A 47469-nucleotide genomic window follows, 5' to 3' on the forward strand; every position below is an offset into this window, starting at 1 on the left:
GCTGCGCTAACGTGACGTTAACACACCCAGTAATATGGCAATACAACTCATAACTTGGCCAACAATTCCTGATAGTCAACGTTTAGCTTTTTCGCCATCAACACACCCGTTTTGTTTGCGTTATTAAGTGCAGCATAGGTCACTGGGTCATGCCCATTGCAAACTAACCCTTTGGCCAGTTCACGCGGCTTGATACCACTGCGCTTAATGGCCATATGCAATCGTACTCGGCTATCGCTTTTAATTGCCGCGCATACTTTTACTAATTTTTTCTCTACTGAAGGGTCCATATATTCCGCGCTAACTGATGTTGCACATAAAGCACTGAATCCAAAAACACTCGCTACCACTAAATTTCTCATAACATTCCCCTGTTCGCTTAAAAAGCCATATGTTGGCTGGTTCAGCTAATAAGTAGATGATGAATGTGACAAAGTTGTTTAAATATCGCTTAAACGCGGCAGAATGAGATGAAGCGGTTAAGTCATGATCCCCCGCGATAAACTGCCCTAGATAAACTGCATTTGAACTAATAAAAGATTTATTTTGTTACGTGTCAGTCATTAGATAGTATAAAAAACATACAAGGCAGTATTATTTAATCGAGGGATGATGATGACGATTTGCCAGCAACACCAACAAAGAAGTTACCCCCAAATTCGAGACAAAATGCAACCAGGAGATATCATCGCTTTTGGTGGCAATAGCCTGTTTTCGAAGTGGGCGAAGCTCACCACTCGCTCCGCTGTCACCCACGTCGCGGTAGTCATAAAAACCCAAGTAATAAATGAAGCCAACGGGCGCTATTTCAATCAAGCTATAGAGGCCACCAGTTACAACGGCAAGTGCGGTGTTATGCTCACTCGATTAAGCGAGCGCGCGGCCACGTATAATGGTGATATGTGGTGGCTGCCGCTGAACAGCCAAGCCAGAGCCAACTTAGAAAACAACAAAACAGCATTTTTCGATTTTCTGTTTCAGCAAAACCACAAGCCGTACGATATATGTCAGCTATTCGGCTCAGCCGTAGACGCTACCGACGACATACCTTTTTTAAAAGAGATGAGCTTAAATTCAGAAGATTTTTCGAGCTGGTTTTGCTCTGAACTTGTCGCTGAAGCCATGGAACGCGGCAAGATCATTGGCAGTGTTAATGCTTCAGAAATTACACCAATTGACATATGCCGCTTTGATGTTTTCCAAGAACAATATGTGCAGTTCAAAGGCGAGTCAAAAACCATTACTGGGTATAATACCATTCCACGTTAATAAGTGATCACTCAGCGAGAGTTTAAAAGGGCTTAAACAAGGCGCAAGACTGAATGAATAGTTGTTCTCTTTCGAAGTCATGCAACGCAGTGTAAGCCCTTTTAAAACTCGCCTGCAAGGAATGCCCCAGCGGCTTTTGCTCTGCGTTCTCACTATTTGAAAGGGAACAACCATTACTACATAGCGACGCCTTAATCAAAAACCGCTGGACGCATTCTGAGACGGTCACTTATTAATGCGGATTGGTATAACTCATTACCATTTGAAAGCTGGCAATCCTAAGGTGAGAGCAAGTAAATCGAATGTCTAAAGAAAGAAGTAGTAAAAGGGAAAGAGAAAGAAAAAGCCAAATCAAGCATAGATACATATGCTTGAGTCTGCTTGAGCGGCGAGAATGACTTAGAACGCGTTGTCTTGATGAATTTTAATGAACAAAGGCGTACCGTGTTTACTGTAATCAATTTTGTATTCTTTGCCATTAATGGTTTGTACAAACATTAATGTTTTTTCTTCACCGAACACATCACCCACTGTCACATCGACCAATTCCATATCCTGCTGTTTTGCTTCGCGTTTGTTTTCAGGGATGGTGCCGGTAAACTCTTTAATACTCTTATGGGTAACAATAATTGCCGGATTATCTTCACCATTTGTCACTAACAGATCCAGTTTTCTGATCTTATGAATTAGTGTATTGCGCCCACTGACTAGAAATGGTTTTTCGGTCATGCTTATCTCCAACTGCCCTTTTGATTTTTATGTTAAGGCTTACTTTATAAGCAGCAAGATAACAAAGTTTATTTATCCTTGCACATCTTTGTTATGTCCTTGTTAAGTTTAAAGTTAACTTCATAAAGACGAATTCGAACAAGTGTGTGAAAAACGTACACACTTCATCTTTGCTCTAGGCTAAAAAAGTAAAACAAAGGCAAAATAAACGTCTCCCACATGCTTAAAATCTGCAATTGGCAATTTTTAAGAACACTTGAGCCCCTTAAGTGCATACATTTACCAGAACAGTAAAAGATAAACACCGCAATTTGCGCATTTTTCCAGCAAACTGTCTTACAAAGCAGAGCAAACAGATGACAAGGCCAAAAAAACTGCTTATACTGCGCGTCGTTTTATACCTTTGCTAACTTCTTTAGCAAATAAAACAACATTTCAAAATGGCCCAATAGCTCAGTTGGTTAGAGCACCCGACTCATAATCGGTAGGTCCCCTGTTCAAGTCAGGGTTGGGCCACCATTTTTTCTCGACAATACACTCCATCACTGCCCTATTAAATTTAGCGATAGCAACATAAATATCCCCTAACGCTTTAGCGTAAAGCGGCGTTAAACACTGCTCACAGCAACTTTCGACGGATGCTTGAATGGCTTATGGGTGTTTTTCGTGTGCGCAAAACGAAAAATATATCCCCCTAAACCATCTCTATTACCTTTACAAAAGGCACTGGCGCGCGGTTAAATTAAAATTCGCTCTTGTTTAAAATATTTCAGCAAAAGGGCCAATGAATCATTAACCAAAAAAGGAGTTAAACATGAGGCAAATTAAAAAAACGGGCGCCGTTACGCGGATGATTTTCAACGCTGGGCTGGCTATAGGCTTACTTCTCGCTACCGCTTTACCGATTAATGCACAGACAAACCCTGACGCCATGGCAACACCAACGGTTATTCATTCGGTGTTTTTCTGGCTTAAAAACCCTGACTCAGTTGACGATCGCAAATCTCTTATAGAGGGGCTAAACAGCTTGCGTGACATTCCACAAATCCAAGCGCTGCATGTTGGGGTGCCTGCATCTACCGTCTCTCGGGATGTGATTGACAGCAGCTATCAAGTCTCAGAGCTGATGTTTTTTAACAGTGTTAAGGATCAAGACGAATACCAAAGTCACCCTATTCACAAGCAGTTCGTCAAAGATTATGCTCACCTGTGGCGCAAAGTGGTTGTTTATGACTCACTAAATACCCAGTAATCATTTGCTTGCTAGAATGATTTTTCACCCATAGCACAGCTGACGTATAACAGCGTAAGTCCGGCAAAGTGTTGATAAATAGTGGAAGCTTAGGTCTTCTCAAATCGGTATCTTTGGAGCCCTGCATTTTGTATTGCTGTGAAATTTACCAGAATAATCGCAAGAATAATGCAGGGTTATTGATTGCTTTTTGCACCACAGGCGAGGCTTTTGTTTCGCAACGAATATTGCCAATTCTTAGCTTTCATTAAACGCTCACAATTCAAAAAAGAAACTCCAGTTAAATCAGCCCCTCGAATATCTGCATCATCAAAGCGAGTCTGAAATAGGGATGCGCCGTGCAGGTTGGCGTCTGTTAATATCGCGCCCTCAAAACTAACGTTATAAAGTTTGCTCGCGCGAAAGTGAACCCCCTTCATGTAAGCGTGAGTAAATCTGCTACGAAATATTTCACTCACATCAAACCTAGCATTCGATAAATCACTGCGCGTAAAATCTGCTTCACTTATATGACGATTATTAAGTTCAACTCCACTCATAAAACTACCTGAAAAATTCGCCCCATTAACGTTTGCCCCAGTAAAATCCGCGCCCGATAGTTTAGAGCGAATAAACTCTGCTCCACTTAAATCGGTACCTTTAAGATTCGCGCCCCGCAAATCAACGCCACTTAATACGGCACCGCGGAGGTTCGCTGCTAGCAAATCCACCTCATATAAATAGGTATAGCTAGCATTTTCCGGTGGTGAGATATCCACACCAGCAAGAGAATGACCTTGCTTATTTAGGTACGCCATCGCTTCACGTTTTCCACTGTTTCCAGACGCTTTCGTCGTCACCAGCTGCCAAGCGCTTACAACGCGGGCATGCTCTCTCGCTGCCCGCTCTTCTTTTACTAGGTATATGTCTACCATAATGGCCAGCAATGTGGGCAATAATAGAAATGAACTTAACCCAGCAAAAATACGGGTGATGTGCCACTTCTCAATCCGGGTCGCAATGCGTTGCGCACGGCTCACCTTTACGCTATTAAGCGCTTTTTTGAATGTTGGCGGTTGCGCCTTTTTCGGCATAGGGCGTCTTTTCACATCAGTTCTCCTGGGATCTTGTGGGGATGTTGTGAAGGTTAAGTTGCGCAGCGTTTAGGTTGTTGGGAAGGTTAAGTTACGCAGCGTTTACTAACGATCAGCATACGCCGAGTACGAGCTGGCTATCAAGGCATGCGTCACCTTCGTTTTATCCGTCACCTTGGTAGCTTATACCATTCCACGTTAATAAGTGATGACTCAGCGAGAGTTTAAAAGGGCTTAAACAAGGCGCATGAGTGAATGAATAGTTGTTCTCTTTCGAAGTCATGCAACGCAGTGTAAGCCCTTTTAAAACTCGCCTGAAAGGAATGCCCCAGCAGCTTTTGCTCTGCGTTCTCACTATTTGAAAGGGAACAACCATTACTACATAGCGACGCCTTAATCAAAAACCGCTGGACGCATTCTGAGACGGTCACTTATTCATGCGGATTGGTATTACTTCAGTGGGTCATTTCAACGCCGGTTTATGTGTTTGGTATACATCTTGTACGTCTCTCCACACGGCACACTATGCGGCGATATGTGTGTATTTTGTTCACATAACCCACTTCGAAGACGTAAGGATTACCGATGACCTACTTAAGATTCATGGGGATGATTGGCGTATCTACACTCGTCATGTTCATTATGATGTACTTGAACACGTACGCCTTATCCCATCTGTTTTTCAGTGAAACAAGAACCTACATGGCGCTTTATATGGGGTCGGTGATGGCGGTGATTATGCTGTTGTTTATGCTTGGAATGTATCGCGATAAAAAGCGCAACACGGGGATCTTTATTGGCGCCGTCGCGGTATTTTTGTTGTGCCTATATCTGGTTCGATCGCAAATCACCGTGTCTGACTCTGCTTATATGAAGGCTATGATCCCTCACCACTCTATTGCTATTTTGACCAGTGAAAGAGCCAATATTCAGGACGCGCGCGTACGTGAATTAGCAGATAACATCATTCAGGCCCAGCGTGATGAAATTAAACAAATGCAATGGTTAATCAAGGATATAGAGCAAAACGGCAAAGCGCTCTCACAAGCCGACGCCCAGCAGCGACCGGTACCTAAATTTAACAACTCCTCACCCCAAGGAGGCCAAAATGAGTAAAACTGCCAGCCTTTATCGTATGGTAACCGATGAACACATTTGCCCTTATGGATTGCGCTCAAAAGATCTTTTGGAAAGAAAGGGTTTTAGCGTTGATGACCACAAGCTAACATCTCGTGAAGAAACCGACCGTTTTCAAGCCAAATACGATGTAAAAACAACACCACAAACCTTTATTGACGATGAACGTGTGGGCGGGTACGACGATCTACGCAGTTATTTTGATAAAGGGCCCGCCGGGCAAACAGGCACCACTTATGCCCCCGTAATCAGCATATTTGCATTAGCCGTATTGCTTACTGCAGCCATGCAATACTTCGTGGCTGGCGAATTCCTTTCGGTTCGCTCACTGATGTTGTTTATCGCATTTTCCATGGTGATGCTCGCGGTGCAAAAGCTACAAGATTTGTATAGCTTTACTAATTCATTTATCACTTATGATCTACTCGCGATGAAGTGGATGCGCTACGCGTATATCTATCCATTTATTGAAGCTTATGCCGGTGTCGCTATGGTCGCCGAGTTGCCAGCATTGGCGGTGGCTCCTTTCTCGATATTTATCGGCTGTGTCGGGGCTGTTTCGGTGATAAAGGCTGTCTATATTGATAAACGCGAATTAAAGTGCGCCTGCGTAGGTGGCGACAGCAATGTGCCACTGGGCTTCGTGTCCTTGTCTGAAAACCTGTTTATGATTGCCGGTGGCCTAATTATGTTTATGTATTGATGGCCAAGTTCATTTGAAATAGCAATACTAACAAACTCCGTGCTTTGTACCCGGGTGGGGTACAAAGCGGTTTGTGGCAGACTTCCAGAAACGATGAACCTTAAAGATGGTTGAACAAAACAGATATCCAGAGCACAGCAGCCATTATCATCGACAGTGAAACGCCTGCAGAGCCAAGATCTTTTGCTAAGCCCGATAGCGGGTGAATTTCCTGCCCTACCCTATCTATTGTTACTTCAATAGCGGTATTAACAATCTCGGCAAAAAGAACAAATAATATTGAGACTATCAGTATTCCACTTTGGAATAGTGGAATTTGCCAATAGCCTAAGACCAGCAATGCGACAAATAGCAGCACTAACTCTTGTTTAAAGGCAGCTTCATTTTTAGTCAACCAAAGCAGAGCCTTAAAGGAGTTTTTGCAAGCTAATGTAAGACGTAACCATCCTTTAGGCTTACTTAACGGATCAAAACGTAATGGTGTAACAGGCTTTTTTAAATCTTGCATGGGCTAAATATATCCAAGTTGGCTTGATAGGTAACGCTGTTCACGGATGTTAATCCTAACAATGTGTCGTACAAATTGTCTTGTGAATAAGGGTTATCGACACGTTGAGCAACACAGCGTTTATATGCTGTATTGCCAAGATTCGAATCCCAGTACACCATAGGTACATGGGTCTGTTCGTCTGGTGCTAACTTGTATGGGAACCCATGCAAATAAAGTCCTTTTTCGCCTAGGGATTCGCCGTGGTCTGAAATATATAACATCGCAGAATTAGGCACATTCGCTAATAAGCCTATCACCTTCCCCAGCACATAATCGGTGTATGCAATGGTATTGTCGTAAGTATTATTGAGCGTCTGAGCCGTGCAATTTTGAATATCGCTTCTTGGGCAATCTGGTTGGTAACGGCCGTAGTTTTCTGGATATCTACGATAATAAGTCGGACCGTGTGAGCCAATCATATGCAAAATAACGACTCTGTTACTGCTTGAGTATTCTTTTAGCGTACGATTAAGTTGATTGACTAAAATTTCATCCAAACAAAAGTCACCGTCGCATAAAATAGGATCCCTGTGAGGGTCAAACGCTATCGAGTCGATTCTACTGCAGACCCCTTTACAGCTACTGTTGTTATCGATCCAAGTTACCGCTGTACCGGCTCGATGAATAATGTCTAATACGTTGTCCTGGCTACTGGCTATTCTCGAGTCATATTGTTTTCGTGGCAGCCTAGAAAACATACAAGGTACGGATACAGCGGTTGCGGTGCCACATGAAGTGACATTATTGAAACTCACAGCACCTAAACGCTGTAAGTTAGGGGTGGTGTTTCGAAAATAACCATTACTGCCAAATTTATCTGCTCTGGCAGTTTCGCCTACCACAACAACAAGCGTCCGTGGCTGCATGGGTTTAAAGTCATTAATGACAGGATGCTTGTCCAATACTCGGTATGGCAAAGGAGGATAAAAGTACGTATCGCGCAAATATTTATACCCTGCATCGTAAAATGCATAGGGAATGATGTGTTTTATCAAGCCTTTATTATTTCTGCCGACCGCAGCATAACTTTTGTAAAAAAGCCCAGCGATTAATATTATTCCTAACAGCGCCACTAAATTGATCAGCAGCAACTTTTTAATTCTAGAGGTAAATCCGCCCTTTATTTCTTGATTGAGTACAGCAAATACTGGGAGCATGCCTAACAAAATAAAAAAGAGTAAAAAGCTTATATTTAAATATGAAAGTGCTTCTCCAGAGTTAGTCTCAACAATATTCTGCAGCATACTACTATCAAAAATAACACCGTAAACTACCGAAGCATAAAATAAGAACACACAGACAAGAAAAGTAAATGCAATCGTTATGCGGGGGAAAAACACGGCGCCAAATACACTAACAAAAAGAATATTAATCAAGGTCAATAATATTGGAATAGAAACAAAAAATACCCCATTCCCACAGCGTGTTTGGCCGTACGCTTTCATATACTTTTGAAATAAAGGGGTAATTAAAAACAAGTGTAATAATCAGAGATGAATATATTACAAACTGTGATGAGGACGGATTTATATTTACTGTTCGACCTAAGTTCAAAACAAGCTTTCCTATGTAGAATTTCACATAGAATAATTTTTTAAACTTAGGCAATGCTTAAGATTAACTTTAGTGGATTATCTTTTATGAGATAACCCACTTGACGTTGCTACCGCTTTTTCATAACGATAAATTTTTAAATCAGGTGTAAGTGCACTTAACCCACATTTAGATTTTCGGGCATCGGCGGATAATAAAATCCAATTCTTGCGATGCGCATAACCTACCGGCTTTGCCTTTTGCAAATCAAAACATTTTCCAGAAATATTGTCTTCATCAACCAACACGTAGCGAGCGTCATCTCCTTGGCCCAACCAATGATAGGCAGTATTAACTTGTCTTGGAAGCTCAGAGTGGTAGCCGAAATGAACAACCGAATAAGGGGAAAATAAAATAAACTGTTCTGAAAAATTCACCAAGCCAATAGTGACATTCTGCTCTTTTACGATAGCTTGAATATTTCTAAAGATATTTTTGGGCGTTTTTACATCATCTAAAAGAATGTAACCCCACGTACTGTATCCCACCATGAGTAGACTGATAAAAAGTGGCCAGGCCTGCCAAATCTTTTTACGTACGGTAAACAGTGATATTCCAACTCCTAGTGCACCGATAAAAAGAAAAAATAGCCATGGCGAAAGGCCATACTTATTTTCGAGCGCTAATAAAAATGTCAACTTTGCTAAACCAGCAAAGCCAACGCCTAACCATAAAATAGATAAAGCAGCGACCACAACCCAAAGCAAACGTGGCAAGCTCGTTTTGGATATCAGCTCTTTTACGTAGGGAGCACTAATTATAACCAGCATAGGCAAAGCCGGCAGAATATACACACCTCGCTTACCCGGACTCACACTGAAAAACAACACTAATAATAAAATCCAAGTTGCTGGCAAAATAATCCGTGCGTCGCAATTTTTAAATGCTTGATACCACTTAAGTAATAGCCAGGGCACAGCCACGCTGACAGGAAGCCAAAACAGAGGAATAACTTCAACCAAGTAATACCAAAATGGTTTTAAATGATGCCAAGAGTCAGCGTAACGAGTGACTGTTTGCCTAAATAAGATATTATCGCGATATTGAATCAAAGCAGGGTCTTGGCTTAACTCAACCTGGATCAACATAGGTACCAACCACAATCCAATCGCCAGAAACATAAATAATGGACCGGCCAACCAACGCCATACGTCATAGCGCTGCGCATGCATTGTTAAATTAACTGTGTTTGTCTTTCGTAAAAAATAATAAGGGAGCAACATCAAGACAGGAAGAAAACCAACCCCTTTCGTGATGACTCCTAAGCCCATAAAGAAAAATGCTAGATAGTACCAGAGCCAACGACGCTCAATTAATATAAAACGCAACAATCCATAACAGCCAATGGTAATCCAACAACTCACCATAGCGTCGATTTGAGCAGTTTTTGACTGCAATAAAAATTGCACACTAAATAGTAAAAGCGCCCCTGCCGTTAATCCTACACGTTCACTCCAAAGACGTTTGCCTAGATCATAAACCAAAAATACAGTTAATAGGCTCGCCAATGCTGATGGGAGTAAAAACGCAATATGTATCGAGCCTGTTAGCACATAGAAAAAGGCAATTGCCCACATGAAAACAGGTGGCTTATCAGGATAATATTCGCCGCCTCTAGTAGGGAAAAGCCACTGACCGCTTTCAACCATTTCTTTCGCTATTTGAGCAAATCGCGGCTCGTCAGCAGGCCAAGGTTCTCTTAACCCCAACCCGATCAGAATCAGTGCTGCGGCTGTCAGTAAAAGTACAATGCCAGCAAACTGCTGTTGCCGCTTTCTATCGTTCATATTCATTGGTATGTAGCGCGCTAACGTTTACTTTAGTCTCGTTGAGATGATCTGATTTACCGGTAAATTGATTGCGGTATTTTTTCAGAATATACGCACCAAGCAGACTGGCTAACAAAAATAGCAATACGCTCGCTATGAGGTTTGCACCAGAGCTCACTAATACCCCTTTTCCCATCAGTGAAAAAATAATCATTTGGGGCAAATAACCTATGGTTGAACCAGTCACAAATGGCAAGACTCGAACTTGTGTTACGCCCGCAATAAGGTTGGTTGCTAAATTATTACCAACCGGCATCAAGCGCACCACTAACGATTTAACTAAAACATCCTGCTTTAAAAAACGATTTATCTGAGTCATTTTTTCTTTTAAGCGGATTTGAATAAAAGAGCGGGCAAAATATCGGGCGAAAAACACCACGACAATACAGCTCGTCGCAGCAGCAAGAGTCGAGTATAAACACCCTTGTACAACTCCGAAGGCGTAGCCCCCCATAAAGGCCACAAGTTGTCTAGGCAACCCAAAAGACATCAAACACACAGAAATGCCAAAGTAATTCACTACCCCAGCAAAACCATTGTCACGTGTATGACTATCGATCCATTGCTGACTAAACGTATCACCGCATGGTAATTGTTCGCCAAATTGACCTAGTAAAAAGAGTAAACTAACCAGCAAAGTAAGCTTAACTAGATTGCTGTGCATCTATTGATCCCCCCTCAGGATCCAACACAATGTCTGTGAGCTTACTGCGCTTCTGTAGCCACAAAACACCGGCTATATCCAATACTCCTGCTCCTAGGCGACCCAACATATTGTACTTAGAGCTTCCGTACGCTCGGTTTCTGTGATGTACATCCACAACCTTTACCGTTCCACCTTGACGGCGCACGAGTGCAGGGATAAAGCGGTGCATATGATCAAAATAAGGCAATGTGAGGAATGTTTGTTTGGGAAACACTTTCAAGCCACATCCTGTATCTGGAGTGTTGTCTCTGAGAATTTGACCCCGTATGCGATTCGCAACGCGTGACTGAAGCCGCTTCCAGGGAGTGTCTTTTCGGTTCTTGCGATTTCCTGCAATGCAAAAGTGAATTCCCTCGGGGAATGGTGCAGCATGTGCGATAAGTTTAGGGATATCCGCAGGATCATTTTGGCCGTCAGCATCAAGCGTAACAATAAGCTCACCTTTTGCCTGCTTAACACCATTCCAAATGGCCGTGCTTTGTCCCACAGAATATAGATGCTTTATCGCCTTTACATGCTCAAAGCGACTCAGGCTAAGCTCACGAATTTTTTGATAGGTTCTATCTGTACTACCATCATCTACATAGATAATTTCATAATCTGGTGTATCCACTAGCGCTTCACAGATTTCTCGCACCAAAGGCTCTATGTTTTCTTCTTCGTTTTTTGCCGGTATCACTATTGAAATTTTCACACAACCCTCTATTGTCGAATTGACATACGTTTCCACCCATTCGGCGACTTCAAAACAGTATCAAGCGAAACTTAAGGTTAACTGACGATAAACTTTACGTTCATTTTAGGCTTCTACCCTCAGCGAATCTTAAGAAAGCTGAGGTATACTAGAGGTATGAAAAAAACAGGCGAAACGTCATGAGAATACTACTAATCGAAGACTCAGCTACCCTCAGGAACAGCTTAAGCCTTGGGCTTGATAAACTCGGGTATTCTGTAGATGTTGCAGCTGATGGCACCACAGGCCTCAGCATGGCACTGATGGGTGACTACGAAATTGTTATTCTTGATCTTATGTTGCCAGAACTTGATGGTCTGGCCATTTTAAAAGCCTTAAGAAAAAGAAATCTAAACGTGCGGGTATTAATACTTTCCGCTCGTTCACAAACAGATGATAAAGTCAGCGGTATTCTCTCTGGCGCAGACGATTACCTGACCAAACCTTTTTCATTTGATGAATTAAGCGCCCGCTTGGTAAGCCTGATGAGAAGAGGCCCTGCTACTCATGCAAATGATCGAATTGAAATTAATGATTTTGTGTTAAACCTCCAGACTAAATCCTTGAGTTACCACCAACAAGACATAGAGTTAACACCGAATGAATATAAAATCATTGAGTGTATGTTTTTGAATCGAGACCGTGTAGTGACTTCTGAAAGACTCAGTGAGTATCTGTCAGGCAATTATGACCACACCTCAAAGAATGCCATTGAAGCACATTTATCGTCGGCCAGAAAAAAGGCCAAAAACATAGGAGCATCTCTTCCTATCAAGAGCAAACGTGGCTTTGGTTATAAAATAGTTGGGATAAATGAAGTCAATTCGTAAAACCTTAACCAGACGACTCTCAATTGTCATATCAATACTGGTTATAAGCGTATTGTTAGCAGCCGACATTGGCGTAGATAACTGGGTGGAAAACGAGTTCAACCATGCCATGAAGGCTAAAATCGGCTTGCTTCAAACCTTAGTTAGACAAGATATAGACGGCATAAACTTCCATTTCTCAGGCGAATATTTACCTGAGTTCAAAGGTGCTGACTCACCTGAGTATTTTCAGCTTTGGCATAGCAACAAAGCATTTAAAAAATCAGCTACGCTATCTTTGTACAAAGACAATCAATTACCGTTAATCGCAATCAATTTGAATGAGTTTGTCATTAATGACATGACCTTACCAGACGGACGTTCGGGAAGAATAGTCTACTCTAAATTTATCCCTCAAATGGAAGAAGAGTTAGTTGGCGAATCAAGGCCTGTAGCCCCACCGATGATCATTGCCTATGCAACATCTGTTGAACTATTGAACTTCACTTTATGGTTTATTGATGTCGCATTTATTCTGGCCTTGATCCTAGTCCCTCTCGTCGTCAGGTTTGTGGTAAAGAATACGGTATCTTATTCTTTAACTCCTCTTGATAACTTGAACGAAAAAATCAGAGAAATGCGTTTCAGTGATCCGCTATCTCGCACCGTTTTCGAAAACGATGTAGAAGAATTAACCCCTATCACAGACAGTATTAACCACTTCATCGAAGATAATTACTCACTGTATGTTCGCGAAAAACGGCTGACGTCTGATATTGCCCATGAACTTAAAACCCCGGTCACTGAGTTAATTAACATGACCGAGGTCGCCCTGAAATTCCCAGGAGAAGATAGAATAGAAAAAGACTTCAAACCGACTGTTCTTCAAATCGCCAATCGAATGAAAAGTATTATATCTGGCTTGATGCTTCTTCAGAAATACAGTCATCAAAGTCTTCACTTAGCCGACAATATCAAGCTCGATGTGCTTATCGATAACATCACCGAGCAAAAGAATTTTAATAATATCTTTACCGACATTGAATCTACACCGTCGACCATTATCAAAAGTAATCGGATGGCCATAGAGTCCATAGTGAATAATCTATTTGATAACGCCATCCAGCACAGTAAGCTCGAAACGCCCATCAACGTAGCCTTGATAAGCAATAAACAAGGAAAAATTAAGTTCACTATCAGCAATGTAATGAAGGTTTCACTTACCGAGGGTGATCTCTCGCAGATGTTCGATCCCCTCTGGCAAAAAGACAACGCAAGAAGTTCAGAGAACAACTTTGGGCTAGGCCTCTGTATCGTTAAAACCCTTTGTGATGCTGTTAACGCTGAAATTTCAGTGAGTATTGAAGAAATGAAAATATTTTTTAGTGTCACCTTCCCTATAAATCCAATGAGTGCCACTGAGCGTTAGTATTCCCACTGAGCATTAGTACAAAGCAACGGTTGGCCATAAGCGAAAACAAGCTTGCACCTTCTCAGAAGCTTGCCATTTACACTGTCCTAACCAACACATAATGACTTAATAGATTTAAGCAAAGAAGATAAATACGCCATAAAAAATACTGGCGCATACGCCTATCGCTGAGACCCAGCCCAGTGCTTTCATGTGAGAAAACGCTTGGCGCCAAATACGTCTGCGCGGTTTTAGTTCATGGCGTGATATACGCGCCACACGCATACCGTACATATAGGTGCCTGTCACGGTGAGGCCCGTCAGAAAAAGGCCAAACAAAAAGTACACTATTTTACTGAACATGCCCCCCCAAACGCCAAAATGTAATGGGTCAGCCGCTTCTGAAATACGGTTATGTACGCTTAAGTCACGGCCATCTTGGTGTTGAATAAGCTGCCCTGTAGCAGGGTCAAAGGTCACGAAATTCGCTCTGGGGCGCACGAGTACAGCGCTCCCTTGGCCCTGAATTTCAATCACGTCTGATGACGCCTGGGCAAAATTAACCCTTTCAATAGCCAGTTCAGGATACGCCCGCTGCGTTTGCACCAGCATGGCCGCAAATGTAGGTACGCTGGGCATCGTTTGTTTAGCTAACGCCTCTGTACTGGTTGCCGTCAAACGTGCAGGGCTTGTGGCATTGGCCCCCCAACGTTCTGCCAAATACCAGCAACCCGTTACACTGATGATCAGCAAAAACCATAAGCTCCACACCCCAACCAAACGATGAAGGTCAACCCAACGGGTTTTACGATGTTGCCAGCGTGGCTTTCTAAAAAAGTGTGTCCACCAGCTTTTATAGATATACAAACTAGACACCAGCACCGCCAACAGCACCACAGCAAACAAACTCACCACCGTGATACCTAGGGTGAGTGGCAGCATTAGGTGACGATGCAGCATACGAAAAAAACGCTGCCAGTTAAGCCAGCGCCCATCTCCTAAGAACTTCCCTGAGGTAGGGTGAAAAAACAGGCGGTGTCGCTGCCCATCAACATCAAGGTAAATGACTTCAGCGCTATACCAGCGATGCAAAGGGGCTTGAATAGAGCGCAACGAATTGACAGGTACTTGTTGCTGAGCACTGGCGTAGACGTTCTGCCAGTTCATACTATCAACGCTTGATGGTGCAACCCGTTTGGCCGGGTTAGCTAACCAATCTAGCTCGTTAGAAACAACAGCCAATGTGCCGGTCAGTACGATAAAGCACAGCATAATAGCCAGCTTCACTCCAAGCCAACTGTGAACGCTAAACCAATTCGCTCTATTCAATTTGCACTATCCAAGGTGTCCCGCCAATGCCTTTATCCCAAATGCGCTAAAAGTCGTATTTTAACTGGGCAATGATTTCTCTTGGTTGCCCGGGAAAATGACCATTTCGCTGGCTAAAACCACTGACTGCATACTCTTTGTCAAATACATTATTCACGTTTAGGCTAAACAGTATGTTGTCCCATTTGGTTGTCCAACTGGCGTCAAATACCGTAAACGCTTTGACCTTTTGCGCGTCCGAGCTGATTTGCTCACCCACGTAGTTCACCCCAAGGGCAACAGACGAATTGATACTATGCAAGGCATAGCGTCCCCATAATCCTGCTTGATGACGGGGTGCATTCACAAAGCGATCGCCTTCCCCAAAGGTATTGTTTGAACTACCGTCAACCACTATCGTGTCGTTATACGCATAGTTGGCGGTGATACTTAATTCATCGGTAATATCACCGACTAAGGTAAACTCAGCGCCGTCGCTTTCCACCACCCCAAAATTGATCAACGCCGATTGGGTGTCGTCATTCTCTCCTGCTATATAATCTGGGTTGCTGGCCACTAAGTTTTCTTTGCTGATGTGATACACAGCAAAGGTGGTCATAATACTGCCGCCCAACCATTCGTTTTTAACCCCAAACTCTATCGAATCACCGGTCACAGGTTTAAGATCTGTCACGCTGGCATCCGCTTGGTCCGTGGCGTCTACCGGGTTAAAGCTTTCAGAGTAATTAGCATACAACGACATACTAGTCGTTGGCTTAAAGGTTAAACCAGAGCGAAACGTCACATCTTGATCACCGTACTCATAGCCGCTTTCTTTGTCTCTTTCATCAAAGTGATCAAAGCGAGCACCTAGCATCAGTGTCCATTTATCGGCTAGCTGTATCATGTCTTGTAGGTACAAGCCTTGGCGGTTACGCCGAATACCGTCTCTATTTTGATCTGTCAGGTTGTAGGTACTTGGGTCGGTTTCACCGTAATTAAGCTCAAAAATATTCAGATTACCAACACCATCGGCTTCATAGCGAGCACGAAGGTAGTCATAGTCGGAGTCTAAATAATGCCAATCACCACCAAATAATAATTGGTGGTCCATGCCAGCAACGCTAAAGTCATAAACAAAATCCGTGGTCAAACTCACTTCATCATTCGCACGGTATTGAGAGCGATATTCTCTGCGTATCGTTTCATCCTCGATATTAGCTTCGCCATCTCCATTTACGTCCACCCAACTGCGAGACTCGTGGTACGCCTGATCGCGTTCATTGGTCATCAATCTTAGGGTTGAGTTAACGCTAAATGTGTCACTGAATGTATGCTCAAGCTGTGATTGCACGACCCAAGCCTCAAGATCCTGAAAATCACTTTCTTCGTTGGCGTTGTAACTCCGGTCAACCAGGAAATTACCATTATCATCCACCGGTACGCCACGTAATCTGTGCCCCCCAAGGTTTTGTACAATGTAATCAAACGTAGTGGTTAAACGCGTGTCATCACTAAAGTCATGCAATAGGCCGCCAACCAATTCGATGTTTTCCATGTCAGCATTATTGCGAAAGCTATCTTGAGATTCATAAAAGCCACCTAAGCGATATGCCGTGGTGTCACTTAACCCACCTGTAGCTTGGGCTGAGATCCCCAGTAGGTCATAATTACCAACGGTCAGGTTGACATCAGCAGACTCATTGAAGGTGGGCTTTTTGGTTACGTAATTGATCATACCTCCAGGCTCACCACCGCCATAAAGTGCAGCGGCTGGGCCTTTGAGTACTTCTACTCTGGCAACATTAAATAAATCAGGCACGCTAAATCCTGAATACGGATCGCCTCTCACGCCGTCATAAAACACATTGCCATCATCGCGAAAACCACGAAAGGTCACGCCTGAATAGCTGTATTCGCTAACCCCTGCAATCGAGCGATACAAGTCCGTAATATCACGGGCTGCTTGGTCAGAGATAAGCTGAGCGGTAAGCACCTGAGCTGACATAGGTATATCAAGAAGATCTGCATCCGTTTTAGTGCCCAACTTAGTGCGGGTGTCTAAATAAAATTGCTGCGCACGCCCCGTCACTTCTAAATGCTCAATGTCTTCATTTTGGCCTTGGGCTACTGCCCCAGAACTCAAACTTAAGGCGGTTATACCTGATAAAAAACAACTGAAAGAAACGTTGCGAGCCATTAATTAAACTTCCTACTCAAAATGTGGACCGGAAAAAGGCGCACACCATACAGTTAATGAGAATGATTTTCAATTGCGATATGATGTTTATTCAGTAGTTTTTGTGATTAAATAAGAATGATTCACTATTTGAAACCTCAAAGGCGTGAAATTCAGCAAGTCTAACTAGGTAAGTATTCTACACGTCTGTATTTAGCGCTCGTCGGGCGTTTAAATACTTGCTATATTGCGCGCCATATATAGGTTTTATGCTGTGCTTATTTCGGATTTAACGAATATGACGAAGGCGTAAATTAAATGGGAATCTGGTGAGATACCGGAACTGTACCCGCAACTGTAAACAAGTTTCAGGTATCGCGATACACAGCGAATACCGGCTTGTAAGTCAGATACCAGCCTTATCTTTCATTTTTATCACGCGGGAATACGTGAATAACAGATTGTCATTTCAGGGTTTCTTCTGAGCGCGCTGTGTATTCCCCATAAGATCGTGCGCGATCATTAAAATAAAACAGGTGCCATGCCAGAATCAGCAAGCCTACAGGCAAAACAGCTTTCCTATGAGATAGCGCAAAAGCACATTTTGTCTGACATTAACCTTTCACTTGAGCGCGGCAAAGTACTCGGTGTACTCGGCCCTAATGGTGCAGGTAAAACCAGCTTGCTTAAAATGTTATCGGGTCAAACCGCCAGCAAGCAGCAAGTTGAATGGTGCGGTAAAGCGTTAGAAGACTTCAGCCCATTAGAGCGCGCCAAACAAATTGCCGTGGTCAATCAGTTAAATGAAAGTGTGTTTGCCTTAAGTTTGCAGCAAATCGTGCGCATGGGCTGGTTGCCTCATAAAACCCTGTTGTCGCGAGAAAACGAGCAAGATCATGCACACCTTGCCGCCTCAATCGCCAAAGTTGGCCTGAGCGACAAAACTCATCAAACCTTTAGTTCTCTCTCGGGTGGCGAACAACAACGGGGCTTAATAGCACGGGCTTTGGTGCAAAAAGCGGCACTGATAGTATTAGATGAACCGGTCAATCACTTAGATATTTATTATCAACATCAAGTACTTAAGCTGCTACGCACCCTAGCGCACCAACAACAAATGACAGTCGTCATGAGCTTGCATGACATTAATTTAGCGGCCAGTTACTGCGATCACCTATGCCTGTTAAACGAAGGGAAAATGATCGCCCAAGGGCCAGTTGAAAAAGTGCTAGAAGCCAAGACCCTTGAACATGTGTTTAATATTCCCTGTCGAATTCGCCGCGACGACCTCACCCAAAACCTGCGCGTCGACTTTTATCCCCCTGATGAACAAGAACATCCCTTTATGCCAGAAGTCATGCAGTATCCAACTACGACTGACAGCGACCAAGGCCATTCGTCATGAACAATCGCTGGTCTTTTCTTATCTTGCTGGCTGTGCTTTCCCCCGTTATCGGCATCTTTTTTGGCGCCGCCGACTTGCCGCCCAAGGAGCTGTATCAATGCGTAGTAGGTCAATGCTCGACACAAATTAACTCCCTTATTTTCTGGGAAATTCGCTTACCTCGCGTGCTGGTTGGCTTTTTAGTGGGAGCTGGGCTTGCAGTGGCCGGGGCAACCTTGCAAAACATTACCCGCAATGGCCTAGCAGACCCATATTTATTCGGCGTCGTCTCTGGCGCGGGCCTTGGTGCAAGTATTGCCACCCTGCTGTTTGATAGCCAAATTGGCGAAACCTTAACAATTTTTGGCATGCTGCCAGACGTCTCGTTCTCTATTGCCTTGCCCGTGGCCGCATTTTTAGGGGCCGTATTTGCAGTGACCTTGGTGCAAGCGCTGGCCGCCACCTCTTTTGGCGGGCGTGGTGAACACATGTTACTCGCAGGCGTTGCCGTCTCATTTATGCTCAGTGCCCTGAGTCACTTTTTATTGTTTTTGGGCGATCCTTTTGCGGCCAATAAAGTGATCTTCTGGCTCATGGGCAGTCTTGCTCGCACCGAATTGTGGTATGCGTGGATCATGCTCCCCGTTGTGATGGGCAGCGTGCTTCTCCTCTTACTATTTGGCCGACGCTTAGATGCCTTATTATTGGGTGATGAAAATGCCAAAACCCTAGGTATCAATGTTACGGCCATTCGCTTAATGGCGTTAGCAATATGCGCCGCTTTAACCGCTTGTATCGTAGCGTATTGTGGCGGCATCGGGTTTGTGGGGCTCATGATCCCCCACATAGTGCGGCGCTGGGTTGGCGTGACAAGCCGCGCACTTATTTTGGGCTGTGTATTGATAGGGGGAAGCTTTATGGTGCTAGTAGACATTATTGCCCGCTCAGCCTTATCAGACCAAGAAATCCCAATCGGCATTATCACCTCAGCCATAGGCAGCGTGTTTTTCTTACTGGCCATTCGTCAACGCCAAACATGAACGCGACGCAAGCCCAAGGCAAATCAAAACTGAAACTGAATCACACACTAAAACAGGAGTGGAACAACAGCTATGCTAGATGAAGATGTAATAGCAGCGCCAAAGGCAACAAATTATCCACAACAGGCACCAAGGACGAAACAAAAGATGCCACAACAAAACACAACTTCCACGTCTGTATTCGAACAGGCATATTGGCAAATCGCCGCTGTCGATAGCGCTTGTCTACCTAGCATAGACGAGCGAATTAATAATAAAACCAAACCTTTAGGCGCGCTGGGCCAACTTGAAGATCTCGCTCGCCAGCTTGCGCAAATTCAGCACCCGGCTCCTAAAGAGTCAAAGCCTATTGAGATCAATCGCCCTGTGATGCTCGTTTTTGCGGCAGATCATGGCATCGCGGCCCATAACATTAGTATTGCGCCGCCTGAAGTGACTCAACAAATGGTGCTTAATTTTCTTAATGGCGGCGCCGCCATTAACTGTTTTAGCAGCACCCTAGGCTGGAAAATGAAAGTCATTGATGCCGGTATGCTCAGCCCAATTGACGAAATCGCCCGAGCTTCAGCAAGCAATATGCTAATAGAGCAACCAATGGGCTCAGGCACCGCTGATTTTTCAACACAAGCTGCAATGACCCAAGACCAAGCAGAACAAGCTTTGCTTATGGGTGCGAAAGTAGCCACAGAGCAAATTGCCCAAGGCAGTAATGTACTGGCCTTCGGCGAAATGGGTATAGGCAATACCAGCAGTGCATCAGCGCTGTTGTCGCTCATTTGTGGCTTAAGCCCTGAGCGCACAACGGGTAAAGGCACAGGCATTAGCGATGACCAGCTCGCCAACAAGGTGCAACTCATCACAGATGCCCTAGAGCGGGTCAAAAACACTCACGGAACCAAAGCCTTCACGCCGCAAACCGCTTTAGCAGAAGTCGGTGGTTTTGAAATAGCGCAAATGATCGGTGCAATGCTCGCAAGTGCACAGGCAGGTAAAAGCATTTTAGTTGATGGTTTTATTGTCAGTGTGGCGGCCTTATTTGCCACCCGTATCGCACCTAAGGCACAAGATTACATGCTGTTTGCACACTGCTCAGCCGAGCATGCCCATCAGCAAGTATTGGCGCAATTAGATGCGCGGCCTTTATTGTCACTCGGTTTACGCCTAGGTGAAGGCACTGGAGCCGCCTTAGCATTACCCTTACTGCAGGCTGCCGCAAGTTTTTACAATGACATGGCCAGCTTTGAAAGCGCTGGCGTTACGGTATAAGCAGCCTTGATGCGCGCTTTAGCTATTTTACGCTTTAGCAATTACACGCTTTAGTAAAAAGTGTTTTAGTAAAAAACAGGGGCAACTAACAGGGCAAATTATGTTTCGATTTTTAAGGTATCAGTTCAATTTAGTGTTATTAGCCATAAGCTTTTTCACGCGCTTGCCTGTGCCCTTTTCACTCGATTACAGCCCGCAAAAGCTACATCAAGCAGGGCGTTATTTTCCTTTAGTTGGCTGGTTACTCGCTGCCCTGCTCAGCGCTTTTTATTGTTTTGCTATCGGCTATTTTGGGGTAGCAGTGACTGTGTGTTTGCTCATGATCCTTAGTTTGGTGCTAACCGGCGCCCTACACGAAGATGGCCTAGCCGATACCGCGGATGGCTTTTGGGGCGGGCATACCGCTGCGCGCAAATTAGCCATAATGAAAGATAGCCAAATCGGTACATATGGCACCTGTGCGTTGATCTGTTTGCTACTTACCAAGTTTATTCTGCTTAGCACGTTAGCTGTGAACCAGCAGCTGCTGCTTGCACTGGCCATTGCCTATCCTTTGTCTCGCGCATTGGCGATTTCTCATGTGCAGCACCTAGCTTACGCACGACAAAATAACGACCCCAGCAAAAGTGCAGCACTTGCCCAGCCCATGCAGCCCCGAGTGTTACTGTGGCTGGTAACAAGTAGCCTACCGGGTTTACTGTTTTTAACGCTGCCCAGTGCCATCATTATTTTGCTCAGTGGCTGCGCCTTACGCTTAGCCCTTAAACACTGGTTTCACAAACACATTGCAGGCTATACCGGTGATTGCTTGGGGTTTGCACAACAAGTACAAGAGCTCCTTATTTACCTGTTGCTGATAGCAACGTTACCCAAGGTGATGAATGAGCACATTTTCGCGCAGTTGTTTTAAAAGGGGCAATATGCAAACCATTCGAATATTTTGCATACAGGTAAAATCTAGCGGCCAACGTCAGCTTAATTGGAGGGCATGTTAATGCTTCATTTTATTATCGGTGGTGCACGCTCTGGCAAATCAAATTATGCCTTAGAGCAAGCGTTAGCCCTGAGCCAACAATCGGGCAAAAATGTCACTTATGTAGCCACTGCTACCGCCACAGATGCAGAGATGGCCAAACGAATCGCCCGCCATCAACAAGAGCGGCCAGCACACTGGAGCTTAGCCGAAGTCCCCCTAAATTTAACCGAATACATCGAGCAATATTCTGATGAAAAACGAGTGGCTGACAGTGAGCCGCCTATTTTAGTTATCGACTGTTTGACCTTGTGGCTCAACAACCATTTGTACCACCAGCCAGAGCAAGATTTCAGCATGTTATTTCAGGGGTTTACTCAAGCGATTCGTGCCAGCAAAGCAAGTATCATTATGGTGGCTAACGAGGTGGGCTTGGGCATTATTCCTATGGGGGAAGTGACACGGCAATTTGTTGATCAAGCCGGTTGGCTGAACCAAGCTGTGGCCAGCAATGCAGATCACGTCACCTTTGTTGCCGCGGGTTTACCCATGGCATTAAAGCGCCCTTAAGGTGAGTAATAACCAGATGCACGCTACCCCAACCACCTTCAATTTAATGCGTCATGGTCAAGTAGACGGCCCAGCCGCACTGTATGGCAAAACCGACGTTCCACTTAGCCAACAGGGTTTACGCGCCATGCAAGCCCAAGTGCAACACTTACCAAATGCAGACGTGATCATCAGCTCTCCTCGTTTGCGCTGTCGGCTTTTTGCCGAAACCTTAGCTCAGACTTTATCTGCGCCGCTTATTATTGAAGATGCATTGCAAGAGTGTGATTTTGGCTTGTATGACGGCATCGCATTTGATGATTTAACCGATCAATGGCTTGAGTTAAACGACTTTTGGCGCAACCCAATGCAATCAACCTTACCCGAAGCAGAACCACTGGAAGCATTTCATCGCCGCGTTCACCAGTGCTGGCAACGCTTAATCAGCCAGCATCAAGGCAAGAACTGCCTAGTCATATGTCACGGCGGGGTAATACGCCAAATATTAGCATCTGTACTGGCCGGCGATTGGCAAAGCCCTAATTGGTATACCGCGTTGCAAATCGGTTACGCCAGTGTGTCTCGCATCTCAATTGCAGAATACCAGCACGCCACCCCTGTGGTGAATTTTATCGCCAAACCGCCTTATAATGAGCTGCCCCTATGACACATAAAACCGCCACCATTATGATCCAAGGCACCACTTCGGATGCGGGCAAAAGTATGCTGGTCGCAGGGTTTTGCCGCTGCTTAAAAAACCACGGCTGGAACGTCGCCCCGTTTAAGCCACAAAATATGGCTCTTAACAGTGCGGTTACCAAAGACGGCGGCGAAATAGGTCGCGCCCAAGCTGTGCAGGCCCAAGCAGCTGGTATCGAGCCAAGCGTTCACATGAACCCTGTGTTATTAAAACCCAGCTCAGATACAGGCGCACAGGTGATCATTCAAGGTAAAGCCGTATCAGACATGCAGGCCAAGAAATACCACGACTATAAACAAGTCGCTATGCAAGCCGTGCTTAACTCTCACCAGCGCTTAAGCGACGAATATGACGTGATAGTGGTAGAAGGCGCAGGCAGCCCGGCAGAGATAAATTTACGCAAAGGTGATATCGCTAATATGGGCTTTGCTGAAGCGGTTGATTGCCCAGTGATCATAGTGGCGGATATCGATCGCGGCGGCGTGTTTGCCCAACTGGTAGGCACCTTAGATTTACTGGCCGAGTCAGAGCGAAAGCGCGTTGTAGGGTTTGTGATCAACAAATTTCGCGGCGACATAAAACTACTGGAATCAGGCTTAACCTGGCTAGAAGAGCGCACCAAAAAGCCCGTGCTCGGCGTATTGCCATACATTCATAACTTACAACTCGCCGCAGAAGATGCCATTCAAGCCGAACAAAATATTGATGAAGAAAACATACGAATTCACATATGTGTACCGGTATTTAAACGCATCAGCAATCACACCGATTTTGATATGCTACGGGTGCACCCTCAGGTAAAACTCACCTTTGTGGCCCAAGGTAGCCCTATTCCCCCTTGTGATTTAATTATTCTGCCTGGTAGCAAAAATGTGCGCACCGACTTGGCGCTACTTAAAGAGATGCACTGGGATAAAGCACTTCAGCGACACCTTCGCTATGGCGGTAAGGTATTGGGCATTTGTGGTGGTTATCAAATGTTAGGCCACACTATTGCCGACCCACATGGTGTAGAAGACACACCGGGCACCAGCAAAGGCCTTGGTTACTTACCCATTAACACCGAATTACACCCTCAAAAGCAGCTTACCCACAGTCAAGGTAACTTGTTGCTAACGTCAGGCGAGCCGGTGCCAATTCACGGGTATGAAATTCATATTGGCACCAGCACCCGTGCTGAAAATGCCAACCCATTGATCTTATTAAACAACGGCGAGTATGAAGGCTGTATCAGCGATGACAACCAAATCCTGGGCAGCTATTTACACGGCTTATTTGATTCGCCACAAGCCTTACAACACCTACTTGCCTGGGCAGGCGCTAACACCGAACTTGCCGAAGATTATAGCGCCCAGCAAGAGCACGAAATAGCGCGCTTAGCGCACGTATGCCAAACCCATTTAAACTGGGACGCCATCAATAACATTATTCATAATCAATTTGCCGCGCCAACACATTCTGGCGCGACCACTGACAGCAAAGCAGGAGTACAAACTCATGTCTGATAATCACGCAAACGACAAACAAGATGACAACAGCCGCCATAAGGCGCGCATGCAACAGCAAAAAGCCAAAGTAGATGAGCGCATTGCCAATGCCCAAGTAGAAAAAGGGGTATTGATCGTTATTACTGGTAACGGTAAGGGTAAATCCACCTCTGGTTTTGGTACCGTTGCTCGAGCCGTAGGTCATGGCTTAAACGCGTCTGTGGTGCAATACGTAAAAGGCACTTGGCCTTGTGGCGAGCGGGATCTACTTGAAAAGCTAGGCGTAGCGTTTCATGTTATGGGCACAGGTTTCACCTGGGAAACCCAAAACAAAGAAACCGATATCGCCGCAGCACAAAAAGCATGGGAATTTAGCAAAGCATGCTTGCAGGACCCATCCATCGATTTGCTACTACTAGACGAAATCACCTACATGCTGACGTACAAGTACATTGACCTAGACGATGTGTTAGCAGCACTTGAAAATCGCCCTGTGAACCAACACGTGGTGATCACTGGCCGCGCCTGTCACCGAGCGGTGATTGAATTAGCCGATACAGTAAGTGAAGTGCGCCCCATTAAACACGCCTTTGAAGCGGGAATAAAAGCGCAAAAAGGAATCGACTGGTAATGGTAATCTCATGGCCCACTAGGCTAACCACCTTATGTCTTTGTGCTTTTACCTTCAGCGCTTTTACTTGCAACATTGCACATGCCCTTGACCAAGTTGCAACAAGCGAAATAGCTGACATAGCAGAATCAGCAACGCCCAGAGCTGCGAGCACGGAGAGTCAAGGCCATCAAGCGAACGGCGGCGACGACGAAGGGCGCCAAGGGAATGGTGAGAGGCTCAGTGAAAAGAGCGAAGATCAACACACAGGCCAAGCAAAACCGGCTAAAAGCGCCACCATCAGGTTAGCCGAAAGTGATGCTATATTTCAGGAAATAACCGCACTTAACAAAGAAAAGAGGCAAAAACTGCGCATTATTGCGCTAGCGCCGCATATTGTTGAATCAATGTTTGAAGTCGGCGCAGGTCAACAAATTATCGCTACTACGGCTCACGCGGATTACCCAGAAGCTGCCAAAGACATTCTACAAATTGGTAATTACGCACGCCTGCAAATTGAAAAAATAGTGCAACTGCAACCTGATGTCGTTATTGCTTGGAAAACCGGTAACCCAGGTGATGATCTATCGCGCTTGAAGAAGTACAAGGTGAAAGTGATATATTCTAACCCGACCACTTTGTCACAAGTGGCAGATGAACTACTCATGCTCGGCCAGTTGACTGGGCGTGAAACGGCTGCAGAACAAGCCGCAACTGCGTACACTACGCAGCTAAACTCCCTTAAAACGCGCTATGCTCAGCAAGCCCCAATACGCACGTTTTACGAATTATGGTCACGCCCGCTGCGTACAGTGGCCAATAATGCTTGGCCGCAACAACAGTTGGCCCTTTGCGGAGCACAAAATCCTTTTGCACATGCTAATGATGATTACCCGTCAGTTGGTTTAGAGCAGGTATTGGTGACCTTACCTCAGGTGATCATACAGCCAACCCAACACGCAGCCGATACGCCTGATGCGTTAAATTGGGCCAAGTGGCAACATATTCCTGCAGCGCAAAATGGCTTTATTTTTCATCCCAATGCCGACAAAGTGCACCGCATGACAAGCCGCATGCTGGACGAAGTAGCGCTTATGTGCGAGCAAATCGATAAAGCTCGGCAGTTTTACCAGGCCGATACGCCTGTCAGTGAATGAGTTGAGGGAAACATGCAAAGCTTAAAAGAAATGGGGCCAACGCAAAGAATGCGCATCTTGAGAAAAGCCTAGGTTGTATGTCTTCCTACTCTAATAGCAGTAACATAATACGCTTTTATCTTTGCCGACATGGGCAGAGTGAGTTTAATGCCTTAGGGTTATTACAGGGGCACTTAGAAAGCCCGCTAAGCTCCTGGGGTATAACTCAAGCAGAATCTTTGGCCTTAAAAGCGAAGCAGTGGGAGATTGACCATATTGTAAGTTCGCACCTTGGCCGCGCCCAACAAACCGCCCACATTTGCGCCGAGTTTATCAATAAAGCAGTACACCATTTACAGCTAATTACGCCCCAGAGCACTGCGGATCTAGCCGAACGACATTTAGGTGCTTGGCAAGGCAAAGCAGTTGCCCAGTTGGCTGAGTTTCACCAATTTAATACACTTTGCTACCAACAAACGCACCTCACCCCGCCCAACAGCCTTGAGCCAGATGAGAAGCGTGAGCGAGTAAACAGCCTTGAGCGAGATGAGCAGCGTGAGCGTTTAAACAGCCTTGAGCCAGATGAGAAGCGTGAGCGCATAAACAGCCAAGAAAAAAGCGAAAGCACAGATACCGTGCGCCAGCGCATGCAAAACGCACTGCGTGATATCGCTCAAATGACCGAGTTGCATACACGCTCTTCATCAAGCGAATTAAATGTGCTGGTTATCAGCCACGGCGACGCACTTGCCTGCTTGATGAGCCAATTCACCCAGCCCGTGTTACTCAAAAATACCCAAGGCATGCTGCTCACTTATCAAAATGGCACGTTAGAATGGGGCGGCCTCATTGATTGACTTTGTAGCTGACGGGGCAACTTATTTCGTCGCAAGCGCAACGACCTTGCTCTGGGCATTTATGTCGTTTTCAAGCTTGGCTATCATAGGCGCGCAAATGCTTTTTGCTTTGCTTCTGGATAAACTGCTAGGCGAGCCAACACGCTTTCATCCCCTTGTGTACTTTGGAAGTTTAGCGAACCGGGTTGCAACAAAATATCATCCACCCACGCCGTTTGAAGCGGCGTTGCCGGACAATGAGGCGCCATTGAGCACTGAGGCGTCACCGGGTAAACAGCCTTCACAAGTAAGCAGCACAAAAGCACACAACAAGGCGCGCCTAAAAGGCACCTTGTGCTGGCTGGTGTTAGTTCTGCCCTTGCCTATTGTGATGTGGGTGCTCAACTATTTTGTAATGCAGTACGCCCAAAGCACTACCTCACTATTACTAACCGCCTTGGCCTGCTTAGTAAATGGCTATCTGCTGTACCTGACCATTGGCATGCAAAGCTTAAAAGAGCACGCAATGCAGATTTACCAGCCATTAGCACAAGGCGATATCACCAAAGCCCGCCATTTTACCGGTTATATTGTCAGCCGAGATACCAAAGCGTTAACGCCTAACGACATGAGCCGGGCCACTGTAGAATCGGTTTTAGAAAATGGTCACGATGGTGTCATCGCCAGTCTGTTTTACTTCGCGGTTGGCGGTGCGCCGCTGGCGGTGTTACATCGCCTTGCTAATACACTTGATGCGATGTGGGGTTACAAAACCCCTCGTTTCCTACATTTTGGTTGGTGGTCAGCCCGAGCCGACGATCACTTAGGATGGTTAAGTACCTATTGCACATCAATACTGTATGTTCTAGCGGCCTCGCCCCCTTTTCGCTTCAAGCATTTAAGCCGAGCATGGCAACAAGCGAAAGGCTACAAAAGCAAAAATGGAGGGCGATGCATGGCAACCGGTGCAGGCGTATTGCACTTCACCCTAGGTGGTATATCACAATATCAAGGCAAAACAGTTCACAGCCCAGTGTTGGGGCACGGCAAAGCGGTAGCGTTAGCGGATATCCCCCGCAGTATTGCTCTGGTCAATCGCAGCGCCTGGTTACTAGCAAGTGCCCTGCTGCTTCTTGGCATTATTATGCAAACGCTCTTTTAATTAATACCATTCCACGTTAATAAGTGATCACTCAGCGAGAGTTTAAAAGGGCTTAAACAAGGCGCATGACTGAATGAATAGTTGTTCTCTTTCGAAGTCATGCAACGCAGTGTAAGCCCTTTTAAAACTCGCCTACAAGGAATGCCCCAGCGGCTTTTGCTCTGCGTTCTCACTATTTGAAAGGGAACAACCATTACTACATAGCGACGCCTTAATCAAAAACCGCTGGACGCATTCTGAGGCGGTCACTTATTAATGCGGATTGGTATAAGTACATTTTTATGGATAAAAATATGACATTGATTACGACCCCATCAGCACAAACCTCAGCGCCTAATACCTTACAAGAGCAAGCCTTAGTGCATGGCGGGCAACTGAGCAATATGGCGCGGCGTTATCAAATTGAAGAGAAAGACTGGCTTGATTTATCCACCGGTATTGCCCCGATAGCTTACCCTGTCGGCATACTCCCCAGCGCTTGTTGGCAGCGGCTACCACAACACAATGAGCGGCTATTGCAAGCTGCTCGTCGCTATTATCAAACGCCAAATGTGCTCCCTACTCCTGGTAGTCAAAGCATCATTCAAATGTTACCGCAAATTTGTAGCACTCAAGGGTTTGCGTGCAGCAAGGTATGGCTGCCAAAAGTGGGCTATCAAGAACATCGAAAGGCATGGCAAAAGGCGGGCTACCAAACTATTGATTACACCGATATCAATGAACTTGATCGGATAAAGCCCAAGGATATTGTATTACTGATCAACCCAAATAATCCCACGGGAGCGTTATATTTAAAAGAACATGTATGCCAGTTGCTTGAAGAGATCCACAGCAAACAAGGCTTATTGATCATCGACGAAGCCTTTATGGATGCCACTGGGCAACAATCCATGGCTCAAGAACTCGGGCGGCGTAACCGTGCTATGTCAAACCGTGCGCTTTCAACAGAAACTAGCAGCTCAAGTGACTATGCCCACAATACGGATAAAAGCGATGCATTGATTATCCTGCGCTCCGTGGGCAAGTTCTTTGGTTTAGCCGGTGTTCGCTTAGGGTTTGTGCTAGCGAGTGAGTCTTGGCTCAGTGCTATGTCTTCCTCTTTAGGGCCATGGGCGGTTAGCGGGCCAGCGCAATTTGTCGGTGAACGGGCATTAACTGACTATCGCTGGCAAGAAGAACAATGCATTGTACTCACGCGGTTAAGCAGCGCGTTAGAAACCGTATTAACTCAAGCTTTCGCTCAACCAGTGCACGGTACCAGCCTGTTTAAAACCGTACGTACGCCCCAAGCCCCAGCTATTTTTGAAGCCTTATGCCAACAAGGTATTTACGTACGCCTCTGTGATGAAAAAGATGCCCTGCGCTTTGGTATCCCTCACGAACAAGGCCTAAAACGACTGGAAGATACGTTACATACTGCGCCTGTGCAGCAGCTACTTTTACCGTGTTCCTAGCAAGAGCAAAAGCCGCTGGAGCAATTCTTTCAGACAAATAGAAAAAGGGCTAACACTGCGTTGCGTGACTTCGAAAATAGAACCATTATTCGTTCAGTCATGCGCGTGTTTACGCCCTTTTACACTCTCGCAGAGTGATCACTTATCAACCTAAAATGGTATTACTTGTCGTCGTATTTTATGTATTCAAAGTCATGAGCTGAGTCAGACATGTTGAACGAATACATCTCTGATAACACATGAATTCTGAAGTCTCTTTCCACGACGGCTTTCCATGGGCGCACACAAATATAATGGGTTAAGCGGCGACAAGAGCGACTCTTTTTCATAATACCTTTGGCAATCTCCCACGCTCGATCAACAATATCTTCACGCTCAACCACTTCATTAACCGCACCGAGTTCTAAGCAAGTTTGCGCGTCCATCGCTTCACATGTCAGCATCATGTAATTACCGCGCTTAACCCCAAGAATTTCTTGTAAACATAAGCCCATACCATCTCCTGGCACATGGCCGCTGTCCATACCGAAATGATCATCCTGCAAAACGAAGTCAGGAGTACATAGGGTAATGTCACTCATCATGCACATTTCCCAGTGAATCCCTTTACCATTGATAGCGGCGATCGTCGGGATCTCAATATCGTTTATAAAGTTCTCAACGATTTTCAGTGTATCGTAAATTTGTACGTTGTATCTTTGGTCTTCATCTGGTGATTGCTCAACTTCAGCGAACGATTCGGTATCCCATTCGTTGATCCACTTATCATCTGTTGAAGTCAAAATAAGCACTTCATTTTCTTTATCGTGACCGATGACAGTCCATAACTCTGCTAGCGCATGGTGAAATTGGTAACTCCATTTTACTGGGCCATTCTTGGTGTGCATTTTCACTTCAAGAATGCCGTTTTCACGCTTAAATTTAAAAAAATCTTTAAACTTTTCGCTGTATTCTTCCAATTTAGGTACTTGATAATATTGATTAATCGCCATGATGTTTACCTTCTATGTTCATTAATTCGTTTATGATTAGCTCAATTGCTGCTTCGCTTTTTCCACTAAAAAATTACGTAAATTTTGTTTCACTTGTTCTGCGCTTTGTGGCGTCCACTGCCTGAAACCTTGTCCGGTTTTCATCCCTAAGCGGCCATTGGCCACATTATCCACCAGCAAGGCTGGCGGCTGAGATGTGTTGTCTAGCGTAGGAAATAAGGTTTTATAGATATCTAATGTTAAATCCAGCCCCACCAAATCAGATTGCTCAAGAGGGCCCAGCACTGCCAGACGCTGGCCAAACCCGTGCTTTACAACATCATCAATGGTTTCAGCATCACACACTCCCGCTGACACCAAAGCAATGGCTTCGCGTTTCATCGCATGTTGTAAACGGTTGCCTATAAAGCCCGGAATATCCCGTTTCACATGTACCGACTTCATCCCAACGCTGTTGAGTAATTCGATGCATGTAGCAATAACGGCCAAACTGCTTTGATCCCCTTGTACCACTTCGACCAAGCGCACAAGGTGCGGGGGGTTCCAGAAATGGGCACCAACGATGCGTTCAGGGTGACTTATCCCTTGGGCAATATCCGAAATAGGGATCGCCGAGGTATTGGTGGCTAAAATGCAGTCTTTTGATGTGTGCTTTGCCAATTCATTAAAAATGCTGCGTTTCACCGCGAGCTTTTCAGGGCCCGCTTCAATCACGAGATCCGCGTTAGCCACTGATTGGGCAAGATCAGTGAAAGTAGAAAGCCGCGTAAGGGCATCACTAGGCAAACCGAACAACTGAAATATCTCAGCGATTTTCGTCGGTGCTTGCGACAGAACGTCTTCATTTGGGTCCAGTAAACTCACCTGATAACCAGCAGCAAGAAATATCTGCGCTATGCCGTGCCCCATCAAACCGGCGCCCACAACAGTAATGTTTTGAATATTACTCATCGTCATTAACCCGCTGTAAAGCCGCCGTCCACATACATTATTTGCCCAGTGCAGAAATTCGAGGCCGGTGACAGTAAATAAATCGCCATACCAACCAAATCTTCAGCCTCACCCAAGCGCCCTAAAGGCAAGCGTGAAAGTGAGCGTTGTTTGGTGGCTTGGCCCAGTTCATTGTCTTCATCGAACATCCAAGCGGTCAGTTTTGAACGAAAGACCGTAGGCGCGATAGCATTGACATTGATGCCATGTTGGCCCCATTCGGTAGCCAGCACCTTGGTTAACATGTCAGTAGCGCCTTTTGAGGTGCAATAGCCGGTATAGCCAGAAATATTGCCATGGCGGCCACGCACTGATGACACCATAACGACTTTGCCACCTTTGAGTTTATTCTCAATACGCCAAGTTCCGTAGGCTTTCGCCATAAACCAATTACCACGTACGTTGGCATCCATTACGGCCTGCCAATCTTCATAGTCTTGCTCATGAATAAAACCTGCTTTGTTGTATCCAGAGCCGATGAACATTAATTCAATGCTGCCATAGGCCTCAACCGCAGCGTTGATCATAGCGTTTGCATCGTCTAAGGAATCTGGACGACGGTTGATGGTTTGTACTTCACCACCCACGCTGCGACATTCTTGTGCCACGCTTTGCAGCTCTTCATTATTGCCCGCCACCAGCGTTAACTTAGCGCCAAGAGATGAAAGAGCGATGGCCACTGCGCGACCAAAGGCACCAGATGCCCCCGTGATCAAGGCTGATTTGCCTTTAACATCGAATAACGACAAAGGGTTTTTTAAGGGTTCTGAAATCATGGGAGCACCTATTAGCTATTGGACACAATGACCAACATGGTCACCACCTGGTTAGTTCTGTTTTCAACTGAGCGTTCTTCGTTGTAACCAATGACACAAGAATCTAATTTACTCAGCTCTGTGGTGACTTCTCTGTCTCCCTCTTTGGTCAAGATAGTGGCCTGACCGTCGAGTACGACATACACTTTTTCATTCGGTGAAGATGACCAATTGCATCCTCCGCCGGGTAAAAAGTAAGACAAGCTACAGGAGAAATTCTCAAGCTTACTGGCCTCTAGCCCCTGAAGGCGTAGCGCCGAAACATCCCAATGCAATTTAGCTTCATAGGGCTTTGCATCGTTAATTTTAGTTACCTGCATAATCTTCTCCTGTGTCTATTGTGAATGACTGCTCTGGGTCAAGTAGCGCTACCAAACGAATGCCGCAGCCGTCACCACCGGGCCAGCGCCATGGGTAACACATGAAGGTGCACCGCTTGCCGGTAATTTTGTCGATGTCACCGCCTACGTTCTCAATGCCTGGAATTCCCGCGGCTAGCAACGCTTTATGCGACGGCTCCCAGTGAGGGAAATCTTTCATCACATCACGGCCGGTTTCTTCTTTATATTCTTTAAAAAGATGGTGATGTGTGGGGCCCGGGCCATGATCGACCAGCTTAGTGCCCAAAGGATGATCTAAGGCTTGTACATCAATACCTAACAGCTTGATTTTCTTCTCAACCAACCACTCTGCGCCCTCTTTATAAAGGCCGGGGCTGTATTGAAAGTACTCATCGTTGTCGCCTAAGTTTTTGTGGCTACCGGTATTGATAATCACTATGTCGTTTTCACGAATTTTAGGTCGCGCGTTCTCTAAATCCTCGGGCGTGACCACCCCCCATTTGCCTTTAGGGATAGAAACTACAACACCGGTACCAAAGAAGCGCCATGGTTCAAATGAATCGATGTCAGGGGCGTTTTCCGTCACATGTATAGGGGAATCCATATGTGTCCCCCGGTGCATAATCCCTTCCCACTCCATGACTTGGCAGCCATGCATGGCGTGAAACTGATGACTGGTAACGGATATGCCTTTTGGGCTTGAAGGCCACTGAGGCATACCATGTCCCCAGCGGTTACTTAAATCAAAATACTGTAAACCTTTATCTGATGCTGACATAACAGCTCCTCCTGAATTAATTGTCACCGGTTTCGATGCGATATTTGCCATTTGGATCTGATATGGCCATTAGGCGCACCACGCAGGCATCACCTTCATTCCAGCGCCATGGCATGGCATGAAAAGTACAGCGCTTGCCAGTCACTGTATTTAAGTCGCCACCAACGTTTTCGATGGTCGGAATACCATGTTTGAGCAGCAACTTATGGGCAGGGATCCAATCGGGATAGTCTTCACTGGCCTTACGCCCCGTTTCTTGCTGGTATTGAGGGGCAAGACGCTTCATGGTAGGGCCATTTCTATGTTCACCTAATGAGGTAGCAAGGGGGTGGTCAACTTGTGGGGTATCCACACCCACCATTTTGACTTTTTTGTCGACTAACCACTGTGCAGCTTCTTCGGATAAACCCGGGGAGTGGCCGAAATACTCTTGGCTATCAGCGTAACGTTGATGCCAGCCAGTATTAATAAGCACTATGTCGTCTTCTTTTAGGTATTTTGCACTCGGCTCAAGATCCTCAACGCTAATCAGTTGCCATTTTGATTTCGGGATTGACAACACTATGCCTGTGCCCCAGAAGCGGTTTAAATCCAGCTCACCCACACCTTTTCCGCCTTGAATAAGATGGATCGGCGCATTTACGTGAGTCGAGGTATGAAAGGTTGTTTTGAATTTTTGGCTCATTACGCCATGCTTAGCATGGTTTACTGAGCGATAAAGAATGAGTTCATCAAAACCAGGTAAAACAGGTTGGTTATGTTCCCATGGGTGGCTCAGTTCAACGAATTGAAGGCCGGTTGTTGGTTCGGTTCGCACTGACATTTTTTTGTTCCACTTTTTCTTTGTGTGAAACGAGTATTGCACGGGATTTTTCGCTATTCGACATGGGTGTCTCAACTATTAAAACACTCAACGAATATAAATGGTTTTTGTTTTTGTCCTACTAAATACTAGCTCTATCGGAAAATATTTATGGCCAAAACCGAAGAGGAAACAGAATGAAAAACACTCTTACACCCAGCGAATTATTTAGTTTAAAAGGTAAATCTGCACTCGTGGTCGGCGCCTCAGGCGCATTAGGTGGGGCAGCGGCCCATGCCTTGGCTGCAGCGGGTGCAAACTTGACATTAACTGGCTCAAATAGTGAGACACTAAAAAGCCTAGCGCAGGAAATGGAGCACTACGGTGTTTCAATAACTGTGCACATCGGTCGTCCTGAAACACAAGACGATGCTCAGGAGATGATAAACACTGCTACACAATCCTCTCCTTTAGACATAGTAGTATGCGCATCAGGTACCAGTGTTGTTAAACCCATTACCGATATGCAACCTGGCGAGTTTGATAAAGTCATGGATGCCAACGTTCGTCAGTCATGGCTAGTATGCCGCGCAGCTAGTAAAGTGATGATTGAACAAAACCGCGGCGGCAAAATGATTTTAGTGTCATCGGTTCGTGCTCATTTTGCCACGCCAGCTGGCACATCCGCCTATGGTACGTCGAAAGCCGCCATTAACATGTTGACGCGTTCTTTAGCGGTTGAGCTTGGCCCTCACAATATTTGCGTGAACGCCATAGCCCCGACGGTATTTCGCTCTTCACTGACAAGCTGGCTGTTCGAACCTGAATCAGCTGATAAACGTCAGCAAGTGCTAAACCGAATTCCTATTGGACGCCTTGGTGAGCCAGAAGACTTTAATGGCATATTCATGTTTCTGGCATCGCAGGCATCAAACTTAATCACAGGTGAAATCATCAACATAGATGGTGGCTTTTCCTGTAACTAATACCAATTCCAATCAATAATTAACCACTTAGCGAAAAGGGCAGTATCTCACTGCCCGTCGCGACCTTTGTATTGTTATTCCAATTCCATTAACGCTTTCATTTCGAACAAAGGTGTATATCGTTGTTAACGTAAAATCCCCAAACGCACTAACTCAGGCACCACCTTTACTTTAAAGGCCGGTAAGCTTTGCTGAATGATATTTACAAACTCACCTTTGTTCAGTGGTTGCCCATTCGGGCCGTGAAACGCATTGCGTAAATCGCCGAGCTTCTCCCATGCGCTCCCAACGTCGCCAATTACCAGCGCCCACAAATACAACCTATCTTTGATCGGCAACAGTAAGCGAGAGCCTATGGTTGAAGAAGCAAACGGGCGTCCGTGTTCAAGATGAATATCTTGTTCAAGCATAAGCCGATTCAAAGCCGAGGGCATGCTAAGTGCAGAGCCTTGCTTATCTGTTTTTTGCAAAGGCTGCGCCAGCGATACAATCCGCGTCGCTAACAGTTGGCTAAAAAGTCGGTTTATTGTGTCATCCGTTAGCCCTACAGCATGAAAATGCTTCGTTAGCTCAGCAAACGTCTGACAATCTCGCCCTTTATTCAGCTGGGAAATATGTGTTCGAGTAATTAAATTCGCCCCAGGAAATTGCTTCAACACAAACGCCACGTTTTGATCATCTAAGGCGCCAGGGGCAATATAAAATCCGTAATCTTGTAAACGCGTTATCAGCGGTATCGAATCTGCATACTCACCTTTGAGGTAAATATCTTTGCGCTGGGCAACGTTCCATGCGACGTCCTGTAATAGCTGCTGGCTCGTGATAGATAACTCAGTGGCTGTTTTAGGCTTAGGTAAATGGGCTGATAGCTCAGCTAAATTATGCTGCAACCCCGCACTGCCCAAAAAGCTAAACCCTTTTTCTGCTAAAGATGAGATCACATCGGCGCTCCAAAGGCCATGCGGCTGCATATTCAATACTTCATGCGCTTCATCTTCTGCTGGGTTCGCTAGAATACTCGATAGCCTTTGATTAGCCTGCTCATTTTGCTCGAAAAACTGCCCTCCCCCATCGCGAATAGCCGATAGCAGGTGACTAGCACCGGTTAGTTTATCTGCGCTGTTGCCAGCAAATTGACCCGATAACTTCTGGATCATTTGATATAACGGCGCAGTTTGTGCGCCCCCTGGCATGGCCGAATAATCTAGGTAAAACAGTCCGCCTGGGCGAACAAGCTGCTCAGCAGCATCAAGTAATTGCGCTTGCCGCTGTGCATCTAACCAAGAGTAGACACCGCTGACAGTGCAAATATCGAACGGCTGAAACCCTGATGGGGCTAAATTAGCAATATCACCTTCGATAAATTGCACATTCGTTAACCCGGCTTGTCGGGCCAATTCACTTGCTTTCGCAATATGTGCCGGATTGATATCGATACCGACGAACTCCGCTTGTGGATAAGCGTCTGCCAGTATCGACAATGTGTGACCGTTGCCACACGCAATGTCTAAATAGCGAAATGAGCCATTGATGTTAACGCCGTTATACCCACATAGCATCGCTGCCGTACAAATATGCACTGGTGTCTGCAATGCACCAAAATCAGAGTTAAACTCTACGTCTTGGGTATATTTCGCTCCCATCAAATCACTCCTTTTTTATCGTTATCAACACAACTACATCTCAGCTACAAAGCAGTTTCTAACCAAGGTTTTCTGGTTTCTGCCTTACGAACATTGTAGTCAAACAGCCCATGGGCATCTAAAAACAAAGATTCTGGAGGCGGCCCCTTCGCCGCTTTTGAGGGTAAATGAGGAAGCAAGGTTAGTTCAGACATTAATTGAGCCACTAGCTCAGGGTGCTCCATCGCAACGTCGCTGTGTTCAAATTCGTCTTGAGATAAATTGAATAAATGTTTATTACCTTTTGCATCAACAATTAATTTCCACGGCCATTGATAAACGGCTTTTTGCTTAGCTGTTCCCACTACAACTTCACGTTTAAACGTTTTCTCTTGCGCTTCTTTAAGATTAACGAACTGGCTAACACCATCAAAGTCATTAGGTTGATAATCGATGTTTGCAGCCTCAAGTAAAGTGGGTGCCCAATCTTGGGTAAACATTGGCTGGGTCATGGTTTTACTTTGAAGCTGTGCAGGCCAGCGAATTAGCACCGGCACCCGAACACCTCCTTCGTACACACTGCTTTTCCCTCCTTGAAGTGAGCCATTGTTTGCCCCTGCTTCTAAATTTCCTCCATTGTCACTCATAAATACCACTATGGTGTTCTCGGCTATGCCTCGTTTGTCTAACGCCGCTAATACTTCACCAATGTCTTGGTCAACGTCTGAGGTCATATCAGCAAACACTTGCCTGTCCTTTGACTCAAATCCTGAATAGTCATTTATAGCGTTAGGCACATATTGCAGTGGGGTGTGGGGCGCACTGTACGATAAGTACATAAAGAAAGGCTTGTCCCCTTTAAAATGAGTGATTTTATCAATCGCCTTTGCGGTCAATAACTCAGTAACAAAGCCTTCTTCACGAAGTGATGTATCATTATTTTGCCAATCCAGACCACCAAAATACACATGGGTGTAATAGTCAACAAAGCCCCCTAAAAAACCGTAAAAGTCATCAAAACCACGGTTATGCGGCATGGCGCTTCTCTTCGCCATGCCTAAGTGCCATTTGCCCACCATCCAGGTTTGATACCCTGCCTCCTGAAACCGCTCAGGCATAGTGGTCAGGTCTTCCGGTAACATGGCGTCGTTTTCCATCGGCCCGTCTATACCGAAATTAAGCGGGTTTTTGCCCGTCATCAGTGCCGCTCTTGTAGGGCTGCAAATGGGATAGGCATAACCGTGTTTAAGAGTGACACCCTGTGATGCTAAGTTGTCAATATTTGGGGTTTGTATCTGAGAACCTAAATACCCAACATCTCCATAGCCAAGATCATCGAGTAAGATGAACAATATATTCGGTGCACCGGTGGCTTGGTTATTTTCTTGCTTCGTAACCACAATTGATGAACCTGAGCCTTGGCAAGCCTGAAGTAAAAAGGCACAGCAAATGCCGATTAAATAATGTGTTTTTTTCATACTTATCATCCGAAATTTCGCCTAATTAATAAAAGCTGTAGCTTAAGTTAATGCCCGCCGTACGCGGTTGGCGAAGTCTAATACTGGTGTTGTATGACATGCCTGCAATTCGCCCATCAAAAAACCTAACTGCCCCTGCAGGCGAGTCTTCATCAAAGACGTTATTCACAAAGAGCTCCACTGACCACTCATCTGCACGCACGCCAGCGCGTAAGTTCACTAAAGAATAAGCAGGTAAATAGTCAGTATTGATTTGTTCTACATAGCGCTTTGAGCGGTATTGATAATCGGCGCGAGCATAGGCACTCAACCCGTTATCCAGTGGAACCGTGTAAGTGGCATTCAGTGCCGCTGTATATCGAGACAACATAGGTGGCGCATTGCCACCAATCGTTGCTGCGCAATTAAAAGGTGACGTTGACGTAGGAGCGACCCCGTAATCTAACGGTATAGGCGAGCAAGCATCCTCTTTGAACTCCAAACCGGTATACGCAAAACTAGTGCCTAAATCGAGGGCGTCAAAGGGTTGCCATTGGCCCTCAAACTCTAGTCCAAAGCCATCTAAGTCACCGGTATTTAAAAATAACCTTGAGAAGTAATCATCGCTTGCTGTACCTTCCAGAAACTCACCATCGGCAGGTGTCCAGTTTGCCGTTGCAGGCTGTACATATCCTTCCCAGTCCAAATAGTATGCTGCTAACGAATAACGTAAGTTATGCTCACGAATATTGCCTTTAATACCCAGTTCATAACTGAGTATTTCTTCTTCCTCGTAAGTCTGAAAAGCTTCTAAGTCATAATTTTCTTCATTCGCTGTTTGCACCAAAATCGGGTCTAGGGCATTGGCATTAAACCCCGCCGGGTTTGTACCTCTGGCGAGTTGCAGATAGACATTGTTTTCATCATTTAACTCATAACTAAGTGCAATACGAGGCTGAAAGGACTTGGTTTCACTGCTTGAGGTAATGTCATTTTCAACCCCCCTTGCTGCATTTGCTGGGTATTTTCCGTCGATTTCGTCGATTTGATAACGTCCTTCAAATGAGGCAGTAAGCTTGTCTGATATATCATAACCAAGGCTAAAAAAGACTCCCCTGTTTCTGGCACCTTCAGAGAATAAATCCATCACGGCGCCCGTTGAACGGTTGGCATATACCGTATTCAAATAATCATATTCATATAAAGAAGCCCCAACCAACCAATCAAAGTTACCGTCACTTGGCGAAGCCAAGCGTACCTCAGCGTACTTTTCATCACTTTTAGGAGAAGATCCAACATGAATGGTGGTCACATCTGAATAGGCATCGCGGTCGAACCACGTTTCACCTTCTTCATCAGTCATTGCACCTAGCGCGGTAAGGGTCAAACCAGAATCAAACTCGACATCAATCGAGCCCTGAAGACGGTCGCGGTCAATGCGAGTACCAGGGTCTAAAATGGGGTTGACCGGATGATCGAAGTTGAAATCAAAAACTAAAGGTACTGAGTCAACTTCTCCATTTATTACACAGGCATTGCTGCCGCCATTAACAACGCATAATCCGTCGCTATCAAGCGCATAGGGCTCTAGTTGATCTAAGTTTGCAAACAACACCGCTGGGTGATCATCATCAACCTCTTGGGTTAAATACATAAGCTCTGCTTTGATATTTTGAGTCGGGGTGTAAACGAACTTAACTGATGCGAGTGTGTCACTCGTACCGCCCAATTGATCCCCTGACGTTGTCACCCAATCACTTGGACCACCATAGTGCTTTGTCTCAGCCGTTGCCATCACAGCGAGTTTGTCGTCAATTAACCCACTGGACATAACTAAACTTAAGTTTCGCGTGTCATCCGTGCCAAGGGTGGCACGACCGTCAAACTCAAACTCCCCCAGGGTATCAGGATCCCGAGTAACATAGTTTATTGCGCCGCCAAAGGTAGAGCGCCCAAAGGCCGCACTTTGCGGTCCGCGCAGCACTTCAACATGCTCTAATCCCGCGAATGAGCTAATCCCTTGCGCACCAACGATTGGCATACCATCAACAAAGGTCGTTACTTTCGCACGAATAGACGAGTTTTCTGTCGATCCGACTCCCCGAATAGCCGGTTTGTTGGCAATTCGGCTGCCATCAGCATTGTTTTCAACACCGGGCATTAAAGCAAACAAGCTCGTGATATCGCTCACTCCTGCTTTTGCTAATGCATCTGAACTCATCGCACTTAAAGAAACCGGAACATCTTTAACTTCTTCGCCTCTTTTACGTGCAAAAACCAGTATTTTTTCAACATCAGCTTCAGTTGCTCCTTGCTCTGTCACTTGACTCGCTTCTTCTTGAGCATCTGCTGTTGCAAAAGGCAAACAAGGGCTTAATAGCAAGCCACAGATTGCAATATGAATAGGATGTTTTTTGAATTTATCATTATTTTCTAGGGTCATACATGCTCCTAAGTGCCGCATTGGCTACCGTATTTAACTTACATATAGATGTAATCAATTTGTTAAAATTAGGTTATGACCGCTTACACTTAGGGTCAATTAGGCTGTTTCAACTATTGCGACGACTTAAAAAGAATCCCTCCACCATTCATCCACGCATTTACACAAGCAATATGAAAGGTGTCTTACTATTCAAGACACCACCATTGAGTGCATTCTAGGACAAACCTACACTTATTAACGGTTTATTAACACTGTAATAATATAAGGCAGGTAACGTTAGATGAATAATCAAAATGTTGAACAGGTCAAGAATGTTGCCGTAATTGGTGCGGGCATAATGGGGGAAGGCATCGCTCAAGGGTTTGCTCAAGCCGGAATACACGTTAGCGTATTTGATAATAATCACGAGGCCTTAACTAGGTGCAAACAAAACATCGCTAATAATATTGATGCGTTTATTGACTACCAATTAGTTAATGAAAACAAAGATACCATCACCGCAAGAATTGAGTATTACCTAGTCAGCAACTTGGCTCAAGATCTTGCTAACGTTGATTATGTGATTGAAGTGCTCCCTGAGATACTGCCTCTCAAACGAGAGCTTTTTCAGCAGATAGATAACCTGCCAGATAATATTATTTTTGCTACAAACACCAGCAGTATGACGGTGTCTTCCATAGGCCAAGAGATGAAAAGTGCTCACCGTCTTATCGGTTTACATTATTTTAATCCAGCCCATATCATCCCTGCAGTCGAAATTCATACTGGCAATGCAACCTCAACGAATACCATTGATCTCACCCAGGCACTTATGACCAAGATTGGTAAAAAACCAGTATTAGTGCGCAAGGAAATACCTGGTTTTATTATCAATCGGTTAACTGGCGCCATGGAGCGAGAAATAGATTATCTACTCGAGCAAGGCGTTGTATCACCAGAAGACTTAGACACCGCTGTTAAGGCTAGCTACGGATTCAGACTCGCTTGTTTAGGGCCAATGGAAGCAGAAGATATGATTGGCCTTGATACTGCCGCTCGCGCCTCAGCTAATATTTTCCCTACGCTGAGTAATGCACTTGTCCCATCTGAACAACTCATTGAAAAAGTGAACAAGGGAGAAACAGGAATAAAATCTGGAACCGGCTGGTACCACTATCCTGACGACCAAAAAGCACAACAAGTAGCAAACAACAATCAGCGGTTACTTCGTCAGCTACAGCTTTTTCAACAGCAAAATTAACCTGATTTAGCCACATAAATGGAGAGATACCCGTGAAATTGATTACCTTTAGTGTACAAACACACTTAGGCACGCAGACCCGAATCGGTGCCTTGCTTGGTGATAAAGCATTAGATTTGAACTTTGCGTACGCTGCAATGTTGCATGATTCAGGCAAAACAGAACGCTATTACCCTTTAGCTGAAGCCCTTGTGCCATCCGACATGATCACGTTCCTACAAGGGGGCGAACAAAGCATGTCTGCTGCCAAACAAGCCATAGAATTTGTGCAACAGCGCCGCGCAAATAACCAAGCTTTACGAGGTCCCGACAAACAGATTTTACTCTATGCATTAAAAGATATTGAATTGCTCGCACCAGTAACAAACCCTGGCTCAATTCGCGACACCATCAGTTTTGAAACCCATGCTAAGAACTTCGAAAAACGTACTGGTAAACCGATCCCCGAACTGTGGTATCAGCAGCCCCTTTATTACAAGGGCAATACTCGTACTGTGGTAGGCCACAATACCGAAGTTCCCTGGCCAAACTACACAGAAAAGCTGGATTATGAACTGGAATTTGGCGTGTACATCGGCAAAACCGGCAGCAATATAAAAGCCGAAAATGCCCATGCGTATATCGCTGGCTATACCATTTTCAATGACATCAGCGCTCGGGATGTATTGCAAAAAGAAATCACCATGCTTCTTGGCCCCGCCAAAGGAAAAGACATGGACATGGGAAATGTAATGGGCCCCTGCTTAGTTACCCCTGACGAGCTCGATCCTAGCTCACTAGATATGCAGGCCAGAATAAATGGTGAAGTGTGGTCCACTGGCAATAGTTCGGACATGTATTGGAGCTTCGCGAAAATCATCGAATATATATCTCAATCAGAGACCCTCTACCCTGGCGACTTCATTGGCTCTGGTACTGTTGCGTTTGGCTGTGGTGACGAACTAGATCGCTGGGTACAACCAGGGGATGTAATTGAGTTAGAAGTACAAGGGATTGGCGTGCTAACAACTACCGTCGGACAACGTACTTGCAACACAAAGACAATTACATAAAGATAACAAAACATATACATTTCGTCTCAAATAATGAGACAGGTGCGTTGCTTAATTTCCTTGCTCAAATAGGATAACTAGACAGGTTTAGGAGTATTTATGAAAGAGTGTGACTCAACATCAACTGTCGACAAGGCCATTCGTGTATTACTCACTCTTGCCCAAGAGAACGAGGAAATAGGCACCACTTGCCTTGGTCGCAAGCTTAATATTCATAAAGCGACCGTTTCGCGCCTGCTTCTTAAACTTGCAGAGCATGAATTTGTGTACAAAAACAAAGAAACCGGAAAATATTGGCTTGGCCCTGCGATTTACCAATTGGCAATGACCATGGCTGACGTTAATTTCAATGATGTTCTGCATCTCGCCAGAACCCACATTGATGAGTTAAGAGATACCTTGCAAGAAACAGTTACCTTAGAAATCTGGCTCGGCAACTCTACCGTTCCCACATATTCAGCACTATCTCAACACCCTTTAAAAGTTGAACTTCCCCCTGGAGAAATATTGCCTTTGCATACCGCCGCCGGTGCAAAAGCGATTTTATCGTGCATCCATGCTGAACGGGTTGATATGTTATTAAAAGGTGAGCTGGCTCAGGTCACACCCAATACCATCACAGACAAAACCCTTTTTCGTCAGCGTTTAGTTGAATATAACAAGCAAGGATACGCCACGGATGACGAAGAATTACACTTAGGCATTAGTGCCGTTGCCGTTCCTATTTTTAACAGTATTCGTCAACCCATTGCAGCTATTGTTGTGCTCATGCCCTCGTCGCGTTTTGGGCAAAAGCTGGAGCCATCGCTAATCAGTAAACTGAAGAAAAAGGCTGGGGTAATAGGCACAGAGATGATGAAACGAGGCATTAGATATTAACATGGTGCACGCTATCAATCATTTAAATGAGACCCACCAAATGGGATTAGAAAGTTGGGTTTCTTCGGCAAATGGGCATGACACATTTCCGATTCAAAACTTACCCTATGGTGTTTTCAAACCAGCAGGTCATCAACAAGCACGCTGTGGTATTGCCATTGGTGATTATATTATCGATATGCACAAACTCAGCTCTGAAGGCCTCTTTACTGGACTTGCCGGGGAAGCTAGCAAAGCACTAACTGATGAAACGCTGAACCGTTTTATGGCGCTTGGCAACAACGCTGCTTCGGCTATCAGATTAGCCCTTTCTCAAGCGCTACGCATAGGCTCACAGCATAAAAATGCACTCACCCGTGCCTTGGTACCAATGACAGATGTAGCCATGCAAATGCCCTGTCACATAGGAGATTACACTGACTTTTATTCATCGATTCATCATGCAACGTCAGTAGGCAAACTATTTAGACCTGAGAATCCTCTACTTTCTAATTACAAATGGATCCCTATCGCCTATCACGGCCGAGCTTCATCTATTTATTTGTCTGGTACACAGGTTACAAGACCTAAAGGTCAAGTCAGCGTCGATAGCAACCAACCACCGTTATTAAAGCCAACGGAACGTCTCGATTACGAAGTCGAACTGGGCGTATTTATTGGCGAAAACGTATCCCCTTTTGATTCAGTCACTATGACACACGCAGAGCAACACGCATTTGGCGTTTGCATGTTAAACGACTGGTCAGCCCGAGATATTCAAGCGTGGGAATATCAGCCACTCGGGCCTTTTTTATCTAAGAACTTTATGAGCAGTATTTCCCCCTGGATCATTAGTTCTGAAGCGTTGCGCCCGTTTCGCACTGCTATGCAACGAGAAGCGCAAGACAAGCCAACCATGGACTACCTATTTTGTGAGCAAAACGAGCAACATGGCGCACTTGATATTCAAATGGAATGCTACCTCAGCACAGCGCAAATGCGCCAAAACAAGCAACCTGCCAAAAAGCTGAGCCAAACTAGCTTCAAGCACTCATTCTGGACAATCGCCCAAATGATTACCCATCACACAGTAAACGGATGCGGGTTAACCCCAGGCGACTTGTTGGGGTCCGGTACTCAGTCTGGGGCTAGCCCAGATGAAGCAGGTTCGTTATTAGAATTAACAGCAGGTGGTAAACAGCAAATTACGATTTCGGACACCGAAAAGAGAACATTTTTACAGGACGGCGATGAAATCGAGTTACGTGGTTTTTGCCAAAACGAATCTGGCCTACGAATTGGCCTAGGTAGCGTCATAAATAGAATCATTCCTAACCATTCCCCGCAACAGCCTAAAGCAACCGACGAGCATTTTTCCCTATGAATATTTCTTTAATAATCTGCGTGTTGGCATACGAACTCATATTGATCCTCGGGGTAGGCTATTTAGTCTCACGTCGCATCAAGAAAAAAGCATTGAACAACGATGCCGAATTTACCCATGGCGGCCGCCAACTTGGAGTGAGTGTCATCGCCGCAACCTTAGCGCTCACGGTGTTAGGCACACCACATATTATGGGCATTTTTGAGATGGCCTGGAATATGGGTGCAACAGCGCTGTGGTTCTCTATTGCTCACGTAATTTTGCTGGTTATCGTATGTTTAAGCACAGGTTTATGGATGCGCCGAACTGGGGTTAATTCTGTTCCCCAGTTGCTAGAAGATTTATACAACCCAGCCATTCGCGTCATTGTGGGTTGCGTGATGGCAGGCTCAATTTTTGGCGTACTGACTTTAGAAACCCAAGGTTTGGCTATTTTGTTGTCAGCCATGACCGGTTGGAATGTTCATTACAGTGCTGTCGCTGGAGGCGCGCTAGGGATCTTATATGTTGTATTAGCGGGTATTAAAGAAGTCGGTTGGATCAACGTCGCCAATGCAGTGCTAATGTATATCAGTGTCATATTAGCCACCCTGTTTATCGCTTTACAGTTGCCCAATGGTGATTTTAGCTCTGTGACTGAATATTACGTGAGTAGTGGTAACGAACAGATGCTCTCAATATTCGGTCCGCCGGAATTAATGTGGACTTTTGCCTTTGGCTTAGTCGTGGCTTTGGTCTTCAGCCAGCCCGCTAATCAGCCTCTACTACAAGTATGTATGAGCGCTAAAAACGAGAAAACGATCATCAAAGCGCTGTGGATAGCAGCACCCGTGAACGGTATGTTTGGCGTGTTTATTTGCGTGATCGGCTTAACGGCTAAATCTATCCCTGAGTTTGAGGCATTAGGTGCAAAAACTGCAGCCACAACCATGTTGGTAGAGCTGTTGCCTGGCTGGCTTGTAACCTTATTGGTTGGCTCATTTATGGCAGCAATTCTATCCTCATTCGCCATGACAGCTCTCGCCCCTGCGACTATATTTAGTAATGATATATATCGTCGTTTTTACAACCCGGGGGCAAGTGAAAAAGAGATTAAAAAAGTGACACGAATAGTGATCATTATACTCGCTATTATCGCGGTCGCTGTTGGTTCATTTTTGCCACAAATACTGGCATCCGTTGGTTGGGTGTTAGCTTGGTTGATGCCCGTTCTGTGGCTTTTGGTCTCTGGATTGTTTTGGAAACGCTCGAACATAGGGGCAGGTATAACCTTGATAACGGTATGGGTAGTGAACACCTTGTGGTCATTTACCAATATGCCCCATTGGCTGGGCATGGAAGAACTACCAAACTCATATGTCATGCTAACCCTTACAGTACTCATTGGTACGCTTACGAACCTTCTGTGCCCAAGTCGTCCGAAATACTTTGGATCAGATGAGTACAAGGTAAAAGTGCTGGCAAATACAACCACTCAGTAAATAAGGACACTTATGTTTTGGCAGATATTCTTACAAACATTGAGCATGATAGGTTCGATCATGCTGATTGGCTATGTCATCTACAGGTGCTTGCACACCATGAAAGATAAATAGCCGTATGTTACATCACCTAAAGAGGAAAACTCATGCAAGATTTTGATATAACTCACTTCTGGATGCTAGGCGTCATGCTAATTATGTGCTTATTTTTTGGTGCTGCTGTACTCGGCCACATATATAAAAATCACCATTGACCCTTTCGAATATTTAATGATGTTTGGGTAAAAGGATAATTCTTTTTACTCGAACATCTTTTCTTTTTTAAATGTAATACCAATCCGCATTAA

At 45.2% G+C, this 47469-nt stretch carries 43 protein-coding genes, 1 tRNA gene and 1 riboswitch; of the genes, 25 read left to right on the forward strand and 19 right to left on the reverse strand.

The genetic code is table 11. The annotated features are described in order from the left end of the window. Nucleotides 1-47: 47 nt before the first annotated feature. Nucleotides 48-362 carry a DUF3718 domain-containing protein gene (locus GCHA_RS13610; RefSeq protein ID WP_007989138.1) on the reverse strand — a complete coding sequence of 105 codons (315 nt, stop codon included), beginning with the start codon at nt 360-362 and terminating at the stop codon, nt 48-50. Between the two features lie 253 nt (nt 363-615). Between GCHA_RS13610 and GCHA_RS13615 the strand changes: the two genes are divergently transcribed. Continuing rightward, nucleotides 616-1269 (forward strand): hypothetical protein, encoded by a 654-nt coding sequence (locus tag GCHA_RS13615; RefSeq protein WP_007989140.1) that lies wholly within the window; start codon nt 616-618, stop codon nt 1267-1269. 399 nt (nt 1270-1668) lie between these two features. Here GCHA_RS13615 and GCHA_RS13620 read toward each other — a convergent pair whose 3' ends face one another. Beyond that, nucleotides 1669-1998 (reverse strand): hypothetical protein, encoded by a 330-nt coding sequence (locus tag GCHA_RS13620; RefSeq protein ID WP_007989143.1) that lies wholly within the window; start codon nt 1996-1998, stop codon nt 1669-1671. Between the two features lie 442 nt (nt 1999-2440). Between GCHA_RS13620 and GCHA_RS13625 the strand changes: the two genes are divergently transcribed. Together GCHA_RS13625 and GCHA_RS13630 are read left to right on the forward strand one after the other, a co-directional pair. Next, a tRNA-Ile gene (locus GCHA_RS13625) sits at nt 2441-2517 on the forward strand. 295 nt (nt 2518-2812) lie between these two features. Beyond that, nucleotides 2813-3250 carry a Dabb family protein gene (locus GCHA_RS13630; protein ID WP_007989145.1) on the forward strand — a complete coding sequence of 146 codons (438 nt, stop codon included), beginning with the start codon at nt 2813-2815 and terminating at the stop codon, nt 3248-3250. Between the two features lie 176 nt (nt 3251-3426). Here GCHA_RS13630 and GCHA_RS13635 read toward each other — a convergent pair whose 3' ends face one another. Continuing rightward, the gene (locus GCHA_RS13635; RefSeq protein WP_007989147.1) at nt 3427-4338 is read right to left on the reverse strand and encodes a pentapeptide repeat-containing protein; all 912 of its coding nucleotides are present in this window, start codon (nt 4336-4338) and stop codon (nt 3427-3429) included. Nucleotides 4339-4908: 570 nt separating this feature from the next. Here GCHA_RS13635 and GCHA_RS13640 point away from each other — a divergent pair. Together GCHA_RS13640 and GCHA_RS13645 are read left to right on the forward strand one after the other, a co-directional pair. Then, nucleotides 4909-5439, forward strand: a complete 531-nt coding sequence (locus GCHA_RS13640) for a DUF305 domain-containing protein (protein ID WP_007989151.1) — start codon at nt 4909-4911, stop codon at nt 5437-5439. After that, the gene (locus tag GCHA_RS13645) at nt 5432-6163 is read left to right on the forward strand and encodes a MauE/DoxX family redox-associated membrane protein (RefSeq protein WP_007989152.1); all 732 of its coding nucleotides are present in this window, start codon (nt 5432-5434) and stop codon (nt 6161-6163) included. Before GCHA_RS13640 ends, GCHA_RS13645 begins: the two co-directional genes overlap by 8 nt. A 100-nt stretch (nt 6164-6263) precedes the next feature. Here GCHA_RS13645 and GCHA_RS13650 read toward each other — a convergent pair whose 3' ends face one another. The 5 genes from GCHA_RS13650 to GCHA_RS13670 all read right to left on the reverse strand — a co-directional run bounded on the left by GCHA_RS13650 (nt 6264) and on the right by GCHA_RS13670 (nt 11535). Continuing rightward, the gene (locus tag GCHA_RS13650; protein WP_039992490.1) at nt 6264-6671 is read right to left on the reverse strand and encodes a diacylglycerol kinase; all 408 of its coding nucleotides are present in this window, start codon (nt 6669-6671) and stop codon (nt 6264-6266) included. Continuing rightward, nucleotides 6659-8158, reverse strand: coding sequence for a phosphoethanolamine transferase (locus tag GCHA_RS13655; protein ID WP_007989154.1), 1500 nt, complete (start codon nt 8156-8158; stop codon nt 6659-6661). Before GCHA_RS13655 ends, GCHA_RS13650 begins: the two co-directional genes overlap by 13 nt. A 186-nt stretch (nt 8159-8344) precedes the next feature. Next, nucleotides 8345-10099, reverse strand: a complete 1755-nt coding sequence (locus GCHA_RS13660; RefSeq protein ID WP_039992492.1) for an ArnT family glycosyltransferase — start codon at nt 10097-10099, stop codon at nt 8345-8347. Next, on the reverse strand, nt 10083-10799 hold the full coding sequence (locus tag GCHA_RS13665) for a TVP38/TMEM64 family protein (protein WP_007989156.1): 717 nt from the start codon (nt 10797-10799) through the stop codon (nt 10083-10085). The genes GCHA_RS13660 and GCHA_RS13665 overlap by 17 nt, the downstream gene beginning before the upstream one ends. Further along, nucleotides 10780-11535 (reverse strand): glycosyltransferase family 2 protein, encoded by a 756-nt coding sequence (locus GCHA_RS13670; RefSeq protein WP_007989157.1) that lies wholly within the window; start codon nt 11533-11535, stop codon nt 10780-10782. The genes GCHA_RS13665 and GCHA_RS13670 overlap by 20 nt, the downstream gene beginning before the upstream one ends. 179 nt (nt 11536-11714) lie before the next feature. Between GCHA_RS13670 and GCHA_RS13675 the strand changes: the two genes are divergently transcribed. Together GCHA_RS13675 and GCHA_RS13680 are read left to right on the forward strand one after the other, a co-directional pair. Then, nucleotides 11715-12404, forward strand: a complete 690-nt coding sequence (locus tag GCHA_RS13675) for a response regulator transcription factor (RefSeq protein WP_007989158.1) — start codon at nt 11715-11717, stop codon at nt 12402-12404. Next, complete coding sequence (locus tag GCHA_RS13680) at nt 12388-13812, forward strand: sensor histidine kinase (protein WP_007989159.1); 1425 nt, start codon at nt 12388-12390, stop codon at nt 13810-13812. Before GCHA_RS13675 ends, GCHA_RS13680 begins: the two co-directional genes overlap by 17 nt. A 117-nt stretch (nt 13813-13929) precedes the next feature. Here GCHA_RS13680 and GCHA_RS13685 read toward each other — a convergent pair whose 3' ends face one another. Both GCHA_RS13685 and GCHA_RS13690 read right to left on the reverse strand, forming a co-directional pair. Further along, nucleotides 13930-15123 (reverse strand): PepSY-associated TM helix domain-containing protein, encoded by a 1194-nt coding sequence (locus tag GCHA_RS13685; protein ID WP_039992495.1) that lies wholly within the window; start codon nt 15121-15123, stop codon nt 13930-13932. 46 nt (nt 15124-15169) lie between these two features. After that, a complete protein-coding gene (locus GCHA_RS13690; RefSeq protein WP_007989161.1) occupies nt 15170-17302 on the reverse strand; it encodes a TonB-dependent siderophore receptor in 2133 nt (710 codons plus the stop codon). A 246-nt stretch (nt 17303-17548) separates the two neighbouring features. Then, nucleotides 17549-17717, forward strand: a riboswitch (cobalamin riboswitch). A 105-nt stretch (nt 17718-17822) separates the two neighbouring features. On the opposite strand from GCHA_RS13690, the gene GCHA_RS13695 reads away from it, so the two are divergent. From GCHA_RS13695 to cobD, 12 genes are all read left to right on the forward strand, one after another. Next, on the forward strand, nt 17823-18686 hold the full coding sequence (locus tag GCHA_RS13695) for an ABC transporter ATP-binding protein (RefSeq protein WP_007989162.1): 864 nt from the start codon (nt 17823-17825) through the stop codon (nt 18684-18686). Further along, complete coding sequence (locus GCHA_RS13700; protein WP_007989164.1) at nt 18683-19705, forward strand: FecCD family ABC transporter permease; 1023 nt, start codon at nt 18683-18685, stop codon at nt 19703-19705. The genes GCHA_RS13695 and GCHA_RS13700 overlap by 4 nt, the downstream gene beginning before the upstream one ends. A 147-nt stretch (nt 19706-19852) precedes the next feature. Beyond that, nucleotides 19853-20971, forward strand: a complete 1119-nt coding sequence (cobT, locus tag GCHA_RS13705; protein WP_007989166.1) for a nicotinate-nucleotide--dimethylbenzimidazole phosphoribosyltransferase — start codon at nt 19853-19855, stop codon at nt 20969-20971. 100 nt (nt 20972-21071) lie between these two features. Beyond that, entirely contained in the window at nt 21072-21881 is an 810-nt protein-coding gene (locus tag GCHA_RS13710) for an adenosylcobinamide-GDP ribazoletransferase (RefSeq protein ID WP_007989167.1), read from the forward strand. Nucleotides 21882-21965: 84 nt separating this feature from the next. Beyond that, nucleotides 21966-22514, forward strand: coding sequence for a bifunctional adenosylcobinamide kinase/adenosylcobinamide-phosphate guanylyltransferase (cobU, locus tag GCHA_RS13715; RefSeq protein WP_007989169.1), 549 nt, complete (start codon nt 21966-21968; stop codon nt 22512-22514). Between the two features lie 16 nt (nt 22515-22530). Beyond that, nucleotides 22531-23160, forward strand: coding sequence for a histidine phosphatase family protein (locus GCHA_RS13720; RefSeq protein ID WP_007989171.1), 630 nt, complete (start codon nt 22531-22533; stop codon nt 23158-23160). After that, nucleotides 23157-24698, forward strand: coding sequence for a cobyric acid synthase (locus tag GCHA_RS13725; protein ID WP_007989173.1), 1542 nt, complete (start codon nt 23157-23159; stop codon nt 24696-24698). The genes GCHA_RS13720 and GCHA_RS13725 overlap by 4 nt, the downstream gene beginning before the upstream one ends. Further along, a complete protein-coding gene (cobO, locus tag GCHA_RS13730; protein WP_007989174.1) occupies nt 24691-25311 on the forward strand; it encodes a cob(I)yrinic acid a,c-diamide adenosyltransferase in 621 nt (206 codons plus the stop codon). Before GCHA_RS13725 ends, cobO begins: the two co-directional genes overlap by 8 nt. Beyond that, entirely contained in the window at nt 25311-26447 is a 1137-nt protein-coding gene (locus GCHA_RS13735; RefSeq protein ID WP_007989175.1) for a cobalamin-binding protein, read from the forward strand. Before cobO ends, GCHA_RS13735 begins: the two co-directional genes overlap by 1 nt. Nucleotides 26448-26524: 77 nt before the next feature. Continuing rightward, nucleotides 26525-27283, forward strand: a complete 759-nt coding sequence (locus tag GCHA_RS13740; RefSeq protein WP_007989177.1) for a histidine phosphatase family protein — start codon at nt 26525-26527, stop codon at nt 27281-27283. A 61-nt stretch (nt 27284-27344) separates the two neighbouring features. Continuing rightward, nucleotides 27345-28424, forward strand: coding sequence for a cobalamin biosynthesis protein CobD/CbiB (locus GCHA_RS13745; RefSeq protein ID WP_039992511.1), 1080 nt, complete (start codon nt 27345-27347; stop codon nt 28422-28424). A gap of 281 nt (nt 28425-28705) precedes the next feature. After that, a complete protein-coding gene (gene cobD, locus GCHA_RS13750) occupies nt 28706-29878 on the forward strand; it encodes a threonine-phosphate decarboxylase CobD (protein ID WP_007989187.1) in 1173 nt (390 codons plus the stop codon). Nucleotides 29879-30039: 161 nt separating this feature from the next. On the opposite strand, the gene GCHA_RS13755 is transcribed toward cobD, so the two are convergent. Genes GCHA_RS13755 through GCHA_RS13780 form a run of 6 tightly spaced genes read right to left on the reverse strand, consistent with a single transcriptional unit; the run spans nt 30040 to nt 34617 of the window. Continuing rightward, entirely contained in the window at nt 30040-30870 is an 831-nt protein-coding gene (locus GCHA_RS13755) for an enoyl-CoA hydratase/isomerase family protein (protein ID WP_007989189.1), read from the reverse strand. 36 nt (nt 30871-30906) lie between these two features. Further along, entirely contained in the window at nt 30907-31821 is a 915-nt protein-coding gene (locus tag GCHA_RS13760; protein ID WP_039992513.1) for a 3-hydroxyacyl-CoA dehydrogenase family protein, read from the reverse strand. Nucleotides 31822-31826: 5 nt separating this feature from the next. Beyond that, nucleotides 31827-32636, reverse strand: a complete 810-nt coding sequence (locus GCHA_RS13765) for an SDR family NAD(P)-dependent oxidoreductase (RefSeq protein WP_007989193.1) — start codon at nt 32634-32636, stop codon at nt 31827-31829. 11 nt (nt 32637-32647) lie between these two features. After that, nucleotides 32648-32995 carry a cupin domain-containing protein gene (locus tag GCHA_RS13770; protein ID WP_007989195.1) on the reverse strand — a complete coding sequence of 116 codons (348 nt, stop codon included), beginning with the start codon at nt 32993-32995 and terminating at the stop codon, nt 32648-32650. Next, on the reverse strand, nt 32982-33794 hold the full coding sequence (locus GCHA_RS13775) for a cyclase family protein (RefSeq protein ID WP_007989197.1): 813 nt from the start codon (nt 33792-33794) through the stop codon (nt 32982-32984). Before GCHA_RS13775 ends, GCHA_RS13770 begins: the two co-directional genes overlap by 14 nt. A 16-nt stretch (nt 33795-33810) precedes the next feature. After that, nucleotides 33811-34617: a cyclase family protein gene (locus tag GCHA_RS13780; RefSeq protein WP_007989199.1), complete on the reverse strand. Its 807-nt coding sequence runs from the start codon at nt 34615-34617 to the stop codon at nt 33811-33813. A 176-nt stretch (nt 34618-34793) separates the two neighbouring features. Between GCHA_RS13780 and GCHA_RS13785 the strand changes: the two genes are divergently transcribed. After that, a complete protein-coding gene (locus tag GCHA_RS13785; RefSeq protein ID WP_007989201.1) occupies nt 34794-35582 on the forward strand; it encodes an SDR family NAD(P)-dependent oxidoreductase in 789 nt (262 codons plus the stop codon). 125 nt (nt 35583-35707) lie between these two features. Here the strand turns inward: GCHA_RS13785 and GCHA_RS13790 are convergent, their stop codons facing one another. From GCHA_RS13790 to GCHA_RS13800, 3 genes are read right to left on the reverse strand one after another with little or no spacing between them, the layout of a single operon-like run. Continuing rightward, nucleotides 35708-37225: a class I SAM-dependent methyltransferase gene (locus tag GCHA_RS13790; RefSeq protein WP_007989202.1), complete on the reverse strand. Its 1518-nt coding sequence runs from the start codon at nt 37223-37225 to the stop codon at nt 35708-35710. A 44-nt stretch (nt 37226-37269) separates the two neighbouring features. Next, nucleotides 37270-38682 (reverse strand): arylsulfatase B, encoded by a 1413-nt coding sequence (locus tag GCHA_RS13795; protein WP_226992134.1) that lies wholly within the window; start codon nt 38680-38682, stop codon nt 37270-37272. Nucleotides 38683-38707: 25 nt separating this feature from the next. Continuing rightward, entirely contained in the window at nt 38708-41104 is a 2397-nt protein-coding gene (locus tag GCHA_RS13800) for a TonB-dependent receptor (RefSeq protein WP_007989206.1), read from the reverse strand. 283 nt (nt 41105-41387) lie between these two features. On the opposite strand from GCHA_RS13800, the gene GCHA_RS13805 reads away from it, so the two are divergent. The 5 genes from GCHA_RS13805 (at nt 41388) to GCHA_RS13825 (ending at nt 47122) form a co-directional block, all read left to right on the forward strand. After that, nucleotides 41388-42347: a 3-hydroxyacyl-CoA dehydrogenase family protein gene (locus GCHA_RS13805; protein WP_007989208.1), complete on the forward strand. Its 960-nt coding sequence runs from the start codon at nt 41388-41390 to the stop codon at nt 42345-42347. A gap of 32 nt (nt 42348-42379) precedes the next feature. Further along, nucleotides 42380-43399: a fumarylacetoacetate hydrolase family protein gene (locus tag GCHA_RS13810; RefSeq protein WP_007989210.1), complete on the forward strand. Its 1020-nt coding sequence runs from the start codon at nt 42380-42382 to the stop codon at nt 43397-43399. Between the two features lie 99 nt (nt 43400-43498). Beyond that, nucleotides 43499-44278 carry an IclR family transcriptional regulator gene (locus GCHA_RS13815; protein ID WP_007989211.1) on the forward strand — a complete coding sequence of 260 codons (780 nt, stop codon included), beginning with the start codon at nt 43499-43501 and terminating at the stop codon, nt 44276-44278. 40 nt (nt 44279-44318) lie between these two features. Further along, the gene (gene fahA / locus GCHA_RS13820) at nt 44319-45641 is read left to right on the forward strand and encodes a fumarylacetoacetase (RefSeq protein WP_007989213.1); all 1323 of its coding nucleotides are present in this window, start codon (nt 44319-44321) and stop codon (nt 45639-45641) included. Further along, nucleotides 45638-47122 (forward strand): sodium:solute symporter family protein, encoded by a 1485-nt coding sequence (locus GCHA_RS13825; RefSeq protein WP_007989215.1) that lies wholly within the window; start codon nt 45638-45640, stop codon nt 47120-47122. The genes fahA and GCHA_RS13825 overlap by 4 nt, the downstream gene beginning before the upstream one ends. The last annotated feature ends 347 nt before the right edge of the window (nt 47123-47469 follow it).

This window comes from Paraglaciecola chathamensis S18K6, assembly GCA_000314955.1.
Lineage (GTDB): Bacteria > Pseudomonadota > Gammaproteobacteria > Enterobacterales > Alteromonadaceae > Paraglaciecola > Paraglaciecola chathamensis.

Excerpts from the sequence above, each read along its gene's own strand:
- GCHA_RS13710 (WP_007989167.1), top strand. The coding sequence starts at position 21,072 with ATGTTTCGATTTTTAAGGTATCAGTTCAATTTAGTGTTATTAGCCATA.
- GCHA_RS13790 (WP_007989202.1), bottom strand. The coding sequence starts at position 37,225 with ATGGGAGCGAAATATACCCAAGACGTAGAGTTTAACTCTGATTTTGGT.
- GCHA_RS13720 (WP_007989171.1), top strand. The coding sequence starts at position 22,531 with ATGCACGCTACCCCAACCACCTTCAATTTAATGCGTCATGGTCAAGTA.
- GCHA_RS13825 (WP_007989215.1), top strand. The coding sequence starts at position 45,638 with ATGAATATTTCTTTAATAATCTGCGTGTTGGCATACGAACTCATATTG.
- GCHA_RS13815 (WP_007989211.1), top strand. The coding sequence starts at position 43,499 with ATGAAAGAGTGTGACTCAACATCAACTGTCGACAAGGCCATTCGTGTA.
- GCHA_RS13660 (WP_039992492.1), bottom strand. The coding sequence starts at position 10,099 with ATGAATATGAACGATAGAAAGCGGCAACAGCAGTTTGCTGGCATTGTA.
- GCHA_RS13755 (WP_007989189.1), bottom strand. The coding sequence starts at position 30,870 with ATGGCGATTAATCAATATTATCAAGTACCTAAATTGGAAGAATACAGC.
- GCHA_RS13795 (WP_226992134.1), bottom strand. The coding sequence starts at position 38,682 with ATGAAAAAAACACATTATTTAATCGGCATTTGCTGTGCCTTTTTACTT.
- GCHA_RS13615 (WP_007989140.1), top strand. The coding sequence starts at position 616 with ATGACGATTTGCCAGCAACACCAACAAAGAAGTTACCCCCAAATTCGA.
- cobO (WP_007989174.1), top strand. The coding sequence starts at position 24,691 with ATGTCTGATAATCACGCAAACGACAAACAAGATGACAACAGCCGCCAT.
- cobD (WP_007989187.1), top strand. The coding sequence starts at position 28,706 with ATGGATAAAAATATGACATTGATTACGACCCCATCAGCACAAACCTCA.
- cobT (WP_007989166.1), top strand. The coding sequence starts at position 19,853 with ATGCCACAACAAAACACAACTTCCACGTCTGTATTCGAACAGGCATAT.
- GCHA_RS13645 (WP_007989152.1), top strand. The coding sequence starts at position 5,432 with ATGAGTAAAACTGCCAGCCTTTATCGTATGGTAACCGATGAACACATT.
- GCHA_RS13695 (WP_007989162.1), top strand. The coding sequence starts at position 17,823 with ATGCCAGAATCAGCAAGCCTACAGGCAAAACAGCTTTCCTATGAGATA.
- GCHA_RS13800 (WP_007989206.1), bottom strand. The coding sequence starts at position 41,104 with ATGACCCTAGAAAATAATGATAAATTCAAAAAACATCCTATTCATATT.
- GCHA_RS13785 (WP_007989201.1), top strand. The coding sequence starts at position 34,794 with ATGAAAAACACTCTTACACCCAGCGAATTATTTAGTTTAAAAGGTAAA.
- GCHA_RS13775 (WP_007989197.1), bottom strand. The coding sequence starts at position 33,794 with ATGTCAGCATCAGATAAAGGTTTACAGTATTTTGATTTAAGTAACCGC.
- GCHA_RS13780 (WP_007989199.1), bottom strand. The coding sequence starts at position 34,617 with ATGTCAGTGCGAACCGAACCAACAACCGGCCTTCAATTCGTTGAACTG.
- GCHA_RS13745 (WP_039992511.1), top strand. The coding sequence starts at position 27,345 with ATGTCGTTTTCAAGCTTGGCTATCATAGGCGCGCAAATGCTTTTTGCT.
- GCHA_RS13655 (WP_007989154.1), bottom strand. The coding sequence starts at position 8,158 with ATGAAAGCGTACGGCCAAACACGCTGTGGGAATGGGGTATTTTTTGTT.
- GCHA_RS13735 (WP_007989175.1), top strand. The coding sequence starts at position 25,311 with ATGGTAATCTCATGGCCCACTAGGCTAACCACCTTATGTCTTTGTGCT.
- GCHA_RS13690 (WP_007989161.1), bottom strand. The coding sequence starts at position 17,302 with ATGGCTCGCAACGTTTCTTTCAGTTGTTTTTTATCAGGTATAACCGCC.
- GCHA_RS13675 (WP_007989158.1), top strand. The coding sequence starts at position 11,715 with ATGAGAATACTACTAATCGAAGACTCAGCTACCCTCAGGAACAGCTTA.
- GCHA_RS13665 (WP_007989156.1), bottom strand. The coding sequence starts at position 10,799 with ATGCACAGCAATCTAGTTAAGCTTACTTTGCTGGTTAGTTTACTCTTT.
- GCHA_RS13650 (WP_039992490.1), bottom strand. The coding sequence starts at position 6,671 with ATGCAAGATTTAAAAAAGCCTGTTACACCATTACGTTTTGATCCGTTA.
- GCHA_RS13770 (WP_007989195.1), bottom strand. The coding sequence starts at position 32,995 with ATGCAGGTAACTAAAATTAACGATGCAAAGCCCTATGAAGCTAAATTG.
- GCHA_RS13700 (WP_007989164.1), top strand. The coding sequence starts at position 18,683 with ATGAACAATCGCTGGTCTTTTCTTATCTTGCTGGCTGTGCTTTCCCCC.
- GCHA_RS13680 (WP_007989159.1), top strand. The coding sequence starts at position 12,388 with ATGAAGTCAATTCGTAAAACCTTAACCAGACGACTCTCAATTGTCATA.
- cobU (WP_007989169.1), top strand. The coding sequence starts at position 21,966 with ATGCTTCATTTTATTATCGGTGGTGCACGCTCTGGCAAATCAAATTAT.
- GCHA_RS13805 (WP_007989208.1), top strand. The coding sequence starts at position 41,388 with ATGAATAATCAAAATGTTGAACAGGTCAAGAATGTTGCCGTAATTGGT.
- GCHA_RS13765 (WP_007989193.1), bottom strand. The coding sequence starts at position 32,636 with ATGATTTCAGAACCCTTAAAAAACCCTTTGTCGTTATTCGATGTTAAA.
- fahA (WP_007989213.1), top strand. The coding sequence starts at position 44,319 with ATGGGATTAGAAAGTTGGGTTTCTTCGGCAAATGGGCATGACACATTT.
- GCHA_RS13740 (WP_007989177.1), top strand. The coding sequence starts at position 26,525 with ATGTCTTCCTACTCTAATAGCAGTAACATAATACGCTTTTATCTTTGC.
- GCHA_RS13640 (WP_007989151.1), top strand. The coding sequence starts at position 4,909 with ATGACCTACTTAAGATTCATGGGGATGATTGGCGTATCTACACTCGTC.
- GCHA_RS13630 (WP_007989145.1), top strand. The coding sequence starts at position 2,813 with ATGAGGCAAATTAAAAAAACGGGCGCCGTTACGCGGATGATTTTCAAC.
- GCHA_RS13725 (WP_007989173.1), top strand. The coding sequence starts at position 23,157 with ATGACACATAAAACCGCCACCATTATGATCCAAGGCACCACTTCGGAT.
- GCHA_RS13760 (WP_039992513.1), bottom strand. The coding sequence starts at position 31,821 with ATGAGTAATATTCAAAACATTACTGTTGTGGGCGCCGGTTTGATGGGG.
- GCHA_RS13620 (WP_007989143.1), bottom strand. The coding sequence starts at position 1,998 with ATGACCGAAAAACCATTTCTAGTCAGTGGGCGCAATACACTAATTCAT.
- GCHA_RS13610 (WP_007989138.1), bottom strand. The coding sequence starts at position 362 with ATGAGAAATTTAGTGGTAGCGAGTGTTTTTGGATTCAGTGCTTTATGT.